This is a genomic window from Lysinibacillus sp. NPDC097868 (assembly GCF_044761135.1).
GTDB lineage: Bacteria > Bacillota > Bacilli > Bacillales_A > Planococcaceae > Lysinibacillus.
Genome location: NZ_JBIWBS010000001.1, coordinates 518610 through 576280, shown reverse-complemented (window position 1 = coordinate 576280; position 57671 = coordinate 518610). Strand labels below are relative to the sequence as shown.

Annotated in this window: 54 protein-coding genes, 1 pseudogene and 1 other annotated feature (1 of these 56 only partly in view); of the genes and pseudogenes, 17 read left to right on the top strand and 38 right to left on the bottom strand. The window is 35.7% G+C overall.

Going from position 1 to position 57671, the window contains the following annotated elements; all coding sequences use genetic code 11:
* The 3 genes from ACIQXJ_RS02670 to ACIQXJ_RS02660 form a co-directional block, all read right to left on the bottom strand.
* Nucleotides 1-1444, bottom strand: the 5' portion of a protein-coding gene (locus ACIQXJ_RS02670) for a M56 family metallopeptidase (RefSeq protein WP_403049318.1). The gene continues 86 nt to the left of window position 1, outside the view; only the first 1444 of its 1530 coding nucleotides appear in the window; it begins with the start codon at nt 1442-1444; its stop codon lies off the left edge, out of view.
* A gap of 1 nt (nt 1445) precedes the next feature.
* Entirely contained in the window at nt 1446-1814 is a 369-nt protein-coding gene (locus ACIQXJ_RS02665) for a BlaI/MecI/CopY family transcriptional regulator (RefSeq protein ID WP_403049315.1), read from the bottom strand.
* A 352-nt stretch (nt 1815-2166) separates the two neighbouring features.
* Nucleotides 2167-2385 carry a hypothetical protein gene (locus ACIQXJ_RS02660; RefSeq protein WP_403049312.1) on the bottom strand — a complete coding sequence of 73 codons (219 nt, stop codon included), beginning with the start codon at nt 2383-2385 and terminating at the stop codon, nt 2167-2169.
* A gap of 278 nt (nt 2386-2663) precedes the next feature.
* Between ACIQXJ_RS02660 and ACIQXJ_RS02655 the strand changes: the two genes are divergently transcribed.
* A complete protein-coding gene (locus tag ACIQXJ_RS02655; protein WP_403049309.1) occupies nt 2664-4046 on the top strand; it encodes an SMI1/KNR4 family protein in 1383 nt (460 codons plus the stop codon).
* An 88-nt stretch (nt 4047-4134) separates the two neighbouring features.
* On the opposite strand, the gene ACIQXJ_RS02650 is transcribed toward ACIQXJ_RS02655, so the two are convergent.
* The 10 genes from ACIQXJ_RS02650 to pnuC form a co-directional block, all read right to left on the bottom strand.
* Complete coding sequence (locus tag ACIQXJ_RS02650) at nt 4135-5424, bottom strand: DUF1963 domain-containing protein (protein ID WP_403049306.1); 1290 nt, start codon at nt 5422-5424, stop codon at nt 4135-4137.
* A gap of 310 nt (nt 5425-5734) precedes the next feature.
* On the bottom strand, nt 5735-6766 hold the full coding sequence (locus tag ACIQXJ_RS02645; protein WP_403049303.1) for a hypothetical protein: 1032 nt from the start codon (nt 6764-6766) through the stop codon (nt 5735-5737).
* A gap of 82 nt (nt 6767-6848) precedes the next feature.
* Nucleotides 6849-7904: an ankyrin repeat domain-containing protein gene (locus tag ACIQXJ_RS02640; protein WP_403049300.1), complete on the bottom strand. Its 1056-nt coding sequence runs from the start codon at nt 7902-7904 to the stop codon at nt 6849-6851.
* Between the two features lie 183 nt (nt 7905-8087).
* Complete coding sequence (locus ACIQXJ_RS02635; RefSeq protein WP_403049297.1) at nt 8088-8468, bottom strand: Imm10 family immunity protein; 381 nt, start codon at nt 8466-8468, stop codon at nt 8088-8090.
* A gap of 416 nt (nt 8469-8884) precedes the next feature.
* On the bottom strand, nt 8885-9193 hold the full coding sequence (locus tag ACIQXJ_RS02630) for a hypothetical protein (RefSeq protein WP_403049294.1): 309 nt from the start codon (nt 9191-9193) through the stop codon (nt 8885-8887).
* Nucleotides 9183-9605, bottom strand: a complete 423-nt coding sequence (locus ACIQXJ_RS02625; protein ID WP_403049291.1) for a DUF6508 domain-containing protein — start codon at nt 9603-9605, stop codon at nt 9183-9185. The genes ACIQXJ_RS02630 and ACIQXJ_RS02625 overlap by 11 nt, the downstream gene beginning before the upstream one ends.
* Before the next feature lie 473 nt (nt 9606-10078).
* Nucleotides 10079-10636, bottom strand: coding sequence for a riboflavin biosynthesis intermediates N-glycosidase (locus ACIQXJ_RS02620; RefSeq protein WP_403049288.1), 558 nt, complete (start codon nt 10634-10636; stop codon nt 10079-10081).
* Nucleotides 10637-10638: 2 nt separating this feature from the next.
* The gene (locus tag ACIQXJ_RS02615) at nt 10639-11526 is read right to left on the bottom strand and encodes an NUDIX hydrolase (RefSeq protein WP_403049285.1); all 888 of its coding nucleotides are present in this window, start codon (nt 11524-11526) and stop codon (nt 10639-10641) included.
* A gap of 26 nt (nt 11527-11552) precedes the next feature.
* Nucleotides 11553-12563, bottom strand: coding sequence for an AAA family ATPase (locus tag ACIQXJ_RS02610; RefSeq protein WP_403049282.1), 1011 nt, complete (start codon nt 12561-12563; stop codon nt 11553-11555).
* Nucleotides 12560-13240: a nicotinamide riboside transporter PnuC gene (gene pnuC / locus ACIQXJ_RS02605; protein WP_403049279.1), complete on the bottom strand. Its 681-nt coding sequence runs from the start codon at nt 13238-13240 to the stop codon at nt 12560-12562. The genes ACIQXJ_RS02610 and pnuC overlap by 4 nt, the downstream gene beginning before the upstream one ends.
* Before the next feature lie 394 nt (nt 13241-13634).
* Here pnuC and ACIQXJ_RS02600 point away from each other — a divergent pair, with 394 nt between their 5' ends.
* Complete coding sequence (locus ACIQXJ_RS02600; protein ID WP_403049276.1) at nt 13635-14126, top strand: hypothetical protein; 492 nt, start codon at nt 13635-13637, stop codon at nt 14124-14126.
* Nucleotides 14127-14587: 461 nt separating this feature from the next.
* Here the strand turns inward: ACIQXJ_RS02600 and ACIQXJ_RS02595 are convergent, their stop codons facing one another.
* The 4 genes from ACIQXJ_RS02595 to ACIQXJ_RS02580 form a co-directional block, all read right to left on the bottom strand.
* Entirely contained in the window at nt 14588-15631 is a 1044-nt protein-coding gene (locus tag ACIQXJ_RS02595; protein WP_403049273.1) for a zinc-dependent alcohol dehydrogenase family protein, read from the bottom strand.
* 245 nt (nt 15632-15876) lie between these two features.
* Nucleotides 15877-16110: a hypothetical protein gene (locus ACIQXJ_RS02590; protein WP_403049270.1), complete on the bottom strand. Its 234-nt coding sequence runs from the start codon at nt 16108-16110 to the stop codon at nt 15877-15879.
* A 577-nt stretch (nt 16111-16687) separates the two neighbouring features.
* Nucleotides 16688-17341, bottom strand: a complete 654-nt coding sequence (locus ACIQXJ_RS02585; protein WP_403049267.1) for a DDE-type integrase/transposase/recombinase — start codon at nt 17339-17341, stop codon at nt 16688-16690.
* Nucleotides 17342-17418: 77 nt separating this feature from the next.
* Nucleotides 17419-17679 carry a transposase gene (locus ACIQXJ_RS02580; protein ID WP_403049264.1) on the bottom strand — a complete coding sequence of 87 codons (261 nt, stop codon included), beginning with the start codon at nt 17677-17679 and terminating at the stop codon, nt 17419-17421.
* Between the two features lie 373 nt (nt 17680-18052).
* On the opposite strand from ACIQXJ_RS02580, the gene ACIQXJ_RS02575 reads away from it, so the two are divergent.
* Nucleotides 18053-18820, top strand: a complete 768-nt coding sequence (locus tag ACIQXJ_RS02575; protein ID WP_403049261.1) for an ABC transporter ATP-binding protein — start codon at nt 18053-18055, stop codon at nt 18818-18820.
* Nucleotides 18807-20729: an ABC transporter permease gene (locus tag ACIQXJ_RS02570; protein WP_403049258.1), complete on the top strand. Its 1923-nt coding sequence runs from the start codon at nt 18807-18809 to the stop codon at nt 20727-20729. Before ACIQXJ_RS02575 ends, ACIQXJ_RS02570 begins: the two co-directional genes overlap by 14 nt.
* Nucleotides 20730-21453: 724 nt before the next feature.
* Here ACIQXJ_RS02570 and ACIQXJ_RS02565 read toward each other — a convergent pair.
* Entirely contained in the window at nt 21454-22038 is a 585-nt protein-coding gene (locus ACIQXJ_RS02565; protein ID WP_403049255.1) for a hypothetical protein, read from the bottom strand.
* Nucleotides 22039-22681: 643 nt separating this feature from the next.
* Here ACIQXJ_RS02565 and ACIQXJ_RS02560 point away from each other — a divergent pair.
* Nucleotides 22682-23338, top strand: a complete 657-nt coding sequence (locus tag ACIQXJ_RS02560) for a TetR/AcrR family transcriptional regulator (protein ID WP_403049252.1) — start codon at nt 22682-22684, stop codon at nt 23336-23338.
* 80 nt (nt 23339-23418) lie between these two features.
* On the opposite strand, the gene ACIQXJ_RS02555 is transcribed toward ACIQXJ_RS02560, so the two are convergent.
* Together ACIQXJ_RS02555 and ACIQXJ_RS02550 are read right to left on the bottom strand one after the other, a co-directional pair.
* Nucleotides 23419-24165: an SDR family NAD(P)-dependent oxidoreductase gene (locus ACIQXJ_RS02555; protein ID WP_403049249.1), complete on the bottom strand. Its 747-nt coding sequence runs from the start codon at nt 24163-24165 to the stop codon at nt 23419-23421.
* A gap of 583 nt (nt 24166-24748) precedes the next feature.
* Nucleotides 24749-26110, bottom strand: a complete 1362-nt coding sequence (locus ACIQXJ_RS02550) for an amino acid permease (protein WP_403049246.1) — start codon at nt 26108-26110, stop codon at nt 24749-24751.
* An 81-nt stretch (nt 26111-26191) separates the two neighbouring features.
* Nucleotides 26192-26443, bottom strand: a binding site (T-box leader).
* A gap of 496 nt (nt 26444-26939) precedes the next feature.
* Between ACIQXJ_RS02550 and ACIQXJ_RS02545 the strand changes: the two genes are divergently transcribed.
* Nucleotides 26940-27368 carry a HEAT repeat domain-containing protein gene (locus ACIQXJ_RS02545; protein WP_403049243.1) on the top strand — a complete coding sequence of 143 codons (429 nt, stop codon included), beginning with the start codon at nt 26940-26942 and terminating at the stop codon, nt 27366-27368.
* 182 nt (nt 27369-27550) lie between these two features.
* Here ACIQXJ_RS02545 and ACIQXJ_RS02540 read toward each other — a convergent pair whose 3' ends face one another.
* On the bottom strand, nt 27551-28054 hold the full coding sequence (locus ACIQXJ_RS02540) for a DinB family protein (RefSeq protein ID WP_403049240.1): 504 nt from the start codon (nt 28052-28054) through the stop codon (nt 27551-27553).
* Between the two features lie 191 nt (nt 28055-28245).
* Between ACIQXJ_RS02540 and ACIQXJ_RS02535 the strand changes: the two genes are divergently transcribed.
* Nucleotides 28246-29190 carry a helix-turn-helix transcriptional regulator gene (locus tag ACIQXJ_RS02535; RefSeq protein WP_403049237.1) on the top strand — a complete coding sequence of 315 codons (945 nt, stop codon included), beginning with the start codon at nt 28246-28248 and terminating at the stop codon, nt 29188-29190.
* Between the two features lie 274 nt (nt 29191-29464).
* Here ACIQXJ_RS02535 and ACIQXJ_RS02530 read toward each other — a convergent pair whose 3' ends face one another.
* From ACIQXJ_RS02530 to ACIQXJ_RS02520, 3 genes are all read right to left on the bottom strand, one after another.
* On the bottom strand, nt 29465-30376 hold the full coding sequence (locus tag ACIQXJ_RS02530; RefSeq protein ID WP_403049234.1) for a D-alanine--D-alanine ligase: 912 nt from the start codon (nt 30374-30376) through the stop codon (nt 29465-29467).
* A 4-nt stretch (nt 30377-30380) separates the two neighbouring features.
* Nucleotides 30381-31829 (bottom strand): MocR-like pyridoxine biosynthesis transcription factor PdxR, encoded by a 1449-nt coding sequence (gene pdxR / locus ACIQXJ_RS02525; RefSeq protein ID WP_403054807.1) that lies wholly within the window; start codon nt 31827-31829, stop codon nt 30381-30383.
* Between the two features lie 479 nt (nt 31830-32308).
* On the bottom strand, nt 32309-32599 hold the full coding sequence (locus ACIQXJ_RS02520) for a hypothetical protein (protein ID WP_403049231.1): 291 nt from the start codon (nt 32597-32599) through the stop codon (nt 32309-32311).
* Nucleotides 32600-32798: 199 nt separating this feature from the next.
* Here ACIQXJ_RS02520 and ACIQXJ_RS02515 point away from each other — a divergent pair, with 199 nt between their 5' ends.
* Complete coding sequence (locus ACIQXJ_RS02515) at nt 32799-33269, top strand: DUF2975 domain-containing protein (RefSeq protein WP_403049228.1); 471 nt, start codon at nt 32799-32801, stop codon at nt 33267-33269.
* 123 nt (nt 33270-33392) lie between these two features.
* Here ACIQXJ_RS02515 and ACIQXJ_RS02510 read toward each other — a convergent pair.
* Nucleotides 33393-33493, bottom strand: a pseudogene (locus ACIQXJ_RS02510) (IS3 family transposase); the annotation flags it as partial.
* Nucleotides 33494-33967: 474 nt separating this feature from the next.
* On the opposite strand from ACIQXJ_RS02510, the gene ACIQXJ_RS02505 reads away from it, so the two are divergent.
* The 4 genes from ACIQXJ_RS02505 (at nt 33968) to ACIQXJ_RS02490 (ending at nt 36669) form a co-directional block, all read left to right on the top strand.
* Nucleotides 33968-34327 (top strand): GntR family transcriptional regulator, encoded by a 360-nt coding sequence (locus tag ACIQXJ_RS02505; RefSeq protein WP_401009365.1) that lies wholly within the window; start codon nt 33968-33970, stop codon nt 34325-34327.
* A gap of 3 nt (nt 34328-34330) precedes the next feature.
* Nucleotides 34331-35197 (top strand): ABC transporter ATP-binding protein, encoded by an 867-nt coding sequence (locus ACIQXJ_RS02500; protein WP_403049225.1) that lies wholly within the window; start codon nt 34331-34333, stop codon nt 35195-35197.
* Entirely contained in the window at nt 35194-35889 is a 696-nt protein-coding gene (locus tag ACIQXJ_RS02495) for a hypothetical protein (protein ID WP_403049222.1), read from the top strand. Before ACIQXJ_RS02500 ends, ACIQXJ_RS02495 begins: the two co-directional genes overlap by 4 nt.
* Before the next feature lie 63 nt (nt 35890-35952).
* Nucleotides 35953-36669: a CPBP family intramembrane glutamic endopeptidase gene (locus ACIQXJ_RS02490; RefSeq protein WP_403049219.1), complete on the top strand. Its 717-nt coding sequence runs from the start codon at nt 35953-35955 to the stop codon at nt 36667-36669.
* A gap of 234 nt (nt 36670-36903) precedes the next feature.
* On the opposite strand, the gene ACIQXJ_RS02485 is transcribed toward ACIQXJ_RS02490, so the two are convergent.
* The 4 genes from ACIQXJ_RS02485 to ACIQXJ_RS02470 all read right to left on the bottom strand — a co-directional run bounded on the left by ACIQXJ_RS02485 (nt 36904) and on the right by ACIQXJ_RS02470 (nt 41301).
* Nucleotides 36904-38028 carry a Gfo/Idh/MocA family protein gene (locus ACIQXJ_RS02485; protein ID WP_403049216.1) on the bottom strand — a complete coding sequence of 375 codons (1125 nt, stop codon included), beginning with the start codon at nt 38026-38028 and terminating at the stop codon, nt 36904-36906.
* A gap of 29 nt (nt 38029-38057) precedes the next feature.
* On the bottom strand, nt 38058-38891 hold the full coding sequence (locus ACIQXJ_RS02480; RefSeq protein WP_401009370.1) for a carbohydrate ABC transporter permease: 834 nt from the start codon (nt 38889-38891) through the stop codon (nt 38058-38060).
* Nucleotides 38888-39778, bottom strand: coding sequence for a carbohydrate ABC transporter permease (locus tag ACIQXJ_RS02475; RefSeq protein ID WP_403049212.1), 891 nt, complete (start codon nt 39776-39778; stop codon nt 38888-38890). Before ACIQXJ_RS02475 ends, ACIQXJ_RS02480 begins: the two co-directional genes overlap by 4 nt.
* Nucleotides 39779-39963: 185 nt before the next feature.
* Nucleotides 39964-41301: an ABC transporter substrate-binding protein gene (locus ACIQXJ_RS02470; protein ID WP_403049209.1), complete on the bottom strand. Its 1338-nt coding sequence runs from the start codon at nt 41299-41301 to the stop codon at nt 39964-39966.
* 1060 nt (nt 41302-42361) lie between these two features.
* Here ACIQXJ_RS02470 and ACIQXJ_RS02465 point away from each other — a divergent pair.
* Complete coding sequence (locus ACIQXJ_RS02465) at nt 42362-44470, top strand: sialidase domain-containing protein (protein ID WP_403049206.1); 2109 nt, start codon at nt 42362-42364, stop codon at nt 44468-44470.
* A 126-nt stretch (nt 44471-44596) separates the two neighbouring features.
* Here ACIQXJ_RS02465 and ACIQXJ_RS02460 read toward each other — a convergent pair whose 3' ends face one another.
* Complete coding sequence (locus tag ACIQXJ_RS02460; protein ID WP_403049203.1) at nt 44597-44929, bottom strand: hypothetical protein; 333 nt, start codon at nt 44927-44929, stop codon at nt 44597-44599.
* A gap of 92 nt (nt 44930-45021) precedes the next feature.
* Complete coding sequence (locus ACIQXJ_RS02455; protein WP_403049200.1) at nt 45022-45444, bottom strand: DUF4362 domain-containing protein; 423 nt, start codon at nt 45442-45444, stop codon at nt 45022-45024.
* A 120-nt stretch (nt 45445-45564) separates the two neighbouring features.
* Between ACIQXJ_RS02455 and ACIQXJ_RS02450 the strand changes: the two genes are divergently transcribed.
* Complete coding sequence (locus tag ACIQXJ_RS02450; protein WP_403049197.1) at nt 45565-46107, top strand: DJ-1/PfpI family protein; 543 nt, start codon at nt 45565-45567, stop codon at nt 46105-46107.
* A gap of 346 nt (nt 46108-46453) precedes the next feature.
* Nucleotides 46454-46786, top strand: coding sequence for a CotD family spore coat protein (locus ACIQXJ_RS02445; RefSeq protein WP_173478152.1), 333 nt, complete (start codon nt 46454-46456; stop codon nt 46784-46786).
* 55 nt (nt 46787-46841) lie between these two features.
* On the opposite strand, the gene ACIQXJ_RS02440 is transcribed toward ACIQXJ_RS02445, so the two are convergent.
* The 4 genes from ACIQXJ_RS02440 to fabF form a co-directional block, all read right to left on the bottom strand.
* Nucleotides 46842-48404: a sensor domain-containing diguanylate cyclase gene (locus ACIQXJ_RS02440; protein WP_403049194.1), complete on the bottom strand. Its 1563-nt coding sequence runs from the start codon at nt 48402-48404 to the stop codon at nt 46842-46844.
* Nucleotides 48405-48814: 410 nt separating this feature from the next.
* Nucleotides 48815-49354 carry a PadR family transcriptional regulator gene (locus ACIQXJ_RS02435; protein WP_403049191.1) on the bottom strand — a complete coding sequence of 180 codons (540 nt, stop codon included), beginning with the start codon at nt 49352-49354 and terminating at the stop codon, nt 48815-48817.
* Nucleotides 49355-49447: 93 nt separating this feature from the next.
* On the bottom strand, nt 49448-50596 hold the full coding sequence (locus ACIQXJ_RS02430) for a YhgE/Pip domain-containing protein (protein WP_403049188.1): 1149 nt from the start codon (nt 50594-50596) through the stop codon (nt 49448-49450).
* Between the two features lie 377 nt (nt 50597-50973).
* Nucleotides 50974-52209 carry a beta-ketoacyl-ACP synthase II gene (fabF, locus tag ACIQXJ_RS02425; protein ID WP_403049185.1) on the bottom strand — a complete coding sequence of 412 codons (1236 nt, stop codon included), beginning with the start codon at nt 52207-52209 and terminating at the stop codon, nt 50974-50976.
* A 120-nt stretch (nt 52210-52329) separates the two neighbouring features.
* Between fabF and ACIQXJ_RS02420 the strand changes: the two genes are divergently transcribed.
* Complete coding sequence (locus ACIQXJ_RS02420; RefSeq protein WP_403049182.1) at nt 52330-53181, top strand: helix-turn-helix transcriptional regulator; 852 nt, start codon at nt 52330-52332, stop codon at nt 53179-53181.
* 55 nt (nt 53182-53236) lie between these two features.
* Here the strand turns inward: ACIQXJ_RS02420 and glnA are convergent, their stop codons facing one another.
* The 3 genes from glnA to ACIQXJ_RS02405 form a co-directional block, all read right to left on the bottom strand.
* Nucleotides 53237-54571, bottom strand: a complete 1335-nt coding sequence (gene glnA, locus ACIQXJ_RS02415; RefSeq protein ID WP_403049179.1) for a type I glutamate--ammonia ligase — start codon at nt 54569-54571, stop codon at nt 53237-53239.
* A 91-nt stretch (nt 54572-54662) separates the two neighbouring features.
* Nucleotides 54663-55037: a MerR family transcriptional regulator gene (locus tag ACIQXJ_RS02410; protein ID WP_340825714.1), complete on the bottom strand. Its 375-nt coding sequence runs from the start codon at nt 55035-55037 to the stop codon at nt 54663-54665.
* A 330-nt stretch (nt 55038-55367) separates the two neighbouring features.
* Nucleotides 55368-56618 (bottom strand): methionine gamma-lyase family protein, encoded by a 1251-nt coding sequence (locus tag ACIQXJ_RS02405; protein WP_403049176.1) that lies wholly within the window; start codon nt 56616-56618, stop codon nt 55368-55370.
* Nucleotides 56619-56765: 147 nt separating this feature from the next.
* Between ACIQXJ_RS02405 and ACIQXJ_RS02400 the strand changes: the two genes are divergently transcribed.
* Complete coding sequence (locus ACIQXJ_RS02400) at nt 56766-57371, top strand: trimeric intracellular cation channel family protein (protein WP_340825716.1); 606 nt, start codon at nt 56766-56768, stop codon at nt 57369-57371.
* Nucleotides 57372-57671: the final 300 nt, after the last annotated feature.

Below are 57671 nucleotides of genomic sequence, written 5' to 3'. Positions count from 1 at the left end.
GAAATGTGAATTCGACTCGTTCGTCCATATTCTGTGTATCAATATCTTTTATATAATCTTTTAATCTATTTTCAAGGTAAAATGGTGTAATGAAATCTTTATAGGGTATCGATTTTAACTCATTAAAAGGTAATAAATAAGCTTCGATAAGGGTATTGAGTTCGTCATATTCGATAGGTGAAAGTAGCTCATAGTCATATTCAATTTGAATTATGGTTGTATATTTCTGTCCATTTTGCTTATGCACAATTTCAATCGGATATTGGTATCTTGCTTCAGCTCCAACAACTCCTTCAGAAAACTTATCACGATAGAGTTCCTTGTCTAAAACAGGCTCTGTCGGCACAGCTTTTCTATCCATCATATTATTTGGATAAATAATAAATTTGTCTGTTGCAAAGTCACCTCTGGATGCACCATTTAAAATGGAATCTTTCATAAACGTTTCATCTAAATAGTTCAACGGTACACTAGAAATCGCAAATGCTGAACTGACAGCCATTCCGCCTGTTGAAAGTAGAATTAATAGCGCCATTACAACGATTCCAGATTTCTTCTTACTCATATCCATAATGGAGAATATTCTCTTTTTAAGAATTTGAGCGTTGCCTAGAAAATTCGTAGAAAAAACAGCTTCTCCTCTTTTGGCTTTTTCAGCATTTAGTATCGTCTGACTATATGTTTTTCTAAGTTGTATATCAGTGTTTTTCACTACTTCATCATCACAAGCGTGTTCACACAAATTGTCCAGTTCTTTAGCAAACAGATAGAACAAAGGGTTAAACCAATGAATACTACTGATCAGCAATACAAAAGCTTTATACCATAAATCCTTTCGTTTTAAATGAACTAACTCATGCTTCAATATCACGTTTAGCTCTTCTTCCTGATAAGCATTATGAGGTAGCCAAATAGTATTTTTAGCAAACCCGACTAACATAGGAGAATGAATAAAGCTACATTTTTTTAATGCAATTTCCTTGGTGATATTCATTTCACGTTTAACTTTTTCAAGCAAGTGAAGGGTTTTCGATTCAGTTATCGTTTCCCCCCATCTTCCCACCATATACATAAAACGATAATGTCTTACAAGATGAACTGACAAAAAAACAACGATTCCTAGAATCCAAACTATCATCACTATCTGCCATACAGAAAGCGCTGTCACTGTATCTATAGATGAGGAGACAAGTGTTATCTGACTACTATTAACTGGAACTGGTTCTTTAGATGGTAATGGCACTGACTCTGTTAAATTAACAACTTTGGTCGGTATATTAAATGTAAATGGCAAAATAAACCCTGCCAGGATAGCAAGCCATCCATAATAAAGCCATCTAGCATTGTATCGTTTTAAAAGGAAAGGAGTTGCAGCTACAAATAGTAGTCCAATGATAGACATAACTACAGATTTAAAGAATAAACCTACCATGATACTTTGCATGTTAATCCCTCTTTTCTTCCACCCATTTAATTAATAAAGCTAAATCTTCATTAGAAATAGTATCAGACTTATAAAGTGTACCCACCAAATTCATAAAGGAGTTTTTATGATAGAGCTTCATAAAATGCTCTGTTTCAAAACTTAGATAGGCATTTTTTTCTACTATAGGGTAATAAAATCTCTCCTTACCGTTTTTCTCGCTGCGAAGAAACCCACGTTCAGTTAATCTTTGCATAAGGGTTACTACGGTTTGGATTTTCCAGCCTTTCTCATTTCCTATTTCTCTCATTATTATACCTGTAGTAATTGGAGGATTACTTTCCCACACTATCTTCATAACCTCAAATTCTGCTTCAGGTAGCTTTTTCATAATTAATCACCCCTTTTTCATTTAAGTCAGTTGTCTTATATATATAGTATCTCCTTCTAATACTTTTTGTCAAATATTACTATAGATGGATATATATTATCTTTTAATACAAATATTATCCTTCTCCAGCCTATGAATACATTACTCCAAGTTACAGAAACTCTCTATGCAATTAAAATTATTGGGAAAATTTAGTAGGATAATTTTCGAAATACAAAGAATCCAGGAGTGAAAAAATCAATAGAGGAAGTAATATTAAAGTAGATTAGGTTTATGATAGCTCTATTAGTCTATCTCTTCTTGTTCACCACAAAAAAAAAGCTATTCTATCTTATGTATAGAATAGCTTTGTTTATATATATCGGCTGGTATAGGGATAGTTTTCAATTCCTACCATGGGGAGTATGATACCATCATGCACTACATTATCGCCGCTCTCGTTTGTTGTAAATTCCATTGCTAAATTATCTGAAAGATTATTAGACTGTTTCCAGCTCTCCAGTAACAAAATATCTCCGAGAATGAAATAGTTTATAAGATCATTCAACACTTCTGTAAATTTATATTTCACGTTAAACGCCTCTTTTCCGCCTTTTATCGCACAGCTAAATGACAGAATCCAACTTGCTTTATTCTGAAATTGCCGCAAAATTCCCTCATAACCCGTGCTTCATCAGAAAACTACTCGAGAACTTCTTACTTTCTGAGATGTTTCCTACTATCTAATTTTGCTTCATCGTAACATAAAGGAAAATTCTAGAATCCTTCATTTATAGATGTTACTATTTTAAGGTAGAGGCTACCAGATACATAAGTAATTATTATGTAAATAATCATTTGGAGGTAGACATGGAACAAAAGCTAATTGATCAATTGATTGCATGGCATGAAGTAGACGAACATCAGCGAATTATCGATTCGCTTTTAGCAATTCCTGAAGAAGAGCGCGACTATGAAGCAATTAGCATTATGGCAAGAGCCTATAACAATTTAGGGCTTTACGAAGAAGCACTCCATCAATTCGGTAAGATTGCTGAGGCTGGCAAACAGGATTCACTATGGCATTATCGGGTTGGCTTTGCTCTTTATTATTTACAACGATATGAGGAAGCAGTTCAAGCTTTCAGCAGGTCAGATCAATTAGAGCCTGGTGTTCAAAGTACGGAATATTTTTTGAGACAGAGTACTCATAAAGCGGAGAAGCAAAAAAAAGAAGAACTCCGGCTTGCCAAAAAGAAAGATTCCTTGGCGCGTGGCGGTTCCCTTGCAAAGAAAATTCCTTTTTCAGACATGTTTCTAACTGATTTCTGGGATGACAGCGAGTACGCAAGAACATCCTACCAATGTGATCCCCCTACGGATGAACTAATCGACTCTATAGAAAAAGAACTTGGTTATAAGCTCCCCTCCTCTTATATTTATCTTATGAAGCAGCAAAATGGTGGGGTGCCGGTGAACACTTGCTTTCCAACAGAGGACCCTACTTCCTGGGCTGAGGATCATATTGCCATTACCGGTATTATGGGTATTGGGCGCGAGAAAAGCTATTCCCTGTGCGGAGATTTGGGTAGTCCGTTTATGATTGAGGAATGGGGATATCCAGACATTGGAGTCGTAATCTGTGATTGTCCATCAGCCGGTCATGATGTCGTAATGTTAGACTATCGAGCTTGCGGTAGGAATGGTGAACCTGAAGTTATTCATGTCGATCAAGAAGATGATTATGAGATTACCTTCCTTGCTGACAATTTTGAAGACTTTATTAAAGGCTTAGTGAGCGAAGAACAATATGATACTTCTGAAGAAGACAAAGAAGCAGCTCTCGATAAAGTAGCGCACGGCAAATTTTCACCTCTGCTGGAGGAATTGTGCTCTCAGGTAACTGAAGTGGCTCAGGTGGAACAAAAAATTCGTAACATATGTACACGAATTGTCGAAGAGAAAGGCCATTTTAGTTTTCATGCAGATGAATTATCCTATGACATGTATGATGTGCAGTTTTGGTTATATACCAAGTCGTATCCAGACACTAATTACGATCAATATGTATCTATTTATCAGAACATCATCGCATTTGGCGGAGAATTCGGTCAAGGCGGATATGCTCCTGCCTTTATTACAGATTGGCTTGATCACCGCCTGAAGGAAGGACGTATTGTAAAAAATCTCGGGATTATTCACTTTACAGATTCCTATATAGATGAAGTAATTAATAAGTTAAAAGAAGCATAAGCAAAGAGCTCGCTGTTAAAGCGGGCTCTTTTTCTCATTTTGTTCTTCTTGTGGCTGTCCCTGAAATGCAACAAAGCGTGAACAGTTCTCAGCTTTGCTGATATGCCGTTGCTGTCATTCTGTCTTTTGGACATATAAACATATAAAAAATACCTTCTGCATATTTGTCGAAATCAGCATAATCAATCTGCCCGATGAATTGCATTCTTCGTTCACAACAAGGACAAAGCGGATACTCCGGCTCTTGTACCCAACTTGGATGTCCACCAATTTGCGAATCCAATTGTGACATCGTCCAAACTGCAGCATAATACGGCGATTGCGGTTCATGTGAAAGGACTAAACTAGGTACGGTTTCCGCTTCACTGCTTAGGTCATCGATATCAGGAAGATAATCAGGTTCTTGATTATGGCGGCTCCAAACGGGAACGCCATGATTGTCCAACTCCATGTATATTGTGCTAAAACTTCCACATACATCACAGGTTATAACCTGTAGGTTCTCCATCTGCAAGTGTAGATATTTTAATGCCGGATGGGTGGTAGCTACGTCCATCAACTTCGTTAACTTCCTGTTACACCATGGACATGTTGAATGGCTTGACTCTAGAAAATGGGCATGATGGTCTTCGTTTAGATTATCCAACTGTTGGTCAGCTTGCCTGATCGCATAACATAAATGGTTAATTAGGTCACGCCGCTCTCCGTCTGGGGTAAGCTCCCAACCTCCATCAAGTGCGTACGTTTCAGGCGTTACAAACAACTGCTCCGACCATGTTGGTGGCTGCATGTGCCATTCCCGAAACTGCTCTGTAACAACAGTATCACCAATCCAGCCGAGTACTAGGAGGAGATGATTTCGGTTGTCATCATCCCATTTCACCTGCTCTAAAAGCAGATTTCGTATGCCTTGTGATGCATCTTTAAAAAGAATCGGATTATCAAACAAGCCGCGCTCTATAAGCTCAGGCAAAGCATCTGATATATTATCATCCCGGTAGCACACCAGAGATAATAAAATATCTTCTGCTTCACTTTCATTGTTAACAGCGAGTAATTCCAATGCATATTTCAACATACAGTCCGCTTCTTGGGCTGATAATGATAAGTACATCTGCTCCATGCTTAACGGATACGAAACATACTGGATAAGTGGGTCATACTTTCTAGGTGCATTCATCACCTTGAGAATATCTATACGATCTGTTAATCCATCATAGAGATTGACCGTTTTGCGGTGCTGCTCAATATATGTTTGTTGTTTTTTTCGTTCCTGCTCCTGTTGGCAGGGCATGCAGATTCCGCCTGTTTTGGCTGCGGTGCTCGGCAAAATTGTTGCGCTGCAGCCTACCATCTTACATGATATTCGTTCTGTCATATTTTGATTCCCCCCTTTATTAAGTCCTCGATTTCTTCGAAAGACAAACTCAACCAACAATTCATACTAAAATTTTATAGGTCTAGGATCTGAACCTTTAAGAAATATGGAGGAAACTTAATTGAATATCGGTTTTCAATTTGTCTCCCTTCTTCGTCTGTTAAGCATTGTGTGCTATTAATTCCCCTATACTTTAAGGTGTAAAAAAATAAAGACAAATATGTTTCGTTCATGAATATAATCCCTACATTCTCCAGAATCGTTGATTCGACTATTCATTGTTACCTACATAATCGATTTTGCAACGGTATTATGATAAGGTGTCAGCTTGTTGTTCCAAATCTTCTAATACGATCGTTAAAATATCCTTGCTCTCATTCTTAAGATCACCGTTCAAATACTCTTTAATATATGGGATGGCTTGACCACCAAGCTCAACAAGCTGTTCATAGGCTTCATAATCTGTTCGCCAGAAACTTTTCATACTACCTTCAGCAAATTCTCCTCCTTCTATAACATTGACCCAATGTTTTATCTGCTGAACAAAGGGGAGTTGGTGTATAGCATCAACAGCAGCCCGAAATTCCTGGTCTTTAATCTTTAAATCAGGCATCGCGTTATACAATTGGTCTTCGGGTACACAGTTCCTTAAGAGTTGACTTAGTGTCAAATAATCACCACCAACGCCATCCGCCGCTGAAACGTAGGCAATGAAGTCCACTGTTTGGTTCAATTGTTTTAAATCGTTCTGCAATCGTTGAGTAACATCAATGGCGATTAAGAACAACTCCGAATCTATTATCGTCTTTTCAAATATATAATTCTCCTCATTGCTTAAATACTCAGGCGTTTCTTGGCTAATGCAGCTGAACATTTCAAGATAGCTTTCAATGCAATCAGGCATTTCTTCAAACATAAAGGGATAATCGCCTTCACTAAATTTACAAGAACTATATACCTGCTCTTTTGTTTGATTATAAATCTCGTCACCAGTTCTTACATAATTTTCTTGATAACGTGCGTAGCAATCAGCAACAGTTTGTTCTAAAGAAGCCCGATTATTAATGTACACGACATAACTACCGTTATAGCTATCGGTATAGATAGAGAAGGTATACACATCTTTGTTTCTTCCTTCTTCAATATAGTTAGAGATAGCCGATTTGCAGAAGTCGTATAGCGCATTCTCAAGATCACTTCTACTAACGAATATCCCTTCATATGGATCAAATGTCGAGATTTCCTGAATGGTTTGAGCTGTTGAGCATAATAGAAACATACCTTTGCCTTCCAATTCTCTTCTCCCACTGATTAACCTTCCAATTTGAACATCATAACTCATTCTGACATGCATCCCCTTTTAAGTTTGTGAATGTTAATTTAGTGTTATGCCATCCCTTAACACCGAATAAGTCGTAACTAAGTTATCGCTTATAGTCGGGCTGTTCCAACGTAATAGGATTCAAATTACTGAGTACCCAGCACACTGCCAGTTCGCACAGCCTCGCTGGTTCATCACGACCATGTCCATTGCGAAGTGCTTTTACTAATGTTTCTGCCTCCTGAAGTGCAGCATCATTTAATGGTGTACCCATGCTAAAGTAATGGTTTAGACTACTAAGCATTTTACGATATTGATTATCCCAATTGATTGCGCCGTTATCTAAAATTTCGTATGATACTTTACCAGTAATACGGATAACCTCACCTTGTACGGTCTTCGCATGTCCTTGTGATGGAATTAATAAACTCCAGAGTTCATTATGTTGTGCCTGCCATCCCTTTGTTACTACTACTATTGGAGAGACGTCATCGTGCGTTTTTCTTTTTCCAACTGGAGGAACATCGAATAGCTCATATAGATGTAATAACCCCTCATCCGTTTGATTCAAATAGTCTTTATTAAAGCCCTCTCTGTGGAATTCAAAGTCGGTTCCAATTCGCTTAATAGATTTTTTCATTTCCTGCGTTACTGTTACTCCAGCATTAAGCAAAATATCGGCAACTTTCGCCATATTGACGATATCGATGTTTTTACACATTGCCAAAGCTTTTTCTAAAGGCGTCTGTTTCATCTTATTTTCTGCGTTAATATTTGCCCCTTTGGCAACCAATGTGTGAACCGCATTTGAATTACAAAAACCTGCCGCGACAAATAAAGGTGTCTCGTCTTGATAATCACTAGCTTCTATATCTGCACCTAAATCAATCAGCAATTCAGTAGTACCGCTCGAACTTATTGCATGTTTATGTAAAGGCGTTCTTCCATAACTATCACTAGCATTTATATCAGCACCCTGTTCCACAAGCCAGCGAACCAATTCATTCGGTATATTGAAAAAGCTCAAGGCCGTTGATTTGCTGTAACCGCCACGAGCATCTAATTCGCATTTCATAAATACCTCTTTTAACGCTGATATATCACCTGCTTCAATAAGTTCATCGAAATTTTTCGGTAAGGTCTTTTTCTTCTTGCCCATCTTTGTTTTCTCTCCTTACGTCTGATTTTTCATTTTACTTTATCACTAAATTTTACCACTTATTCATTTCCTGTCTATTTTTATAAATATAGTCATATGGAGAGATTCCCTTACTATAGGGAACGATGGAGAATGCCTGAGGGATGAATAGGGTGTCATACGAAGGGCTCTGTTCTTTAGTACTTACCTCATCTCAATAACTAACTCTTGCTCGACATTAAGCTTATGAAAGTGACTTATTAAGGATTTAAATTCTTTTTCATCTACAGCATACTCAATGTCAATGGAATCAGCTACGCCAAGTGAACTTGCAGTCTCTTTTGATAAAATGATAGAAATTAATTTTTGGCTAAGTATTATCCTTACTATTCCTCCATACGCTGCTCTATTTTCACTATTAAGTGTAATATGAACCTTATTTAGAAAGGGTATGTCATCAATAAATAACGACTTTTGAAACAACACATATTCCTTAGTGTCAAATTCATCATCTGCGAATCCAATTAATATTGTCTCATCCTCAATACCACAATAAACAAAAGACGCTTTTAGTAAAATTGCCATTTCATTACTCCTTTCTCCCCGATATTTTCCTAGAAAAATTGTTTATCTCTATATTTCAAGTTTTATTAATTCTTAATTATCAAATCCGCATAGCAATATACGATTCGACTTTCTATCATGTATTTCCGCTTTCCAATAATGCCTATCATTAATTTCTCTATACTCTAGTTCTTTATCTATCTTTTTTATATTTGTCCTAAATGGCTTTTTCAAAAATACAACAATACTATCAGTAGGCCACCCTTCCCAAGTCTCGGTAATTACATTCCCTAGCAATAATTCATTGTGTAATATAGCTTTCAATTTCTCAGAAAGCCCTTCAATATGTTCTTTCATGATATTGTTATTGATAGCTATCCCTCGTTTCTTTTTATTAAATCTATCTATTTGTTATTTTCGTTGGTAATTAACGATAATTAGATAATTCCGTCTTCAGGTTCACCCACATCAAATCCTAATATTTTTGTTGCTTCCACTTTAAATCGCTCTATCCAAGAACTCCAATCATCATGATTCATCTGTGCAAAAAAGGATAACCCACTTGGTTCTACTGAGGCCATAATAAAAACATCATCATCTTCCTGTCCGAACCAATAAGGAATACCATTTTTATATCCTATCCAACCTGGCATACGCTCGTAAATATTCGTTACCTTATCCCATACTTCTTCAGATAAGTCATACCATATATTTAAATTACATTGTTGAGAGTTACTAATACTCATTTGTGTCCCTCCTATTGCCTTCCATCTCCATTAGCTCTCTAAGCCTTGTTAGTATCTTTGTTACATGTCCATTTATGATTACGCCTTCGAATAGACCTTCTGTAAATCGATCTCCACGTATATAACTGGTCATCAATTTTCGAAGCGTAGCTATATCTGCTTTCATGATATGCTCTTCTATATCATTTGCAATATGCTGATAAGTTTCATTTTCATGCAACCAATTCTTCCAATCGAATACAATGAGAAATCCTGTATTCCATAATTCATCGTGGAATTCTCGAATTTCTTCACATGCAAGCATATTTCTTTTTTCGTTTTCACTCGTCGTTGCATCTAGTCTTTGGAAAAAATCAATAAATTTAACCAGCTTATTTAACTCTTCATGTTTGATTTCTGGAAGTTGTGACATCCGATTCACCTCAATTAATCTATTTTAAAAATATAGCTTTCAGTTATTTCTTTATGGAATTCTTTAAGAAGATGATTGAAGTTTCAGAAATCAACGGTTCTAAAAATTCCCTTTGTGGTCGGAGCTTAATTTTTCATATATCACGAAGTAGTGACGTATCCAATTCCTCTTTCCCCAAATAACCGCTACAAATAACAGGCCGGTTAATGATTTCATACAATTTATTAAGATCCGATATATACTCTTGGGTCCAAGTGTCAAATGAATCGAATTCTTCCTTAGAAATTTGATGGTACTCCGGGGAGTCGGTTATCCCCGTTAGTACCTCATAGGCATAAATATTATCACCAAACTTTCCTACAGATTGGTATCTGCCTGTTTTTAGACGGACATAATCAGTGTATCTCAAGGTCTCCACTCATCCTTTCCTTTATTCCTCATGTCCATTTATTAGAACTTTGAAGATTTAAATCTTACTTCTCACTCCGCTGCAACTCGTCTCGCGCTTCGGTCAGCGCGAATCCCAACAGATTTTTGCCCCGCCATTTCACTGGATTCTCCACATCTGGATTGGACTGACCCATGCCAATCCCCCAAATACGGTCCCGCGGGCTAGCCTCAACAAGTATGCGGTTCTTCGTCGATTTGAGATAATCAGCAAGCTTCGGATTTTGTGAAAATTTGGCCAAGCTGGCTCTTTTGACAATCTCATAGCATTCCTTATCCCAAATTTCTTTGTCAAAGTTTCGAACCGCACGTCCAAAAGCCTTCATCTCCTTCGGATGCTTAGCATGAAGAATGGAATCTAGCATTTCGGCATCACCGAACAACCTTGCCTTCTCAGCCATCATAAACTGCTCGGCGCAAGAGTATTGCGTATCCTCTACCGTGAACGGGCACATCCACCATTGGCTGAAGCAGCTTTTGTCGACACGCCCGTCCTTAGACGGCGTATGCCCCCAAAAAAACACGAATTTAAATTTCTTCCCCTCGTTATATGCATTTTTTAACTCATCTATATTGTAAATCATCGTTAATCCTCCCAATTTCTCCGATACAAGCGAGATGGCCTATGCCCCGCATTTTCGGTGTATTGATCAGTCTCTGCCACAAGATTGGCCACTTTACGTCGGAATGCCGCCTTCAACAATTCTTTATCCATCACTACCTCATAAACTTGCTGTAGTTCTGTTAGAGTAAATAACTTTGGCATCAAGTGCAGTGCAATATCGGTATAATTTACTTTTCCCCGCAATCGCTCAATAGCACATACGATGATTTTGGCATGGTCGAATGCTAATCCATCATTCGATACAATTTCATAATCCGTCCCAGTCGATGTCGTCTTCGCTGTTATAGTCCTCGCCACAACCGCCGAAAGTTCTTCTTCTTCACTGCTTAGTTTGAGTTCGTACTCCATCTTCTTAATGTATCCGTCCTCAATCATCTCTTTTTCTTCCCGTAGCGGTCGATAGGATACCTTGAACCAGGCGGCGTCTGCTGCATCATCTCCCGCCTTAAGCTCCAACGTGTCGCTATTGATTAAAGCCATATAGCTGCAACTTATCACCCAGGTTCTTGGGTCACGTCCGATATCACTGAACGTATATAGCTGCTCCAAATAAACGTCTTCCACGCCTGTTTCCTCGCATAGTTCCCTTACTGCTGCCTGCTCTGTCGTCTCATTCGAACGGACAAAGCCTCCAGGTAGCGCCCATTTGCCTAAGTAAGGGTGTCCTGCACGGCGAATAAGCAAGACACGTAACTCTTTTTCTGGTAGTTTACGATAACTGTCAGCCTTCTCTTCTGTCACAGTGAAAATAACCATATCCGTCGTCACCGAAGGCCGCTCATAATCTCCTGCACTGTACTGCTGTAAAAATTCTCGTTCCGTAAGTCCATCTTTATCTAACAAATTCAATTAGGTTCGCCTCCTATTTTTATAATTTAACCATTCATCTTTCCGAAATAGTTTCCATAGGGTTCAAACTTCGCTAGCACCTCGTCAACCTTGTGTATACGTTCCTCCAGGCTCCCCCGCAGCGTAATATAGGGAATGCGTCGCTCCTTTAAATCCGCAATAATCTGTTTATGAAAAACCTGCCGTTTCTGATCTCCACTGCGATCCCATGTATCATCGTAAGGTATATCGTCATCGCACAGGAAGAACAAGTCGTAGCGCTGCGCGTTTTCAAAAGCAATCCGTGTTAACAACTCAGGCGCCCGCCCGTGGTAGTCTAGAGCGAACATATACGTCGTAATCGCATTCGTATCGACAAAAAGATAGCGATTCGCCGCAAGCAATGCCTGTTCTTCACGCTCGATATGACCCACCGCAATTTCATCGAACGCTTCCAAGTTGATTCGGCGATCCACCTGATGCTCAGTCCAATAATCGCGTCCATATTCGCTTGCGAACGTCGTGCCATATCGCCGTGCCAGCTCTTCTGTGATTGTCGATTTTCCCGTCGACATTGCGCCTACAAAGACGACTTTCGTGATTAAATCCCGGTACACAATATCACTTACGAACTCCCTGTACTTATATGGATTGGAACGGACCATCGTCGCTGAGATTGGAACTAGCTCACGTGCTTCATCCACCCGCCGGTCTACCGCACCCAAAGCGAGACTCATATGCTCGCCGTAAAACTCGCTTGAGTAAAAATATGTTACTTGCTCTCCGTTCAGCAAACTGAGTATATACTGTTCTTCTCGAATCTCATGCTCTCTATCATCCGAATAGCCGTCCGGACCATCCCAAGCTTCGATGACACGGACTTGCGGATAAAGCTTGCGAATCCAATTTGCTCGTATATGAAGCGGAATCGGACTGACCGTTGTTTCGTAAATGACTACAATCAATTCATCAACCTCTTGTAGTGCTGTTTCGATCATCAACTGATGTCCTTTATGCAGCGGGGCAAACTTCCCCAATGTTAGTCCTAGCGTTTTCATACCGCCACCTCCTTAACCACTTTATTCCAAGTATAGTACCCATAAACCGCGTTGACTAGATACGCGCTCCACATCACAATCATCAGTAAGCCTTCGCCGCTACCATCCAGCATACGAATCGCCCATAACAACACGGTGAAGAGATTTAGCACAATATAGACCAGCCATTGTTCCTTGAATCTTCGAACCATTAAAATGGTTGCCACAATGGACAGCACGGTCGTAGTAGCATCGATGTATGGCGAGTTCTGACCTGGAATGAACGAAAGCCCCAATCCAAGTAGCAAACAGCCAATGACACTGACCGTTACAACGAGAAACAAACCGCTTCGATTCATCTGTCGCATGACTAGCTTACCGTCTTCTTGGCGGTTATTTTTCCACATGTAGAAGCCAATGACATTCATCGGAACAAAAAATAGCAGATTCAGCATCACCTCTCCAAACAGACCATTAATAAAGGCCAAATAAGTGTAACCGACTGTATTGTACATACCGAAAACATAACTCATGAGGTTCCCCTTCGCCGCAAGCACCACGCATAACACACCGGTAATAAAAACTGTAAATCCAAATAAAGAATCTTTAGAAATCACCGTAAATCCGACAGCGATTGAGGTAAACAGCACTAACCATGTAATTTCAAAAAGATTCCAGCTACCCGCCATCTTCTTCATCTTGCATCCCTCCGCTTTCCCACTCTTTCATAGAGTGAACAAACATTTTTTCTTAGTATCATTTTGTTAATAACATTTTATTACTATCAAAATTAACAGAAAATCCAACGAGGGTCAAGTAAATTTTACCTTTTTTACTGGCAGATTTTTATTTATTGAATTTGGTTCGATATCAAAGTGGAGCATACATCGCCTAAAGACCGTTTCACTGCTACGTCCATGCTTAGTTGAAGAAATCCATCAAATGGTACACTTTGGAAATAATACAGGTTATACTAAAGGGGATGATTAAAAGAGAGAAAATGGAATGCTCGAAGCAATAGAACTATCAAGCTCCCTCACCATACTCTTTCTAAAGATGTAAGCTCACAGCTCAGCAATGGAGGTGAATTATATGGATGATAAAAGAACAAAAATGGAAACATATTTGAAGACAAAGGATATTGCTAAACGTAATACCTTATTAAAGCAATTAGTATTTGACTTGCCAGAGGAAGGAAAGGACTTTTTTCTAAAAGTCTTTAAAAAAGAACGGTATTTGGATATGCGGCTTACTGCCATTAGAGGATATGCTGCCTTTGCAAGCGAAGAAGAGGTTGCCCTTTTAATGAATAAGATGTTGGAAATCTTAAAGAAGCGTCCCGAAAGTACACCATATAATTATCAGGAATATGAAATCTTAAGGTCAGCTTTTTTGTTACCCTACCTGCTAGAAAAATATTCTTATGACTGTTTTAAGAAATTTAATGAACAGTTAGAGAATCAGTACGATGCCATGCCCGAAGTTTTCAAAGGCATTTTCACATGTGACGATAAAGGTGAACATATCCAACTAATACCCCCAGCAGTAGTACGAAAAAAGATTGAAAATTTCCTGCATGGGTGAACAACCGTACTAATGCGTAGTGGAGCGAGCAATCTTTTTTGACATCCCGTTCGCATTATTCAAAAGAAATTAATTTCACCCCGCTATCACTTGATATCCGATTACTTCTATAGAAATTCCTTATTGAGCTATCAGGTGCGTTAATTTAATACCAATTGGACTTGCATGTATGACTTATCTGCATCTATGCAAGTCCTTTTTAAATCGTTCTCACAACTTCCCATGTACGTAGCACCTTTTACTCCACTACCTACCGATGGCATACATGGTTTCATATTGTTAAACACATATATATGATGCTTACTAATCTGTTAACATCTAGCTTGAAATGCTACTTTAGAAGAATTGTTCTGTTATATTTATTTAGGCACCTTGTGGGCACCTTTTTTTCTATACTTTTAAAACAAATTTATGGAGCTTGTCCCCACTAAACTTTAAGGACTTTTTAGGATAATTCTCTATTATTCAAAATCAATAATGATTTTTAATGCATTCTCTTTCGCAGCATGAGCGAATGTTTCATACGCTTCAATCATTTTATCAAATTTGAAACGATGTGTTGCTAATCCCTCTGGCTTAATCTTCCCTGTTTCCAACGTTTTAATTAGCATTGGCGTTGTGCTTGTGGACACTAAGCCCGTAGAAATTGTAACGTTACGAATCCATAAATCTTGTAATTGTAGATCGACAGGTTTGCCATGCACACCAACGTTTGCTAAACGGCCTCCGGGTGATAAAATACGTTGGCAAATATCGAATGTTGCAGGATAGCCTACAGCTTCAATTGCTACGTCCACCCCACGACCTTCGGTAATGTCAAAAATTTTATCAATTGCAGCTTGCGCATCACGTGAATTGATTGTATCTGTCGCACCAAATTTCTTAGATTCTTCTAAACGGTTATCGTCGAGATCTATCATAATGATTTTAGAAGGTGAATAAAATTGCGAAGTTAATAATGCAGACATACCGATTGGGCCAGCACCTACAATGGCTACTACATCACCAGGTGATACTTGACCATTTAATACACCAATTTCCAAACCAGTTGGTAAAATATCAGAAATCATTACAGCTGCATCATCTGAAATCCCTTTAGGAATGTGATAAAGAGAATTATCTGCATGTGGTATATGAACATATTCTGCTTGAGTACCATTGATTAAGTGACCTAAAATCCAGCCACCGTCTTCACAGTGTGCATATAATGATTTTTTACAATAATGACATTTACCACATGAAGTCACGCAAGAAATAATTACCTTATCGCCCACTTTGAAGTTTGATACGCCTGTGCCTACCTCTTCTACGATTCCTATACCTTCATGACCTAAAATTGTCCCCTCTTTAACGGCAGGTACATCGCCGCCTAAAATGTGTAAGTCCGTACCACAAATTGTTGTTTTTACAAGACGAACAACTGCATCGCCATCTTTCATTACACGTGGTTTTTCAACTTCACGCAATTCCTTTTTACCTGGTCCCACAAATACTAGTGCTTTCATTTAGAATGTCTCCTCTCTCAATAGATTTTGATGATTAGGCCTACTAAATCCTAATACACCATAAATATAATTAATTCTTCCGAAAACGTCAATTATTTGGACATTTTAAGTTAATTTTTATAACATCATATAAAGCCTAACAAAATAGCTTCCTTAAATGGCATCATATATGCCATTTAAGGAAGCTTTCATCTTCTCATTATGTTCATTTTAAATCGCGGATGGAAGCATGACCACTACTCAGTCTATTTTACCCAAACTTTATATCTCTTACCTTTATCTATTGTGATTTCTGCAAGAACTCTGAATTCATTCATCTGAGCAAGTCTAAAAGCTAAGGAATAAGCAATTTTATAATCTGGTGTGTCATAACCATCATACAGTCTTGCATAAATTTCATTTCCTATTGAATCGGCCCATACATCTGCTTCGTATAAACTATCAAATATAATATTTTCTCGTTTCCATTTAAGTGGCATCTTTTATCCTTCTATCTAGTAAATTTATTTTACTGCACATTCAAGGAAAATCAGTGTAGTATTTTTAACACCGTTAATCGCGGTAGGGTTAAGTGCGAACCAGTTAAAGTTAACTATATCACCGGATTTAAGACCATAATTTTCACCTAATACCTGATAATTTTTCATACTACCATGAAAACTATAATTCGGACTTTCATAGTGAGACGCGTATGGTGAATTAATTCGAACACCATTTACAGATGCACTTACTTACATTTACTCCAGGTCTGGATAGTTCGTAAGCACTTGGTCTTATGTAAAATCCCCATTGTAGTGAACGATTAACCGAACTAGCGTTTGTTTGTATCATCACATAAGAGCGTCCATCAGAACTACTGAAGGTTCCTGAGCAAGCACGAACCTCATCATCATACCCCAAGAATATACTTTAAATATAATTAATTCTTCAGAAAACGTCAATTATTCGGACATTTTTAAGTTAACTTTTATAACATCATATAAAGCCTAACAAAATAAGCTTCCTTAAATGGCATTATATATGCCATTTAAGGAAGCTTTCATCTTCTCATTATGTTCATTTTAAATCGTGGATGGAAGCATGACCACGTCGAAGTCGATTTTCCGTACCTGTTAAAAATGGCACAATTGCTTGTAAACACTCCTCATCATACAAATAATCCTTATAAACAATTGGTGGTAATAACAAGTCTTTTTCTTTACTTGCTTCTTTGCAGTGCTCGATAAACGTTGGTTGTAGGCTTGTATACAATACGACTGGCATTGCAAATTGGGCATACGCTTTCTGTAGTGCCTGTACAACTAAGTTTTCATTCATTGATTGATCAAAGCTAAATCCTGTTAACTTCTTTGTATGTACATCTATAATCGATGCCATATAAACCCAGCCCTGATGCCACGTTGGTACATAACTTACATTGATTACCCACTTTTCGTTCGCTCTTGTTGTTTCAAATCCCATATTTACTATTGGCTCCTGCGCTTTTACTACTTGTACTTCCTTAGCTTTTTTTAACACCCGCTGTACTTTTCGCAAACTTCCTTGAAAGCCTCGCTTTTTTAATCTTTCATATAGCTGTGCACCATTGTAAAGTTGTCCATCTTCAATAAAAATCTGCTCAATTTCCTCTAATAATACCTCTGATGCTGACTTTGTAGGTATGTCTGTTGCTTTTTTTGGTAAAGCGCTGTAATAAGTACTTTTCGGCAAGTCTAGTAGCGCACAAAGTACTTTAACAGCATATTTTTCACTTTCTCGTTCTATATAGTCAATTATATCTATTTCAGCTATTTGGTTGCGAATATGGTTATAGCCTTTTTTAAAATATCAACCTCTTGCTTTAAGCGCTCGTTTTCTTTTTGCACGCTTAATACCTCTGCCTTAGTCATGTCAACTACACCATCAACAGGTGCGTATAATTTAATCCATTTATAAATTGTAACCTCTGATATACCATATTCGCTTGATAATTTACTTACAGCAGTGCCGAGGCGATATTGTTTAACAATTTCTAATTTAAAATCTGATGAATATCGTTTTTTCCTCATTCTTAGCCCCCCCATTTTCTATTTATCATAGTAGCTAGTCATATTTATGTCTAGATAAGGTAATTGCCCCGTTTAATTATCTTCCATTTATTCTCATGATTTTTTAATTCCTATTTGAAAGTCGGTATTAAAATTAAACACCATCATTCTGAAGCTTATCGAAGGTTTTATTTAACCATACAGCAAACAAACTCCTCATTCTCTTCAAACTGTGAATAATGAGCTGACTCTTTTACGATTTAAGATTTAATTAAGGTCGAATTAAGGTTTAAATAAAATGTATGTAATGTTGAAAGTGTATTCTAACTTTTGCAGACAAAAATTAGATAATAAATATGCAAAAACTATTAGTCTACAAGGAGAAAATACAATTATGAAAAAAATCTTACAAGCAAAAAATGTTCAGAAAGAATTCGGTTCTAAAGGTAATGTATATAGAGCATTACAAGATATTAACTTAGAAATTAATGAAGGTGAATTTGTAGGAATCATGGGCCCTTCTGGAGCTGGAAAATCAACTTTATTAAATATTTTTTCAACTATTGATATTCCATCATCAGGAGACATCATAATTGATGGTAAAAAAATTATGATGATGGACGATGAACAATTATCAGATTTCCGTCGCGATAAATTAGGATTTATTTTCCAAGATTACAATCTACTTGATACATTAACGGTGAAGGAAAATATTTTACTTCCACTAGCACTTGCTAAAGTGCCAGAAAAAGAGATTGAAAAACGCGTCGATCATATTGCAGATTCATTTGGCATTCGTGAAATTTTAAATAAGTATCCGTATCATATTTCCGGTGGACAAAAACAACGTGTCGCTGCATCCCGGGCAATTGTAGCAAATCAAAGCTTGATTTTAGCGGATGAACCAACAGGAGCTTTGGATTCAAAATCCGCAACTAATTTACTTGAAAGCCTCAGCATTTTAAATAAAAAAAATAATGCAACCATCATGATGGTGACACATGATGCATATGCTGCTAGCTTTTGCAAACGAGTGATATTTATTAATGACGGAAAACTTTATAAGGAACTTCATAAAGTAGAGAAAACACGTAAAGCATTTTTCCAAGACGTATTAGATGTTCTCGCTTCTCTCGGAGGTGGTCATAGTGACATTATTTAATATCGCTCAAAAAAATATGAAGAATAATTTTAGTAACTACTTTTTATATTTCGCATCCATGATTTTTAGTATAGTGATTTATTTTACATTCGTTTCTTTAAAATATGATAAAACAATCTTAGCTACTTCTGATGGTTCACCCAAAATTAGCGCTGCGTTTAGTGCTGCGTCTGTTGTATTAATGATATTCGTAGCCATTTTTATTTGGTATTCAAATGCTTTTTTTACACGAAAACGGAAAAAAGAAGTTGCACTTTATTCGTTACTTGGTGTTCGTAAAAAACAAATTGGCAAGATGTTGTTTTATGAAAACTTTACATTAGGAATTATTGCACTTGCAATCGGAATAGCTCTTGGATCAATACTATCGAAGTACTTTGTATCCCTATTAATGAAGGTAATGGGACATGATACCTTGACGAACTTTTCAATTTCCTTTGCAGCGATTGTTAACACAATCATTGTATTTATGATTATTACTTTATTCACATCATTTCAAGGATACAGAGTTATTTACCGTTTTAAACTAATTGATTTATTTCAGGCAGAAAAACAGGGTGAGTCAGAGCCGAAAGCATCATTTTTCTTAGCATTATTGTCCATTCTTCTTATTGGTATAGGATACTGTATTGCTTTACAAAATTTAGTGACATCAAGTATTTGGAAAACACTTGGGATGGCAATTACCCCTCTTATTATCTTAGCAACGGTCATAATAGGTACGTATCTCTTATTCAATTCAGTAACTGTTTATCTGTTAAAATTGGCTAAAAAAAATAAAAAGAGTTACTGGAACGGCATTAATATTATTGGGATATCACAGCTCTTATACCGTATTAAGGGCAACGCACGAACTTTAACAATAATTGCAGTATTAAGTGCTACAACATTATCTGCAGTTGGTACGTCGTACAGCTCTTATTACAACAACAGACATAATACACAGATGGCAAATCCAAACAGTATCATGTTTACTGTGACAGACAATACCGTATCAAATAAGATAAAGGAAATGATTTCTAACGATATTCATCATCAGATTATGTACCATGAAACGATTCCAACACTTGAAGTAAATGTAGATACTACAAATTTGTATAATTATGGTGATATGCCCTATACACTTATTACTGCAAGTGATTTTAACAAATTAGCTATTGATCAGAATCGAAAGGATACTCTTTCATTAAAAGGAAATCAGGCTGCTGTCTTAGATGCAGCATACATGGAAGGCTATTCACCCCAATATATAGGTACTGAAGTGTCATTTAAAGTCAATGAGTTTGAACAAAAAATATCATTTACTGATTTAAAGAAATATAGCGTATTAAACTCCAAAACCGTTTTTAATGTCCTTGTAGTCAGTGACGAGTTATTTACTGAATTAGTAAAAGTAGCTCCACCTCTGCACATGGAGGTTTATAAAATCACAAATGAAGATGATGCAGAGAAATTAACAAAAGAAATAAAGTCCTTTTTACCTGAAGAAGCCAAATTCTCAAATTTTTATTCAGATTACTCAAGTGGTTTAGAAACTTCAGGTTTAATGATTTTCATGAGTGGTTTCCTAGGGCTAGTTTTCTTAGCAGCAACAGGCAGTATCATTTACTTTAAGCAATTAACAGAAGCAACATCAGATAAAGGGCGCTACGAAATTTTACTCAAAATTGGTGTAAAGAAAAGAGAAATTTACAAATCCATAGCCAAACAAAATTTATTTATTTTCGCTATACCATTACTTGCTGGAATTGCTCATAGTGCTGTTGCCTTAACGGCTTTGTCAAACTTATTGCAAACCAATTTAGTCGTTCCTGTTGTTATATGTATTGGTGTATATACAGGTATTTACATTATCTATTACTTTTTAACTGTAAAAACTTACTATAAAATAGTCTTAAAAACTAAGTAAAATACTTGAATAGCGAATGGAAAAATAATTTGCTTGTAATTGTTTTATAGTATTCAAATTTTATATAGTGTTGGATGGTTTAATTGAGTGACTATGGTGCTCTCTTACCTACAGAAATTGCTTTCTAAAACAATTCTTACGAAAAAGTAAGAGAGAAGAACAAAGCTTTGTATGTACCTTGAAAAGAGAACAAATCTAAAGAGCATGTTTTGAAAAAAGATTAATCAAAACATGCTCTTATTTAGTATGCTAGATTAAATTCTAAAATAGAAAAATTTGATTATTATTGAAACCCCTGTTGCACTAATCCGAAAGCTTAAAAAGCATCTCATAACCATCCTATTATTACTTCATCATGACAAAATTCAATTACATATCTTTACTAGAAAGCATTGAGGATATTATGGATATTGGATAGTCCGTAATTTTTGGTTTCCTTTTAAAGAAAACCACCCATTAATTGAGTAGGAAAAAGGAGTATCTGAATAGCTCAACACTTTTCCTCTTAAGCATCCGTTAGTTAAACTATAATTCTTCACAAATTCTTTATTCGCAATAAGTGATGGATACCCTCATTTGTTAATTTTCTCTTATTGTTCAGTAAATCAGTTATCGCTCGTAGTTTCTTTCACAATCATTCTCTCCATCCAACCTGCAATAAATCTTTCTTATTTTCCTTATCATTATTATGACTGAATTCTATAGAGAGCGTTTAAAGTTAGTTTTAGCTATTCCCTGATACCTTATACATATTCGGTAAAGCTCTAAGTGCATATGGACTGATAATCCCCATTCCACCTGGTTTATATCCTAAGTTTAATCCCGAACCGTAATAGTAACTCTGCCAAACTAACTTACTGCAGTATGTTTCTGATTTGTCTGCATATGTTAATCCTGCAACAGAGAAGATTGAATATGGAGCTATGTAAGATGTATCAGTTCCATAATAACGAATAAAATCCATTGATTTTTGTCCAGCTTGTTGAGCCGCAGTTTGATTGGTATGTCTCCAAACCTCTGTAACTGGGTATCTAGTTTCCCATTGGGTTAAAGTTATTTTCTGTATTGGTTGATTTGGGCCTGGAATATGGACAGCATACAAATTCCCATCAGCAGACCTACCGACTATTCCTGCATGACCAGTAAACCCCCATGAACTTGTACTAGTAGTAAATAAAATATCGCCTTCTTTATAACTTGAAGCTTCAGCAGATACAGTTGATAGCATAAATGCCACTAAAGCAAAAAAAAGAGCAACAAATAATAGCTTTATTTTATCATTTGAATTATTTAGTTCTAAAACTCCCAAGATTATCTCCTCCTATTATTAATTTGTATTTCGTATAATAGATTAATATAAATTTGCTACGGATAGAATAGATAATTGTTATTAAACGATAATTTTCTTAGACTTATTTAGTTAACAAATTATGTATTTAATAAAAAGGTCATATTCACTATCCATAACTGTGAAATAACACTGATTTACTGTAAAAATTCCATTAAATTAATCTAGTTAGTTATAATAGTTTTGAAAAAATCTAGTATTCCTTCTTCAATGGATTATTATTAATTATAGTCATTTAGTGATAAATGGATTTGTAATATCTCCAAGGACAGGATCTAAAGTAATAACGGGACCATTAAATAGTAGAGCTTTGATTTATACTGACTTCATTTTGACATGTATAAGTAATTGTCTTTTTTATGTTTACTATGCATAATTGTAGTAACCAAGTATTATTTTTAGGAATGATACAAGTCCATCGACTAGCGGAGGTTGATGAGGTATATTATGTGAAGAAGCTACAGAGCAATTTTTCTTAATAAACATAAAACATAAACATTAAGAAGTCCTGATTATGTAATTGAAGAGCAATGTTATGATGTGGGATTTCAAAAATATTAAAAAAATTTCAAAACATAATCTTATAGTAAAGGGATAGAAATTCATGACAAGACAAAAAAATGATCCACGTGTAATTAGAACTAGAAGGTTATTAAAGCAGGCATTAATTGAACTAATGGAAGAACAAGCCTTTGAGGAAATAAAGGTACAAGATATTTCTGACCGAGCAACAGTAAAACGTGTTACCTTTTATCTTCACTATAAAGATAAGAATGAGCTTATGATACAATGTATCGATGAAATTTTAAGTGATTTGCGTGAGAAAGTAAGTGTCAACGTATCACTTTTAGATAACTTTGATTATTTAGAAGAATACCCTCATCCAAGTTTTGTTCAATTATTTCAACAAATTGCAGAAAATTTCTCTTTTTATAAAGCCTTCCTTGTTACTAACCGCATTCCTTATTTAGCTTCGGGACTGTTAGAAATTATACATGAGTTTGTTTCTGAAGGGATTAACCAAATTGAACCTAGTGAGCAAAATCTTACAGCTAAAAGAGATTTAATAATCAAATATGTGGAATCTGCCTTTTTGGAAGTTATTATCTGGTGGATTAAAAACAACTTGCATTATTCTGAACATGAAATGGCTTTTCAATTAATGAATTTGTCTATTAAAGGACCTTACAAAAATAATCCTCTGAAAAACAGAGACGAATCGTTTGCTGAAAATAAGTTAAATAAAAAGCCGCTCAACTAAATGATCGACTTTTTACTTGATTTGTAGTTTATAAAGTAGTTATTGTTTTTCTTTATAGCACATGTGCCACCGGCTTAATATTAAATGGCTGTCCAACCTCCATCAATAACTAATTCAGCTCCGGTCATGAAACGTGATTCATCAGATGCAAGGAATAGTACTCCGTAAGCAACATCTTCTGGGTTCCCGAAATAAGGAAGCTGAGTGAATGTTTGATAGAATGGTAAAGCCTCCTTAAATGAATCAGCAGTCATAGGTGTCTCAATAATACCAGGGTGAACGGAATTTACTCTTATTTTATCTTTTCCATATTCTACAGCAGCTGATTTAGATAAAGAGCGTAATGCCCCTTTTGCAGCAGTGTATGGACTTGATCCAGCCATACCCACTATCCCACCAATAGATGAAATATTAATCAAAGAACCACCACCGGCTTTTTGCATCTCTGGAATTACATATTTCATCCCAAGTACACAGCCGTTTAAATTAATATCCATTACTTTATTCCATTCATCCATTTCCATTTGAGTCATCGTTTTTGGACTGGCTACTCCAGCATTATTGACTAGTACATCTACCTTACCGTAATGGTTTATAGCTTCCTGAATAACATCTTTCCACCCTTCCTCAGATGTAACATTATGCTTTAACCCAATTGCATCTCCGCCATTTGCTTTAATTTCACTAATTACCTCTTTTAACAAATCATCTCTAATATCCGTTGCTACTACTTTTGCTCCTTCACTTGCGAAAAGCTTAGCTTCCGACGCTCCCATCCCCAGTGCTGCACCAGTGATAATTGCTACTTTACCTGTTAAACGTCCCATTATAATCATCCTTTTCAAAAAATTAAATATCATCTCAGACTTTTAAAAAATAGCTTTTACAAAAATACTTCATGTATACCTAGGATATTTATATTATACATTACATATATATATATTGTGAAGTTATTTACACCGTGTTAATTAAATATTATTTTGGAACATGATTATCGACCACCCCATTAGAAGTGACCGTATGTTTTGTGCAGGTCGCTTATAAGCCTTCTGGTTATTCACGTACGTTGTTAGGTCTTAAGAAATTAACTTTCATGGTAGTTTAAGATAGAACGCAAGATTATGATATGAAGAAAAGCCCATATTCCTCTTACAATTACATAAAACAATAAATTGATTGCGTACCCTGCATAAAAAGCTGTATAAATAATCTTCATTAGAAAAGCCAAGAAACATTGATTTAACAACGCTTCTTGGCTTTTTGATGTGTTTCCAAACTTTCATTCGGGAACGATATTAACATTTTCTAGAATATAAAAATAAGTAATCTTGTAACCAATCGAGTTAACCAAAAGGACTTTTTAAAATATCTCTTCATTGAAGAAGTATCAGTTAAAATGAAATGATTTAACTACTTTTTAGCATTTATTACTTTGTATCCAACAAATAAGATTAAAAACCAAACTGGTGCGACATATAGGGCAACACGCATATCTGGAATAAACGCCATTAACACAATAACCATTAATAAGAATGCAATGGCAATATACGTAGAAAGTGGATAAAGCGGAATTTTGAATTTCAGTTCGGCTACTTCCTCTTTCGTTTTTGACTTTCTAAATTTCAATTGTGCTAATAAAATAATCATCCAACTTGTAATGACTGCAACAGTCGCAACAGCCGAAATATAGATGAACACTTTTTCAGGTACTACATAATTTAAGACAACTGCAATTAATAACACCGCTGAAGAAAATAAAATCCCTCTACGCGGACTACCGTTTTTACTTACTGTTTTAAAATATTTTGGAGCATTTTTTTGTACCGATAAGTTGTGTAGCATACGTCCTGAACCGTATAAACCACTATTAAATGCAGACATTGCTGCTGTAATTACAACAAAGTTAATAATGTGAGCCGCAGCAGGGATGCCGACGTAATCGAAAATTTGAACGAACGGGCTACCTTCTGAACCAACTTCGTTCCAAGGATAAATAACCATCATAATGCCTAATGCACCAATGTAGAAAATTAAAATACGCCAAACGATGTTGTTAATAGCTGAAGGAATTGACTTGCTAGGATTTTTTGCTTCTCCTGCAGAAATACCAACTAATTCAACCCCACCGAATGAGAACATAACTAATACTAGGGACATTAAAATACCATGGAAACCGTTTGGCATGAAGCCACCGTGGGCCCATAAATTATCGAAGCCAATTGCTTCACCGTGGTTGCCGACACCGAAGAAAATAATGGCTAATCCAAGAACGATCATACCGATAATCGCAACAACTTTAATCATCGCAAACCAGAATTCGAATTCTCCGTAAGCTTTTACATTTGCTAAGTTTACAAGCATCATAATAAAAAGTACTACAAGGGCAGTTACCCATTGTGGAATATCAGGGAACCAGTAGTTAATGTATACACCGACTACTGTTAATTCTGCCATGCCAACGACAATCCACATGAACCAATACGTCCAACCAGATAAGAACCCTGCAAAGCGGCCTAAATATTTATTCGCGTACGTACTGAACGAGCCTGATACAGGTTCCTCTACTGCCATTTCCCCTAGTGCACGCATAATTGTGAAAATAACTAATCCGCCAATTAAATAAGCTAATAAAATAGATGGCCCAGCCATTTGAATTGTTGAACTAGAGCCATAAAATAAACCGACCCCAATGGATCCGCCAAGTGCAATTAATTGCATGTGACGAGTACTTAATCCGCGCTTTAGCTGTGAATCTTGATGATTGTCTTTCATAATGTCTTTCTCCTAATACGTTTAGATTTTCAAATACTTTGCTCAAAAAAGGAATAAAAAAAAACGCCCTTTTGGATTAACCAAAAGGACGATTCAACTCGTGTTACCACCTTTAATTTATAAGCAATTCACATTACTTACCTTAAGAAGTACGGTCATTCGACGATACTCTCGCACATGATTACGGGTGCTTACCGGCGTAGCCTACTTAGAATAATCTTTTCGGTACACGGCTCCAAGATGAATTCTCAATCGTTTTACATGCACCTCTCATCAACCGGTAACTTTCTGTTCGTAAAAATAATTGATACTATTTCTTTTCATAGCCTTTGTTCTATACAAATATTTTTGAATTGTTTTTCATTTTACAGAAAAAAATTATTTTGTCAATATAATTTCCGAAATTTCTTCATAATCCTCTTAATTTATATATAACAATTTACTATATAAATACAACTCACCACTTAAATATATAAGCTAAAGGAAATATTTCAACAAATGTTAGGTAAATTTTTTTTAAGAATGTTATTCAACAATCTGGCCTTTTAATAAAAATGAGCGCTGATTCTTATAACAGAATCGCGCCCGATTGTGGGAGTTATAAGCATATTTCTTGTTTAACTAGTGCACCCCGTTAGTTTAATAAGAAAGCAACTCTGATAAAGAATACTACATACTTATGATACCGTTCACCTTAATATAGTTAGTTTCCATCTTCTATATATATCCTTACCAGCGATTCATCGCTATTTTCACCAAAACAACGTATAATAAGAGAAGCAGAAGAAGAATTCATTTTTCCTCTAGTTAAAAAAAGAGGTGCTATTACTTGAAACAGTTTGAAACAGCATTACCTGAGCAGTATGAAGCATTAAAAAAACAAGCCAATTATACGTCTAGCTGGCGAGAGCGTTTAGATGCAGTCGAAATATTATCGGCTTATCAACATGACAAAATCATAGATTTATTAAAAAATCGTATGCAGAATGATACTGTCAACAAGGTGCAATTAGCCGCCTATGAAGCACTTGTGGCGCTTGGCGAGGACGTAGAGAAGCCATCACCTGCACGTTTTGATATTATCAAAGGAACAGACAAAATTTTCCTTCGGGTAAAAAAGAGCTTGCCGAAGGACCATACAGTGACAGACTTTGCGGATAAACTAAAACGTATGCGTTTAGATGTCTTTGATGCGTATGAAGGTGACAAAGGGAAAGAATTTATGAACTGGTTAGAGGAACGTTGGGCAAAACTGTAATCAGTAGTTTTGCGATTTAAGAAGGAAAGTCATTCTCTCTGCTTGTGGAGGGAATGACTTTTTCTTATCTTTTTTTAATGATAGTATAAACAGCTTATTAAACTAACCTGCTCCGTTAGTTCAATATTAACGCAATTGCTAAAGATAACCTGATTAGAGAAATACCCATTAGCACCATATTATTAAAGTGGTGGATTTTCCACCCCAAAATGAATCCAATCTTCTTTTGGCGGACCATAAACCCCAAAAGGTTTTATTCCTGCTTGTCGCATAAGAATAGTAACCTGTCCACGATGATGAACAATGTGCTTGATTAGACCCATTAAAATTCGAGCATTTGATTGTTCTCTTCCAAATGCATTTTGTACTTGTTTCAGAGAATCATCTGTCCATTGTTGTTCAATAACTTCGGCTGCATAAGAACTTATTTTTTTAAAGGTTTCAGCGATTTCCTTTGCCGATGTAGGGACGCTCTCACCATTTTCAAAACAATCTATCTTCAACCCGAAATCTGCTAAATATTCTGGGATATTAGTCGTTAAATGCCATGCAATCCTTCCCAAAGTACGACCTTCTGGATAAACTTTTTGTTTTAATGAATTATCCGTTAAATTATCCATCACTTTTTGAGTTAGCATTGCTTCACAATTCCATTCTTCAATAAAGTCTAAAATCGTTTCAAACATAATTAATTCCTCCACATTCCATTCAATTGATAATTCTAAGACAGCTGTAATGAGTTATTTTTTACCATTCACTTCCATATTATCTGTTAGGAAAATCTAATTAGACTCTCATCTCCCTTATTCTTTATCTATTTGTGATTATATATTATGATGGTGACAACTTATGTCACTGTTATTTTTTGGAGGTATGTATGTCAAAGGCAAAAAGATTAAATGAAATGATAATGATGGTTAATCGAAAGAAAAGATTTACCGTTAGGGAATTAGCGCAAGAATTTGGGGTTTCAAAAAGAACCATTTTAAGAGATTTGCAAGAATTAAGTGAGATGGGTGTCCCATTATATTCTGAAGCAGGGCCTCATGGTGGTTATCAAGTCCTAAATGAAAGAATTCTCCCTCCAATTGCTTTTAGTGAAGACGAAGCTATCTCTATTTTTTTTGCGATTCATGCTTTAAGACACTATATTTCCCTTCCTTTTGATACTGAGTATGAATCAATAAAAAAGAAATTTTATTTAACTCTTTCGGGAGACATAAGAGATGCGATTGATAAAATGAAAAATCGAGTTGATTTTGTATCTGTTTACCAACAGGAAAAAATCCCGTTTTTAAAGCGATTATTGGAGGCATCAATCGAACAGGAAGTACTTAAAATAAAATATGAAAAAAATGGGGAACTAACTTATAGAAGTATTCAACCAATTGGTATTTATGCAAATGGAGGAAAGTGGTATTGTCCATCTTATAGTTTTTTAAATAAGGATTATCGAGTCTTTAGATGTGATCGTATAACATCCGTAGAACGTGATGAAAAGAATGGCCCTATAGATTTATCAAATATTTATTTAAAAAACCGTTTTAGCCTTATTAAGGCTAAAGAATGTACATTCCAATTAAATGTGGAACTAACTAATAAGGGAGTGGAAATGTATAAATCCGAAAAATGGGCAAATATAGGATTGTCTAAAAGAGAAGATGGTACAGGTATTTTGAATGGTAATATCTCCAAAAGTGATATTTACTTTTTTTGTAATTATTTAATTACTTTTGGTGAAGAAGCACTTATTAAAAGTCCTTCTGAATTAATTGAATGTATGAAGGAAAAGTTAAATAATATTTTAAATAAGTATAATTAACTAAAAATTAAACTCTTATACTCAAATGGAACTTACATTTATAAATAATATAAATCAAAATGTAAGTTCCATTTGTAATTATTCCATTAAATGGCCCTTTAATGAAATCGAGAACATTCCATAGATATTATTCAGATTGAGGTAACACTTTAATAAGATCTTTTGGTGATTCCATTTATGACTGTTAATTTCAACTAAACTGCTGCGGATTTAAGAGTCATCCTTCTGAATCTAGTCTTATGCGAAATATTTTTTGAACTAACTTCCGTACATTCTAAATACCCTTTTTCCTCACTTCAAGTGAATGTTCAATGATTAAGTCAAGTAGCTTATGATAAGGAATACCCGCTCCCTGTGCACTTTTTGGCAGTAAACTATTTTTCGTCATCCCTGGTAATGTATTAACTTCCATCACATAAGGGATACCATCTTGCATCATCATGTCGATTCGGGCGTAAACACTACATTTTAATGAATTATAGCAAGTCATAGCAGCTAAAGAGACACGGGCATGTGTTTCGGGAGGGAGCTGGACCACCTCTTCAATCGTAGCCACATCATTATATTTGGAGGTATAATCAAAAAACTCTCCCTGATGACGAATCGAAATCACCGGTAAAAGCTTTCCATCCAAAATGGAACAAGTGATTTCCTCTCCCATAATTAGCTTTTCAATTATCACTTCGGAATCCCATTTGAATACTTCCGCAATAGCTGGCTTTAGTGTTTCTTTATCATAAACCATTTTGACTCCCACACTTGAACCGCCTGAATTAGGTTTCACAACTAGTGGAAAGCCCATTTTGTCTAGTTCATCCATTTTAAGTTCTTCCATGTTCGTAAGGTGAACCCAATCCGGTGTGTGCACGCCTTCAAAGCGGATGATTTTTTTTGAGATATTCTTATCCATGCATAAGCTACTGGACAGAATGCCACTCCCTGTATAAGGAACTCCCATGGTTTCAAGAGTACCTTGAATAGTACCATCCTCACCAAATTGGCCATGCAGCGCCAGTAGTGCAATGTCAAGATCGTTCACCTTTTCCACTAAGTCTTCTTTGTGCTCTATGTGAATCGGTACAATTTCATAGTTATTTTTATCTAAATGTGCGATCATTTCTTCACCTGTCATAATTGAAACTTGCTTCTCGGAAGAAACCCCTCCCATAATTACGCCAACTCTCATTTTTCTAGCCCCCATAATTATTTTTTAACGTATCGCCTATGATTTTTATGCCCTGAATAATCTCTCTTTCATTCAGCCTAGAAAATCCTAATCGTAAAGTATTGTTTCCACTATTGTCCGTGTGAAAAACACTACCAGGTAAGAAAACAACGCCCCTTTGATAACATTTTTCTAAAAGTTTTCGTGAATCAATGTGGTCTTCTAGTTCTATAAAAATGTGAAGTCCTCCGTCACCAGTTAGTCGTTTGAATGGAATAAATTGCTTACAATAACTAACGGTTATTTCATACTTTTTCTTATAGACTGATTTAGCTTTTTTTATATACTTCTCAAAGTATCCATCAATCAAATATTGATATAACACAGCTTGATCTAATGTAGACGTATGAATTGTTCGAGCTCTTTTCATACTTTCTAAGTAATTAATCAAATCTTTATCTGCCAATATCCAGCCAATCCGTAAACCAGGAAAAAGAATTTTAGAGAAGCTGCTAATATAAATAACATTATTTCCTTGTCCAGCGAAGGATGCCAATGATGCGAGATGTGACCCTGAATAACGTAATTCTTCGTTAAATCCATTTTCAATGATAGGAAGATGATATGCAGAAAACAAATCCATGATTTCTTTCCTTTTTTTTGAAGACGTTACGATTCCAGTTGGATTATGGTAAGACGGAATTAAGTACGCAAAATCATATTCTTTTTTTGATAGGTTTTTTTCTAGTTTAGTAATATTTACACCATCATTATCCATTTCAATTCCATCAATTTCGAAGCCATGTAATCGAAAGAGCTTAAGAGCAGAGTCATTAGTTGGATTTTCACAAATAACACGGCCGCTCTTTTTATTTAAAGAGGATAAAATGAGATCCAGACCTTCCGTGAATCCATTGGTAATTAAAATATCTTTATTTCGAGTGTCTACTCCTTTAATTTCCATGTAGCGAAGCAAGTATTCGATAAGTGGTTTATAGCCTTTTGCATATCCATAGTTAAGAACAATGTCTCCTTCAATAGACATTCGATTTAAAAAAGCCCGTTTAAAATTTTCTATATCAAAAAGCTTTTCATCGGGTGCGATGCTATTAAATGAAATAATTTCCTTATCCCAGCGTACACCTTGCTTTTTAAGGTCCAATTCATCTGCCAAAAAGGTTTGTTCGTTAACTTTTTCAGTCCAATTTAACTGGATGGATGGGGATTTGATTATCTCAACATGACTGACAAAGTTTCCCTTTCCCTTTACCGCATAGATAAGCCCTTCTTGTTCCAGATCCGCATAAGCTGTTAGAACGGTGTTTCGGCTAATTGATAATAAAGAACAGAGTTCACGAGTGGATGGAAGCTTTTGATGCTCAAGTAAATGCCCGTTGGTTATCATTTTTTTTAAATATTCCTTAAGTTGGATATAGACAGGACGACCTTCCGTAATCTTAAAATCGTTAAACACTCCATTCATCTCCTTACTAACATTTTTACATTCCTGTACTGATTTCAAAAGGTCCACCCAATATGTATTTTTACTGTCTGGTGGTAGCTGTGTGGAACTATCATGTTTTTAAATATCCATTTGTTCATTTTATTTTAATACAATATTTTGAAACTTGAAATTTAAAGTAATTATTATGACAGTGCATCTAGTGAAGTTGGAAAAACTTTAATATGCCATTCCATTTGAACATTATAAATAATGCTGAAATTATGCGAATTTCTTACTAAACAATCATACCTACTTCATGAAGAAAGACCCTTTCCTTATCAAGGAAAGCGCCTAATTGTTGAATATCTTAATTCCAATCCCTTGTTGAATTAAAGCCTCCGTTGGTTGAATAAGAATGTTTATTCATTACTCATTTTAAAGAAATCCTCTGGATACAAATAGTCATCTTCAACATCTACATCTGAGTATCGAGTAAAAACAGACTCAAACTAATCATTTTCAATAAGGAAGTCAATAACTTCATAAATTCGTTCTTTACTTGCAATATCTATAAGAAACATATCGCTTGACCAAAGATATGCACCTATCAAACATTCGCCTGTCTTTACATTCTTCTCTCTCAATGTCTGTATGTTTTTGTAGGTGAAAAAACTCGCAATCCATTTAGAACGGTCAGAGAAAGTTACGATGACATCAAGGTTAGCATCTTCAACATTCCATTCACTTTCAGCCCATTCTTCAGCTTCAATCCATATGTGTTTATTGTTTGTTTCTTTCAAAAGAACACCACCTTAAATTAGTTATTGAACTAAACTGCGCCGTTAGTTTAAGTACTTCTCATCACAATCACAACTTAAATAATTATGTGAATAACAACAATTATGTAATGAAAAACAAAATAAATATATTGATAAACGATAAAAAATAGACTACTATCGTATTAAATCATATTATTATTAAATCAGTGAGGTGCTTCAAATGGATGTTAAACTAAGTTCAACTTTTTTCTTAAAGACCGTTGCTTTTCTAATTGGAGTTGCGGTACTTGCTGTATGTATATATTGGTTACCTCAAGCAGCTATTCGAGATGCGAAAATGCGTCCAGGAGATTACTCGATATATCCATTGTTAATATGCGCTTATGGAGTATGCATTACGTTTTCTGTTGCGTTGTATCAAGCATATAAACTATTGAGTTATATCAATATAAACAATGCTTTTTCTGAGTTATCCCTTAAATCCTTGAAGGTTATAAAAAAGTGTGCTTTTACAATAATTATCTTCATTTTGTTTTTAATCGTTTACTTAAGGGTTTTTGCTATGTTCACGGGTGAAGACGCAGCAGGTCCGATAGCACTTGGTCTAATAGGAATTTTAGTAACAGCTATCATTGCTGCCATTATAGACGTACTTCAAAAGCCCATAAAAAATATCCTAGAAAAAATGTAGGTGTTTATTTTGCAAGTATAATAACTACTTCCCCTACTGAATTATGACCCTTAAATGAAAAATGGACGCCTATTCTTTTTTGAAAGGACACCATAAATTTAGCTATTATATTAAGTTAAGCAGCTAGAAGGGTTGAAATCGGTATTGTACCGAGCTCAATCCTTTTAATTCCTCTTTTATACGTTTGTGATTATGTATTCAATATATAGTTCAAGTTCACGCTTATTACTCCACAATCTGGCCCGATTGGAAATAAAAAAATCCTGCATATCAACACATGGATTTTTAATCATCTTTATTTTTAAAAACGAACTTTGTTATCTCAGCCTCCTGTTTTTGTCCTTCGAATTCTACTTCAAACTGAACATTCCTCTTATCTTCCAGCATATTTTTCACTCTTTTCAAAACATTTATTTCACTATCAATTCATGCTTTTAAATCCTCTCTAAAACTACTTATTTATCTGTGAATCTTTCTCATTATTCTTGGTAGTACTGTCCATTTCCTTTTTCCATACCAGTTCATCATGTTCTAGATTTATTCTGAAAATAAGGTGGCATAAAACTAATCCACAGATTCCAACTTTATTTGCTCTATACGTTTCACACGAAAATTTACCAACAAAAATTTGACAATTAAACCAATACGTTATATGGTTAATTACACAAGTAATGAACCAATTAACTAGGAGGTGGATTGTGATTTATTCTTTAAGCAATGAAAAACCAATCTTCCAACAAATTCGGGAACGGATTGAAGATGCAATTCTTGATGGGCATTTACAATCTGAAGATCGCATTCCATCGACAAATGAATTTGCCAAGGAGTATCAAATAAATCCTGCAACAGCAGGAAAGGGTGTGAACGAATTAGTGGAAAAGGGTGTCATTTATAAAAAACGAGGCGTTGGCATGTTTGTTAGTATTGACGCACGCAAGATTTTAATAGCAGAACGTAAGGAAATCTTCTTTGCACAACATATTGAACCGTTGAAAAAAGAGGCAATACGTTTAGGTATCTCAGATGAAGAATTACAAAATATGTTACAAAGGGGATAACTTATGAATATCGATGTGAAAAATGTAAGCAAATTATATAAGCAGAAGCCTGCTTTAAAAAATGTATCGTTTACTATAGAAGGACCAAAAATCATCGGTTTTTTAGGCCATAATGGTGCTGGTAAAACAACATTCTTAAACCTTTTAGCGGGACTTATTTCTACAACTGAAGGGCAAATTTGTGTCAATGGTGAGAATGTTTTTAATGCTTCTGCTATATTACGAGACATTTGCTTTGTTGCAGAGAGTGGGAATTTTCAAGAAGATATGACAGTTGCGCAAAGTTTAAAGACTAATAGTTTTTTCTATCCAAAGTGGGATGAACAGCTTGCAAATGAACTACTTCAAGTGTTTGCACTTAATCCAAAAGATAAGGTACGCACTCTCTCCAAAGGGATGGTATCTGCACTCGGTATTATTACAGGGTTTGCCAGTAATGCTTCAATCACGATTTTCGATGAGCCTTACATTGGATTAGACGCAGCTGCAAGAAATACTTTTTATGATTTATTAATCGATCAACAAATAGAAAATCCAAGGCTATTTCTTTTATCAACCCATTTAATAGATGAAGCTAGTAAATTATTCGAGGAAATTCTTATCCTCCATGAAGGTGAATTATTGCTTCAAAAAACAGCAGAAGAATGGGAAAAGTATATTGTTGCAGTAAAAGGAAGCGCACAAGATGTCGAGCCAGTAATAAAAAATTTAAAAGTAATTTATAAACATACTTTTATGCAGGAGATGACAGCCGTTGTGTATGCCAGTGGTCAGCCTATTGAAGATGATAACATCATACTAGAAAATGTATCTTTACAAGACCTATTAGTGTATTTAAGTAAACAGCAGAAAGCGAGGTTAGTGAAATGAAAACAGTACAGGGTAGCTTATACGTCCTTTTTCAAAGCTATAAAAAAAGTAATATTATTTTTTGGTGCATTCTGTTTTCAATCGTCATACTGTCATTTTTTATAGACACTTTTTTTGGGCAGTATGTGTCCTTTGCCATGACGATTTCAATACCTGTCTATATTTTTTATAGTGTGAAGGGAGCGAAAATTTTAAATAAAACATTGCCCTATTTTTTAAAGCTTGGCTTAAGTCGTATGCAGTATGTATGCAACGTTGGCTTATTTTTCATCGTTTGGAGCCTTGCTGGTGCATTCGTGATCGCTTGTACGCATAAAATTATTACCCTCGTTTCTAACCTATTTAATTATAAAAATATGATTATTATCCACCCTATTTTATTTTTCAGCAATTCTGATTCCTTTTTTTTAACAATGTCTATGGATACTGTGTTACTTCTACTCTGTCTAATTTCAAGCTTACTTTTAAATGTCGTCTATTACCGCTTCGGAACATTAGGTGGCTACAGCTTTATTGGTGTACTTGCGTTGATTCCGATCATGATGGTCATTTTCGAATGGTATACACCGCTGTTTGAATTTGTATCAGAGGTTTCTACTTTTACTATCATCGCTAGCTTACTAGTTATTATTATTTTCATCTATATCTTAATATTAAGTGCATTACGAAAAGCTTCTGCAATTCCATCATAAAACGGGGCATGAAAACATTAAATAAAGAAAAGTAAAACATTAACCTTGAAGGGAATCATCAAAATGAAAAAAATCATTTTTAAAATTATTGGATTAGAAATGCTTCTTATATTTTTTTATGTTGCTAATGGCGCCTACGTATCCATTCAACAGCCCTCTAGTCCGTTTCTACAATTTGCCTTTTTGATTCCTTTAGCAGTTGGCCTCTTCCTTTATATTACTGTCAAAAAGAAATGGAGCCATTACTTCTTTGTTGCAATCAATACAGAAAATATTATAGTATTCTCACCGCTTCTTATCGTGTTATGTATTATTTTAATTGGCACGAAAGGTTTAAATTTCGAATCGCTTAGCGATTTATTTCTTATGTTTATAATGCAAATGTTTATTGTTGCGTTCATTGAAGAAACAATTTTCAGAGGATTTCTTCTTCGCATGTTGCAACCTAAGGGAATCTTTGTTGCAGTTTGGATTTCGAGCATACTGTTTGGCGTCACACATTCATTGCAACTAATTGGGGGGCAATCAGTTGAAGATACCATCATTCAAATTATTTATGCCCTTCTCGTAGGTCTTGTTCTTTCATTACTGATTATCGATGGCCAATCCATTATTTTGACAATTCTCTTCCATGGTTTTAATAATTTCTTCAACTTTATGGGGAATGCTGAAAGTTCTATGCTAACAGCGTATATTATCATAATTGTCCTATTTGTTTATATGTTATTTTTATGGAGACGTGTTAAGAAAAAAGAAAAGGCACTACTCCCTACAGCATAGATCAAATTAAAAGCCTCTACGATTGAATTCTGGTATAAATACCTTAATTTCAATTAGGAGGTGTTTTTCTATCCTATACTATCTGTCGTATTTTTCTATAAGTTAGTACGTTGCATAGTTACAGCTCTTATTACTATCTGCATGCAGTTAATAAAAGGACATTACCATGAGCTTGTCCTATAAAGGTTGCCCACGATAATGCCCCATTCGCATCGGTTCATTCTACTTTCAATCTTATTTTTGAAAAGCTCCTTTAGAAACTATCTCTTCAACACTTACTTTTCGATCTTCATTTAGAGACAATGTAAGAGCATCTGCAGTAGCAATTGATGCTCTCGCAGCAGTACCGTCTAGTAAAGGAATAAATTCCTCTTCAACCTCTGCCCCCTGCATAATACTATGGAAATACTTCATTTCTTTCTCCATAATCGAATGCAGCCACATTGGTGGTGTTTGATTAGGTTTACCATAGGCAATCGCTTGGTCAGACTTTAGCCCACTATAAATTCTTGTACGATCCTCATCCTCTTCTTTTGATTCATGCAATAAATATCTTTCTTCTTTTTCCGGTGTTTTTAAAACTACTTTTACATCTTGCAAATCGATTAAAATTGCACCTTTTGTTCCTTGGATTTTTACATAATGATCGCTCCATCTAAAAGCAGACCCATATTGTAATGTTGCAAATCGTTTATTTTCAAATTCAAGCGTAATCAATAACATATCATCTTCATCGCCAAATTGTTCCCCTTGATGCGCAACATTTCCCCCAACCATTGACACACGTTTAGCTGGACCCATTAAAAACTGAATAAAATCAAGCTCATGAATATGATGATATAAATGACCACCTGAAAGTTCCCTTTGCTTTTTCCAACTTACTTCTTTTTGTGCTTCTTCCCAGCCATTACGTTCTGCGTGACAGAAAAGAATTTCACCAATTTCACCTTCGTTAATCAATTTTTTAGCTGTACGTACCCCGTTCATAAAATTCATGACATGCCCTGCCATAAATGTAACGCCATTTTGTTTCGTAGCTTCAATCATCTCATTACAATCTTCATAGGATAAGGCAATTGGTTTTTCACAAAATACATGTTTATTATTTTGTGCCGCGCTTAACACGGGATGCTTATGGAATCCATTAGGGGAAGCTATAATAATCGCATCAATATCTGCTCGTTGACACAATGCTTCAATATCAAGTTCAACCTCACAATCTAGTTCTTTGGCAACCACTTCAGCATTATTTGGATCATATACCGCTACAATCTTCGCATCTTCTAAACTGTTAAGTATTCTTGCAAGACCTGCTCCAAAATAGCCTGTCCCTACTACCCCATAGTTGATTTGACTCATAATTATTCTCCTCTCTATTTAAACAATTGTTATTTTCCTGCTCCATCGGATAAACCGCCTGCAATCTTATTTTGGATAATCATAAAGAATATAATAGAAGGTAAAATGACAATAACAGATGCGGCCATCATTTCTCCCCAATCCAATACTTCTGAACCTGTTAAGGAATACAATGCCACTGATATTGGCATCTTTTCAGAACTATTAATAAGTAGCAAGGCAAATAAAAACTCATTCCAAGTATTGATAAAGGTATAAATAGCAGTTGCCACTACACCTGGCGCTACGATTGGTAGCACGACTTGCACAAAGGTACGCACTATCCCTGCTCCATCCACCTTTGCTGCTTCCTCTATTTCTAATGGCACGGTTTGAAAGAATCCAATAAGCATCCAAATCGCATAAGGAATTGAAAAGGAAAGATATGTTATGACTAGTCCCGTCCATGTATTTACTAGACCTACAGATACGATAATAATCGAATAGGGGACTGCTAAAAGAATAGGCGGGAACATATAAGTCGTGATTAAGATTTTAGTCATTTTCTTTCCTGCCTTCGGAAAGAAACGAACAATGCCATATGCCCCTAACGCGGACACTACGATGGTAATGAATGTAGCTGAAAAAGATACTAATAAGCTGTTTTTTATATTGGTAGTAAACGATAAGTCATTTAACACTCTGAAATAGTAATCAAATGTTATTTTTTCAGGAAAGAACGAGAGTGGATTATTAGCCATTTCCCCTGAGGACTTTACTGACGATAAAATAATCCAAAGTAACGGGAAGACCGACACGATGGCTAATAAAGTCAAATAAATATAATTCATTGTTGTAGATAGTTTGCTTTTCCCTACCATCATCGATCCTCCCTTTCCCATTTATCAAGTAATTTAAAGTACAAGAAACAAATACCAAGTAAAAATAATAATAGAATGACGGTAATGGCAGAAGCGACTCCAAGCTGCTTCATACCCCATCCTGCTTTAAATGCAAAGATTGGCAGTGTTGTTGTAATATCTGAAGGTCCCCCTCCAGTAATTAAGTATAGGATGTCAAAGTTATTAAAGACCCAAATTGTCCTTAAAACTAATAATAACCCGATAACGACACGAATATGTCTTAGCGTAATATGCCAAAATACTTGAAACGAGGATGCCCCATCCATTTGGGCTGCTTCGTACTGTTCTGATGGTACCGTCTTCAAAGCAGATAAAATATTAACCATAAACAACGGTGCTCCAAACCAAATATTTATTAATACTACAACGATAAAAGCTAAATCTGGATTAGCTAGAAAGTTAATATTTGCTTCTGTTATTCCGAGTTTAGTAAGTAAATTAGGTAAAAATCCGTATACATCGTTCAGAATATTTTTCCATGAAAAGGCAATGACGATTGCTGGAAATGCCCACGGAATTATCAATAAAGTTCGATAAAGTCCGGTGAATTTTGGAATTCTATTTAAGGCTAATGCAGCAGTAAAACCAATAAATAATTGCCCTGCTAACGACAAAACAGTCCATTTTATTGAATTCATAAAAGCTCTATAAAAATCTGGATTGGTTAAAACAAATTTAAAGTTTTCTAACCATACAAAGTCATAAAATGGACGGATTAAATTTTTCGAAGTAAAACTAAAATAGATACTCGAAAAGATTGGATAGATTAATAGTAAAATAACTATTAGTACAGAAGGTAAAACGAACAGCATACCTGTCAAATTAAAAGACTTAAGCTTTTTTTCCATGTCTCGTCTCCTTTCCTGTTATGTAAAGATCTATGATATCAATTACGCCTCAGCGTAATCGTCTCCAGATTTTTTATTGTGGCATCGCACACTTAAAGAAGTAGAGGACTTCTGTGAAACAAGTTAAAAAACAAACGCTCTCATACTTCATGAGAGCGTCGTAAGTTGTGTATTCCGAGCCCTGCTTATTTACCTAACATCTTAAATAAGTCATTTAATTCCTTTTCGGCCTTTTCAGCAGCTTCGTTTACAGGTACATCTTTAAGAACTATATCCTGGAACATTTTCTCAATAACACCTTGACTCACGATAATACCTGATTGTAAGGTTGGACCATTCTCCATACCGATTGCAGTCCCTTTATCTACAGCTGCGCTAATAACTTTTACGGCATTATCAAATTTCTGGATTGTCGGATTATTTAAGAATTCTGGGTCCTCAGCAATGTCTTTTAAAGCTGGTAGCATACCTGCTGGTACTGAATGTAAGAACTTAATGTATTCTTCTTTTTCATATAGACTTTCTACAAATGCCTTAGCGATTTCAGGGTGCTTACTATTTTTCCACACTACAACTGGAATGTTAGATGTTTCAATTCCGTTTTCTGGATCATTCGCATTTATTTTTGGCATTGGCGCAGCATCAATTTTATCAAGCAACTGCGGAGAATTCGTTTCCACTCCACCGATTTGGAAACCGCTATTAAAATCAAACGCAGTTTTTCCTTGATAGTATAAATTAGCTTGATCTAATACTTTATAATTGACTGAACCTTCAGGTGATGTAGTTTTATACATATTTATCCAGTAATTAATGCCATCAATTGCGGCTTTACTTGTTAAGTTTGCTTTTCCATCTTTCGTTATTAATGTTTCACCAGCAGAACGAACATAAAAATTCAGGAATCTTGTTGCCATCATGTCGCCAGATCCCATTGGCACTGATAATCCATAAACATCAGGAGCATTATTTAACTTTTTAGCAGTTTCATATAGTTCATCCCATGTTTTTGGAACTTCCAATCCTGCTTCTTCTAATAAATCTTTTCTATACCACATAACTTGCGCATGTGAATACAATGGGATAGAGTAATTATTTTCATCCACTGTTCCTTCTTTTAGCGGGGCTTCATAAAAACGATCTCGACCAATGTTATCAATGACATCATTTAATGGCACAAGTGCATCAACATCAATTAATTCAACAACATGGTTTGGCAATGCTGTACTCACATCTGGAACTTGTCCAGATTGCAAACCTGTTGTCCATTTCGTATAAAATTCAGGCCACGCAAACGTTTCGATTTTTATTTTTACTTTTTGGTGTTCTTTCATAAATGAATCTGCAGCTGCTTGCATAAATTCTAGTCTTGGCCCTTGTGTGAAGGAATGCCAAACTGTGATTTCACCTTCAAATTCCCCTGAAGAGCTTTGGTTTGTTGTTGCTTCATTTTCTCCACTGCTACAAGCAGTAGTAATCATCATAGCTAATATGACGAACAGCACTAACAATTTCTTTTTCATTCAAATACCACCCCTTAAATATTTATTGGTATGAAAAGTAATACAAACTAACCTAACAATGCTTGTATAACGTTTAGCAATTGCTCCATTGATTCTATCCTTCACGACCTCTATGGTATGTAATTCCCTGCTGGAATTTCTTCTCATGGAGCACTTATACTTCCCATAAGAACATGGAATGCAGCAATACCTCTTTTATTTTCTATTAACTTCTTAAAAAGATTTCTAGAAAGATAGGAACAACACAAAAACTGAAATTTCAGATATATCTAGTTAAAGGACTAGCGCGCAAACGCCGTACATTCCTCTGTTGATAATGCTTCTAGGTAGGCAATTAATGTGAGTTTTCATTTGAGATTCAAACTTCCATAAATACATTCTCCAATACTCATGCTTACATAATGCCCGTGTACCCTATTTTCTAGGTCGTCATAACAAGCATAAAAAGCTGGAAAAACTTATTTAAATCTCTTTAATGTCATTTTCTCCCTCCCTTTTTTCAATATTTATCTGTTACCGCTTTCAAATGAAATATACCAAATTAAAAATTAATTGTAAATAATTTTCTTTATATTTTAAGTTTTTGAAAAAAAAATCCACCAATAATCATCCGATTTTCATCGCATTTAAATAAAGAATATTGTAAGCAACACATGGGTTCTACCGTCTTTTTACTGTGAATGACAAGTTGATTTCATTAAGTATTTTTTAAAAATGTTAATGTTGAGAATTTTCGGAATATATGTATAATTCACATGTGTACGCATTTCATTTGAGGAAAATATATTCCTACACTTAAATATGTAGGACAAAATTCTTATTACTCAGTAGGTTTTAATGCGTTGATATTGTAAGGAGGTGTTAATATTCGATTTTGTCCTTTTGCTGTAAAACAATAAAGCTAGTAACTTAAATTTGTAAGGGGCAACAACATATCTTTAACACGTACTTGCTTTCGCTTCACAAATTTAGGATTTTAGCGCACATTAAAGACAATTTAAATCAACTGAAAACTCTTTTCACAGAAACTCTTACACAAAAATACGAGGGAGGCTTAAATATGAAATATACTTTTAAGGTAATCGGTATCTCTACACTGCTCTTAGGGCTTGGTTTTGGTCAAGTGAGTCCAACTCATGCAAGTACAGAAACGAATGTTACAAGTAATCAAACGCAATTCGTGAGTACACCTATTTTCGAAAAAAATAATATAGTGTTAAATAACCAAGGATTAGATGTAACGAATGAACTACAACAAGCTCTTACATCGGAAAGTTCTACAATAATCATTAAATTTAAGTCCAGCAATCAAAATGCATTGCAAGCTTTGTTTGGAATATCAAATAAAGACACTGGCTATAAAAATAATTATTTTGATATTTTTTTACGAAATAATGGTGAATTGGGTGTCGAAATAAGAGACGCCAATGAAAGTATTAATTATCTGATTGCAAGACCCGCTTCTCTATGGGGAAAAGATGAAAATGGAGAGGTTTCTAACACTATAGCATTTGTTTCAAACTCACAACAAGGTATGTATACGTTGTATGCTAATGGTGAAAAAATTGTTGAAAGTAAAGCTTCAAATTTTAAACCGATTAACAAAATTTCAGGAGCAAATTCCTTTATTTTAGGTGGGGTTAACCGAGAAGGGAAACTAGACTTTAAGTTTAATGGAGAAATAGAATCACTAAAAATATTTAATGAATCTTTATCTAATGACCAACTGATCAATGAAACGACAAATTCCACTACAAACAACTTGATTTTTAAAGCTGGGGATACAACAAAAGCTAATTATTTCAGAATTCCTGCTTTATATACGCTAAGTAATGGAAGAGTTCTTGCTAGTGTGGACGCTAGATACGGAGGGACACATGATTCTAAAAGTAAAATAAATATTGCTACCTCATATAGTGACGATAATGGGGTTTCTTGGTCCAATCCCAAACTAGCCTTAAAATTTGATGACTATGCAGAACAAACAATTGATTGGCCTAGGGATGACGTAGGTAAAAATATTCAAATAAGTGGTAGTGCCTCTTTTATCGATTCTGCATTAGTGGAGGATAAACAGAACAATAAGGTAATTTTGATGTCTGATTTTATGCCTGCAGGTATTGGAAATCAGAATGCATTAAAAACGGATTCAGGTTACAAATCAATAAATGGACAGTTCTATCTAAAATTAAAATATGGCTCTGAATCGGCATATAATTATTCCATTCGTGAAAACGGTGTAATTTATAATGATATTTCAAATACACCAACTGAATATAGTGTGGATAATTACTACAATATAAAAAAGAACAATGAATATTTAAATGTGGAGCAGTACTCTGTCAAGTTTGAAAACGGTAATCTAGTTGAATACAAAAATGGCAATCAAGTTAAAATGAATATCTTTTACAAAGATTCCATATTGAAAATTACACCTACGAACTATATAGGCTATACGACAAGTGATAATTCAGGTGAAACTTGGAATGCACCATTATTATTACCGCCTTTCCTTGGATTAAATTCTAACGCTTCATACTTAAGCCCTGGACAAGGTTTGGTCTTAGCTGACACGAATCGTATTATCTTTTCATCATATGCAAGTAAGCAAATGGTATATATTATTAGCGACGACAATGGGCTAACTTGGACACATAAAACCGCTCCACTGCCGTTTACTAATGCTGCCACTGCCGAAGCACAAATGGTGGAAATTAAACCAGGTGTCATTCAAACGTATTTAAGAACGACAACAGGCAAAATAGGATATATGACGAGTTTAGATAGTGGAGATAGTTGGAGTGAAGTAAAATATCTAGACATCGTGGAAAATACCTCTTATGGTACACAACTGTCGATTATTAAATATTCTCAGCTAATAAATGGCAAAGAGGCAGTAATATTAAGTACACCAAATTCAACAAATGGCCGAAGAAATGGACAGTTATGGGTAGGATTCATCAATCAATCTACAAATACAATCGACTGGAATCACAAGTATGATGTCGATTATCCGCAATATGGATATTCATATTCAGCACTAACCGAGTTACCAAATCATGAAATCGGTTTATTGTATGAAAAATATGATGCGTGGTCTAGAAATGAGTTACATTTAAAAAATGTATTGAAGTACACTACTTTAACTATTGATGACATTATGAATTAACTAACCCATTCCGAGCGTTGTATTGCTATTTGATAATGGAGACAAATTAAGAAAAAAGCATTCGTACAATAATATAGTAGTAGCATATCAAGGGCATCCAGAGGCCCTTGATATTTTTTTTGTAAACTAATTGGTTGCTCCTATTATTTGAATAAGTTTCCCATTATGAGCATCTAACACGACAGTTGGATTTCTATTATCAAATTGAAGCATAATTACCCATTCTTTACGGTTAAACATTAGATTTAACATGCCAGTTTGATTGTGTAATTGTGTATTTATTTGTTCAGCAGTCAGTTCCTTTACATTCACATTCATTTGCGCAGTATATGTATGTTGTGGAGGATTATTTAAATACATTTCTGCCTTTAAAACGGCATCTTTAGTATCTAAAATTGGTGTCTTATAAAAATACAATAGCAATAGTAGCAGGCACATCAAAGTCACAATGTTTTTCAATAGCCTATCTCCTTTGTTCTCACATTTTATCAGCAATTCGCCTCATTTTTTTGGTAATTCCCTGGATGCTATCGACGATTTACGACATCTTATCAGCGATCACTTACGCCCAATAGATAATAGTCGAAATTGTCCTCACAACCAGCAATATAGTATTCTGTTTTGCCTTGCATCTTACCTTTGCTAGTTATCGCTGTACAAATTTCTGTTTTAATTCCTTTATCTTGTCCACCGAATGCATCATTAGTGTTATCGTAAGAATATTGAATGTTGTCCCCATCATAATGTAAATCCTGAAAAATAGGATCACCTTCGATGGTAAAGGATGTCACCCGAATCTTGTCCTCTTGCTGCTTTGATATGCTCTGCAAAAATTGCTCAAAACGCTCTAGGTTGTGAACTTCACTTGGTGTAACCGTAATATCCCCTTTTGCAATGGCATCTGCTGTGCCATAGCTACTTTTTGAACAGCCCATTAAGACAAGCATACTTATGAAAACAAACGTTAAAAACATTACATTTTTCATCTTTTTTATAGTTTATGTCCTTCATCTTTTTTATATATTATACACTAAATTTCCAATATATTGTAAAATGAATATTATATCCTTGAACATATTGGAGATGTGATTTAAGTGAAAAAAACGGCCGTATTGTTATACCCCCAATTTAGTGAATATGAATTAAGTGTAGCATTATCAATATTAATGCAAGGGAATAAACCCATTGTGACAGTCGGTTTAAATAATAAGAGCAGCATTAAAGGTGAGTCAGGTTTATCTTGTTTAGCAGATATACAAATTTGCGAAGTCAATTTAGAAGAGTTTGATAGTCTATTATTACCTGGCTGTTTGGACATTATGACATTAGTTGATGCGCAAGAGCTAATCGAGTTTATTAGAAAAATGAGTTCTAATGGAGCAATCATTGCTAGTATTTCAAGCTCTCCATACCTTTTAGCTAAGGCTGGTGTATTAAAGGGCAAAAATTATACAGTTGGATTGTCACTTGAAGGTATGAAGCAATTAGGGGTTTTTGACCTTAACTATTACTCTGACGATTTAATCGTCCAGGATGGTCCGATTATTACTGCAAGAGGAAGAGGTTTTATTCAGTTTGGTATTGCTTTTGGTAACGCTTTACAGCTTAATTTTGATGAAAATTGGTATCAAGCATAAAAATAAAGGATAGTTCTGTCGCCAAGTTATTGACGAGAACTATCCTTTTACTCTGGCTTTTCAATATATACGCTAAATAGAAAAGCTCTCTTGTTATAGTCAGAAGGCTGCAGGTTTTTCACTTTTTGTCTGTATCCATCGATAAATGATTTTCACAAATTGATACATTCCCCTGATACAGCAGCTTTCTTTTTTTGAAAATAAACATTACATGCCACGAAATTTCACTGCTCTGTGGCAGTTAAGAGATTTAACTAGCCCTTAATAGGCATACAAATAGACCACTTAGTCTTACATCTCATATGTTAATTATGAACCACAACTTATCAAAACAGGAGGTAATAACATGTTTAATCGTAAGCGTCACCATGGAAGAGGACCACAATGCTGCCCACCACAAACAATGCCAACACAATTTGACCCACCACAATTTTTACCACCAGAGCAATATGTTCGCACAAATTATATCCATACAGTTGTACCACACGTTCAGCCAGCACATATCACAACAGTTAACAAACATATCATTGATCATCAATACTACTTCCCATGCACTGAAAACGTAGTAAACGAGTGCTGTGAAAACCATACACTATGCGGTATGCCACACAATCACTGCCATATGCCACAGCACCATATGGGTCACCATAAACATATGGGCATGGGTATGGGGTATTAATTTTTTGTGCGATGAGACACTTTTGTCTCATCGCTTTTCTCATCTATAGGCTGCACTATTCTTTTCCAGCAATCTTCACTTGGTTTCGACCCGCTTGCTTGGCAAGATATAGTGCACTATCTGCTGCTTCAAAAAGGGCTTCTGTCGTACTAGCCATTTTCGGATACTCCGCAACCCCAGCTGATAATGTTACTGGACGTCCACAGGGGCTAATCGTATTTGCTAATTGTTGTCTTAAATTTTCGGCTACAGTTGCTGCCTCTTCAACAGACGTATTAGGCAATAAGATAATAAATTCCTCACCACCATACCGACAGCAAATATCGTGTTCCCGTGCTACAGCTTTCATCTTCTTTGCTAAAAATTGCAGTACTTTATCTCCTACTGCATGACCATAGGTATCATTAACGCTCTTGAAATGATCTAAATCAAGTAAAATAATCGAATGCATCATATGTTTTTTCTGCCATTCATATAGCATAGCATCCATTGTGCGTCGATTCGTTACACCAGTTAAAGGATCTGTTGTCGATTGATCTTTAAAATAAGATACTTGCCCCTGCAAAAAGGACAAACTTCGAATAAGCGCACTCTTTAAATAATACGCTTCAAAGTACCAACTGCGTACGGACTTTAACCCTTCTACATTTCTTGAATCTAAACTTTCTTCCGTTAACGTTGCTAACTGTTGCAAAGGGCGGGCAATTCGCGCCGCTGTCCATAGTAAAATGATGATTGATAATAGCATAAGAGGGATAGCCTTAATCGCTACATCTTGTACTCGATCGAACGAAGGCTCTAGCGCTACATCTAACGGTCTTTGGGAAACGACTCCCCACCCTGCTAGCGGTACTGCACTATATCCTGCCAGCATCTCTACCCCTTTTGTATTCGTTACTAGCTTTGCGCCATTTTTTCCCGAAACAACTTCTTGAACAGCTTTATTTTTTATGACAACATCGTTAATGCGCGTTGGATCTTGATGGTAAATAATACGTCCATCTGCATCTACTACAAAAACATACGAACCGTCATGGTAATAATGCTCTCCTAATAGCAAGTTAAATACATTCTTTTCCTTTAAATAAATTGTACCTGCTACCATTCCTAAGTATTCATTGTTCGCTGAAAATATAGGATATGAAATAAAGATAATTAGTCTTCCTGTTATGCCTTCATATGGTTTGGATACAAGAGGGATTCTTTTAGATAATGCCTCTTTCCCCCCTACAGAGGTTAAATACTTACCTTTGACATCTACAGAAGGCGGGGATACAGACAATACTAAACCATCCGCATCGGACACAATGACTGAGTTAAACATATTATTTTGCATTTTTAAACGATCTGTTTCCTGATCCAAGGCAGCCTCGTCGTTCATTATAGATTCTATATTGCCCGCACTATATCCTAAAATTTGAAAGGCTTCTTCTAAGTATGCACTTGCGGTAGTTGCCAATTTTTGTGCATATACACGATTGGTTTCAAGCGAATTTTCCTTTATCGAATCAACATTCATGCGATAGCCACTCCATAAGCTACCGATACTTGTAAGGAAAAATGCTGCCATAGCTAAACCCATTATTAAATGCTTTAGCCTTAATTGTGTTGATTTCATTGTTTTTTATTACTCCTATTTATGTATTTTGACCATCTTATTACTTAAGTTTAAAGACTCACTTTCCACTATCTATTAAAACACAAATTTCATTTTATTTTACAAATTTCTTGTAGATATTAAAAGTATTTGTAAAAGAAGTATTGTTAAAGACCTATACTGTAATTGTAAAACTAAACTTTTAATCATTTTTTTGGTTTATATATAAAACTATAAACTCAATATTTCATTATTTTTAATATATTTCTCTAATTTAATGTATATTTTTATGATTATTTAGATATCTCTTTTAAAAGTAGATACGTTACTTGGAACTCAACTATACTATTATATAGCAACCGAATTTTATGTACGAGATGCTAATTCATTATAAAAAAGACTATTTACAGTAATTGTAAATAGTCTTTTTCTTATATTTCTTCTTTTCGAACATGCTCAATTAATCTTTCTAAATACTGAATAGAGCCTTGTATTCTAAAATTCGCATAGTCACTAACAAAATCTGCCAGTACTTCTACACCAGGTTTAACTAAATGATGTCTGTCCATTTTAAAAAGATTGTCCCATTTCGAATGCATACCGCTTAACTTTTTCTCTAAAATATGAATGATTTTATCACGATCAACATGTTTCATATTTGCTAAACCGATCACCATATCGCCTATTGTATTTGCATTTTCTAGGGATTTATAAATCTTTTTTGGCAAGGCTTCGCGCCCTTTTTCCGTAATAGAAAATACATGCTTATCAGGTCGATTATCCTCTTTTATAACTTCTTTCGTCTCAATTAGCCCTTGTTTCGCTAATGATTCAATATGATAATATAGCTTACTTTCTGTCAAACCATTTATCGAATCCAGTGACTGTAATTCTGAGATTTGTTTTTTTAAATTATAAGGATAATTATCTCCTTCCATAAGCTTGCTAAGAATGAAAATTTGAATTGCCATTGTTTCAGCTCCTTAGGCAAATATTAGTTCTATTTTATCAAAACTAACGATTTACTTCATCAGAATTTTAAGCCTTTGATAAATTCTTAAAAACTACTTCTCCACAACTACTGGTAGTGGTTTATGAAGCACCCAAACAATAAGTACATTAATGACCATTGCTACAAAGCCAACTGTTGTTAATCCTAAAACGAACGGAGCCGCACTCACACTACCAAAAATACTGTTAAAGTATGCCTGAACAGAATAATACATTGGTGAAATGTGACTCATCCATTTATAAGGTAAATACATCATATCGCGAGAGATTGTTGCACCATTGGCGATTGTTTGGATTAATAGAATTGGAATGTTTACAATCATACCCGCTTCTCCAATTAATAAAACGAAAACTGCTGTGAAGTTAAAGCATGCCCAATAGTTTAGAATTTGTTGACCCCAAATTTGAAAGAATAAATCTGCTCCAGATAAATCATTGATAGCAAATGACATTGCTGTTGATACTAAACCAGCTAACATACCGATAAAAATCGATGTTAATTGCATGTAGATAAATAAACGTGTTTTCGTTGCTTTCCCACGACTCGCTTTAAATGCACCTACTAATTGCATCGCACCAATCATAGCCCCAACATAAATTGCCATTGTTAAAAACATTGGTAGCATATTGTTATGCATACCATCTGGCACGTCGTTTATTGTAACAATATTTCCTACATAACTATTTTCAATTTGCGCCGCTAATTCTGCTGCTTGCTCTTTTGGAACATGTAAGTTCATTAAAATTCCTTGAGCTGTTTGTTGTGAAAATTGCGCACTGAGTTGTGCATTAATTTGCATTACGATTTGTTGCATAGAAGATGACACTGCTGTTGCACCAGCTTCATTGATTGAGAAATCAATGCTAGATGATAGATCTCCTTTTTGTAAATCAGCTGAGAACGTTTCTGGAATGTGAACAACTAAAGCTAAGTCGTTTTTTTCTAAATCTTTTATAGCCTCTTTATTTGAGATGTCTGTTTGAATATCCTCGAATGGCAGCTGTTCAGTTAAACTATCAGCTATTTGAGCGCCATATTCCCCTTTATCATCATTAACAATGGCAATCGGTAATTGATCTATATTGCCCGGTATTGCTGTGTACCCTGGTAAAAAGATACCCAACATACAGACCGCATATAAGATCCCCATAAAAATAGAGCCTTTTGCACCCTTCGTTTTCAAAAACTCTTTAAACTTCATTTAATAAGTACTCCCCTTCTACAAACCTGTTTTTCCAATTTATAATTTAAACAAAATAGTTTAATTTAAGTAGTTTAATTAAACCGTGAGTGTAATTCTACAAAAATACTATTTACTTTGCAATCAATACATATAGACTACTAATATTAATTTTTATAATTTGTCCAAACTGTGAAATAGAATCTCTTTGATAACGTTTACAAGTTTAGACTTAGAAATCTAGGTATTATTTGTAAATTAGCGAGCGTATAAAGACATCTATATTTGAACAATAAAAAGCGTTGGACATATAGCTCCAACGCTTTTTGTTTATTAGTTTTATTACTATCCTATCTCATTTTCTGTATGAAAAGAATTATAACAATTGATTTATGCATTCATTCATATTTCTTTAAAACAATTGCTGCGTTATGACCGCCAAAGCCAAATGAGTTCGATATCCCAGTTTTTACATTCACATGGCGTGCGACAGATGGTACATAATCTAAATCACATAATAAATCGAGATGTTCTAAGTTGATAGTAGGTGGAATAATCCCTTCCTTTAAGCTCATCGCCAAAGCAATTGCTTCCACTCCTCCAGCTGCCCCTAACATATGACCAAGCATTGATTTATTGGCTGTTACCGGAATTTGATAAGCTTGATTTCCAAACAACTGCTTAATAGCCATTGTTTCAGAGATATCCCCCACCTTTGTACTTGTCGCATGAGCACTAATGACATCAATATCTTCAGGTGATATATTGGCATTTTTTAATGCTGATTTCATTGCAAGATAGGCGCCTTTACCTTCTGGATGTGTTGCTACGATATGATGTGCGTCTGAACTTGCACCATAGCCAATTACTTCTGCATATATTTTTGCCCCTCGTCGTAATGCATGTGATAACGACTCTAAAATAAGAATACCTGCTCCTTCTGACATAACAAAGCCATCTCGGTTGTCATCAAATGGACGGCTAGCCATAGCAGGTTCATCGTTACTTGTTGATAATGCTGTAGCATTTCCAAAGCTGGCTATCGATAAATCTGTTATCGCTGCCTCTGTTCCACCTGCAAACATAACATCTACTTCTCCGTAACGAATTAATCTAAAGGCTTCTCCGATAGCTGTATTTCCGATTGCACAAGCTGAAACAGGTGACATGGAAGGACCCATCGCTTTCCACTTAATACTAATTTGAGCTGCAGCAGCATTAGCCATCATGGCAGGTACTAAAGTCGGGCTAACTCTTCGTGGCCCTTTCTGTCTAAGCGCATCAATATTTTCAATGAAAGTTTCAATTCCACCTATACCTGAGCCGACGTATACGCCTAATCTTTCTGCATCTATTTGATTGAGGTCTAAATTGGCATCTTGCCATGCTTGTTCTGCCGCAACTAAAGCAAATTGAGCAAAACGATCTAAACTTCTTGCTTCTTTCTTACCTAAAACTTCCTCTGCATTGAAATCTTTGATGAGTCCTGCAATCTTTGTCTTTTGATTTGTAATATCAAATGTATCAATCGTTGATATGCCAGATTGTCCATTCTTCAAATTGTTCCAAAAAGTTTGAACGTCGTTTCCTAGAGGAGAAACTACTCCCATTCCTGTAATTACAACTCTCTCCATTTTTCATTCCTCCAAATCAATATGATAATTGTATTTTACATCGTGCATATCCTATTACAAGACACTGTTTATCCTGGTATAATAACTACTAGGTAAAAATGATACTGAGGTGTTTTTAACTTGAATGATAAAAATAGGCTTGAAGCTTTGTCGACATTTTTAAAATCGAAACGTGCCCAAATAAAGCCCGAGTCTATTGGCTTGCCTGCCGGAACGCGGAGAAGAACACCAGGGTTACGCAGAGAAGAAGTTGCCCAGTTGGCAGGTGTAAGTACGACTTGGTATACATGGCTAGAGCAAGGAAGAGATATTAAAGTATCTGCAAGTGTGCTTGATTGTATTGCTACTGCTTTGCAATTAAGTAATGATGAAACAGACTACTTATACAACCTTGCATTAGATGTAAAATCTGAAATGACAAATCTTAAAAAGAATTCTTCAGAGCTTAGCCCTGCTTTAAAACGAATACTAGCTGAATTAACATATTGTCCAACCATTATTACGGATCGTCACTGTCATATTGTCGGTTGGAACGCTGCTGCTGCTCATGTTTTTTTAGACTTTGACCAAGTACCGTATAATGAAAGAAATTTGATTCGTTTAGTGTTTACTAGAAAAGAATTTAAAGCGTTAGCCGTCAATTGGGAGCATTTTGCGAAAGGTTTTCTTGCTATTTTCCGTACCTACTATGGTCACTATTTAGGTGATGAATGGTACAACCAATTTATTGAGGAAATGAGTCAATCTCATCAAGATTTCCGAGATTTATGGCAAGAAAGTCAAGTGAGTAAGGCACCCGAAATGATAATCGAATTTAGACATGCAAAAGCAGGAAAAATGTTGTTTAATCTAACTTCTCTTCAAGTTCAAGGTGATATGGATTTACGATGCAGTATTTATACACCTGCAGAGGAAACAGAAACAGAGGATAAGTTAAAGCGTTTAATGAAGAAGGTATCTGCTGAAAAATGAAACGGATTTGTTCGCAGAAAAAAGCGTTGGAGCACTTGAGCCCCAACGCTTTTGATTAATACATTTTTAAATATTGGTCGCGTTCCCATTGGTGTACTGTTGTACGGTACATGTCGAACTCGATTTCTTTTGCTTCTTTGAAGTTAGCGTAAATGTGCTCACCTAACGCAGCTTGAGCCACTTTATCTTGCGCAAGTAATGTTAACGCATCGTCAAGTGCTGGTGGTAAATTGGCAATACCGTTTGCTTTGCGCTCTTCTTCCGTCATTACGTAAATATTGCGGTTAATTGCCGCTGGTGGTGTTAATTGTTGGCGAATACCTTCTAGACCCGCTTCTAAAATAACAGCCATCGCTAAATATGGGTTTGCTGATGGGTCCACTGAACGTACTTCTACACGAGTTGAAAGTCCGCGTGCAGATGGGATACGAATAAGTGGTGAACGGTTTTGTGCAGACCATGCAACGTAACATGGCGCTTCATAACCAGGAACTAATCGTTTATAAGAGTTAACAGTTGGGTTTGTAACTGCTGTGAATCCTTGTACGTGTGCAAGGACACCTGCCATGAATTGCATTGCTGTTTCAGAAAGGCCTAGCTCTGTAGACTCATCATAGAATGCATTTTCTTTACCTTTAAATAATGACACGTTAAAGTGCATACCAGAGCCAGCTTCACCAAATAACGGTTTTGGCATGAATGTTGCATGTAGGCCGTGTTTACGTGCAATTGTTTTAACAACTAATTTGAACGTTTGGATGTTGTCACATGCTGTAATGGCATCTGCATATTTAAAGTCAATTTCATGTTGACCAGGTGCTACTTCATGGTGAGAAGCTTCAATTTCAAAGCCCATTTCTTCAAGCTCTAAAACGATATCACGACGACAGTTTTCACCTAAATCAGTAGGTGCTAAGTCGAAATAACCACCGTGGTCGTTTACTTCTAACGTAGGTTCACCTTTAGCATCTAATTTGAATAAGAAGAATTCTGGCTCAGGCCCTAAGTTGAAGCTTGTAAAGCCCATATCTTCCATTTTTTTTAGGATACGTTTTAAATTGTTACGTGGGTCACCAGCGAATGGTTCGCCTTTAGCAGTGTATACGTCACAGATGAAACGTGCTACCTTCCCTTTTTCTGAAGTCCAAGGGAAAACTACGAAAGAATCTAAATCAGGATATAAATACATATCTGATTCTTCGATACGCACGAAACCTTCAATTGATGAGCCATCGAACATCATTTTGTTTTCTAGTGCTTTGTCTAGTTGACTAACAGGAATTTCAACGTTTTTAATTGTACCTAGTATATCCGTAAATTGTAAACGAATGAAACTAACATTTTTTTCTTCGATTAAACTCTTGATGTCCTCTTTTGTGTATTTACCCACAGTTTTCCACACTCCTATAAATTGTCTAGCTTATATCTTTACCCTACCCTATTAAATAAAAACCGACCAATTGAAAAATACTTGTTTTTATTTAATAGAATCGGGATAAATCCCCACGTCGGATAGATGATTTTTGCATGCGCTGTGCTTGACGCATTTCTTCGCGCATAATTTGACGTAATTCTGTGTCAGTTAAATCAGGTTCTTCTGCTGCAACAGGATCTAATTTTTTAGCAAATAATTTTTTAATTTTCGCCATATTCATACCCTGCTCTAAGTAATCTTTTATTTCAAGAAGCGTATCGACGTCATTTAATGAAAACATTCGACGATTACCTTCTGTTCGGTGTGGCTCAATTAAATGGTGTTCTTCATAATAACGAATTTGGCGTGCCGAAAGCTCGGTCAATTGCATCACGATACTCATAGATAATAACGGCATCGTTCGTCTAATTTCACGACTCATTTAAGTCCCCCCAATACCCGCTTATCATATAACGAAAAATTTTCACTGTCAACAAAGATGTAAGGTTTCCTAACATGGTTTTTTAATTTTTTTTTGAATTGATGAAAAATTGTTAAAAACTATACAAATTACAGTTTTTTTCTTGTTAATAACTTGTAAGAAACAGTAGATTTCAGTTCCATTCGCTCCTTTTTATACTAATTTTCACTTCAAGGTGTTTACAAAATGCAATTTCCATTCGTACTGATGTGTCAACCTCCCACTATTAACAATACGAGACAAGCCCCATCACAAAACAGTGATAGGGCTTGTCTAACTTCTATTAATTTTCTATTTCCGTATGCTTTGGACTGCACTACAAATAGCAAATTTCACGTGCTCGTATGTCAATCCACCTTGAATAAATGCTGTATACGGCGGACGAATTGGACCGTCCGCTGTAAGTTCAATGCTTGAGCCTTGAATAAATGTACCCGCTGCCATGATCACGTCGTCTTCATAGCCAGGCATATAAGCAGGCTCTGGAGCATAGTGCGCATTTATTGGAGAATTTGCTTGAATTTCTCGACAGAAAGCAATCATTTGCTCTGCTGTTTTAAATGATACCGATTGAATTAAGTCTGTACGCTCCGCATGATAACTTGGGAAAGTATTCATGCCTATTTCCTCCAGCATTGCTGCTGTGAAAATGGCACCCTTTAATGCTTGACTAACAACATGCGGTGCAAGGAAAAAGCCTTGATAGAAATCACCAAGTGTATTTAAAGATGCACCTGCTTCTGCCCCAATACCTGGTGATGTCATACGATAAGCACATTTTTCTACTAAATCAGCTCGGCCTGCAATATAGCCACCAATTTTTGCTAAGCCACCACCCGGATTTTTAATAAGAGAACCTGCCATTAAATCAGCACCTACTTCTGTAGGTTCCTGTGCCTCCACAAATTCACCATAGCAGTTATCAACAAAAATAACGGCATTTGGAGCCAATTCTCTTACTTTCTCACACATTTCTGCTATTTGTGAGATGGTAAAGGATGGACGAGTTGCATAGCCTTTTGAACGTTGAATAGCTATCATTTTCGTGTTTGGTGTAATAGCTGCAGCAACTGCAGTCCAATCAATTTCTTTGTTATCAATCAAATCTACATGGCGATAACCAATTTTATAATCCTTCAGCGATCCCGTATCTTTGTCACCACCGTCGACAATCGATTGTAGCGTATCATATGGTTGACCTGAAATATAAAGCAATTCATCACCTGGTCGTAGCACACCGAATAGACTAAGCGTAATCGCGTGTGTCCCAGATATGATTTGCGGACGGACAATCGCTGCCTCTGCTCCAAAAACTTGTGCATATACACGCTCAAGATTGTCACGTCCCTCGTCATCATAGCCATAGCCATTAGATGGATGTAAATGAAAATCGCTTACTTGATGCGCTCTGAATGCGGAAAGTACCTTTTGCTGATTGATGAATGCCATATTCTCTACCTTCGTGTAATAAGGGCGCACCTTTTCCTCTATTTTTTCCGCTAATGTTAACGTCTCTGCTGTTAAATGGGTTGTAAAAGTCATTGTTTTCGTCTCCGTTTCAAATTGTTCTTTCCTATCTTATCAATTTGTTTGCAACCCTGCAAAAATTGCTATTGTGTCTAGCTGTTAAATGCGCTAAGCTAAGGGGCGGACTTACTACAAATTATTCTCGTATAAGGGGGGAAAGTGATGGCTTGGGAAGTTTTTAGCATCATCGGGACAATTGCCTTCGCTATTTCCGGAGCAATAATTGCAATGGAAGAAGAATACGATTTATTCGGTGTATATATACTTGGCATTGTAACTGCTTTTGGTGGAGGTGCCATTCGTAATTTACTGATTGGTCTACCTGTTACAACATTGTGGGGGCAAGATATGATGTTCCAAATTGCGATTGCTGCAATTACTATATTTTTTATTTTTCCGCATCATCTAATACAGCATTGGCATCGTTGGGGCAATTTCACAGATGCTATTGGTTTATCGGCTTTTGCTATACAAGGTGCATTGTACGCTGTCAAACTCAATATGCCAATTAGTGCAGTAATTGTTGCTGCTGTTTTAACTGGTTCCGGCGGTGGTATTGTTCGGGATTTATTAGCTGGACGTAAGCCGCTCGTGCTACGGGATGAAATTTACGGTGTATGGGCCGCACTTGCAGGTCTTCTTATTGGACTGGAATTACTACCAGGCGATATTTTCTTATATGTATTATTCGGTGTCATTACGGTTTTACGAGTTCTTTCATATATGAAGAAATGGCGTTTGCCTTTACGGAAGTTGAACCGAGCTTAATAGAGGCTTTACCATTGATGTCCGCTTCGGCGAGTGCTTGCCGCGGGTACAACGTAAAAATGTCATCATATTAGTCGAACTCTTTCTGCTATACCGTTGATGTCCGCTTCGGCGTGCGCTTTCCGCGGGCACGACGTAAGCCGCAACCCTCGCTAACGCGCGGTTTGTTGCGTCTTACGCTGCGTGCGTTCCCGCAGGAGTCGACCGCCTTCGCTACCATCAACTCGTGTTCTCTTCCAATTTTTTATTTACTGCCATAGAATGAACAGCTATAGTTTCATTCTTCTTACATAGCGTAAA

Coding starts and splice junctions, on each gene's coding strand:
- ACIQXJ_RS02665 (WP_403049315.1), bottom strand. CDS start 1,814: ATGAAAAAGCTACCTGAAGCAGAATTTGAGGTTATGAAGATAGTGTGG.
- ACIQXJ_RS02655 (WP_403049309.1), top strand. CDS start 2,664: ATGGAACAAAAGCTAATTGATCAATTGATTGCATGGCATGAAGTAGAC.
- ACIQXJ_RS02650 (WP_403049306.1), bottom strand. CDS start 5,424: ATGACAGAACGAATATCATGTAAGATGGTAGGCTGCAGCGCAACAATT.
- ACIQXJ_RS02645 (WP_403049303.1), bottom strand. CDS start 6,766: ATGAGTTATGATGTTCAAATTGGAAGGTTAATCAGTGGGAGAAGAGAA.
- ACIQXJ_RS02640 (WP_403049300.1), bottom strand. CDS start 7,904: ATGGGCAAGAAGAAAAAGACCTTACCGAAAAATTTCGATGAACTTATT.
- ACIQXJ_RS02635 (WP_403049297.1), bottom strand. CDS start 8,468: ATGGCAATTTTACTAAAAGCGTCTTTTGTTTATTGTGGTATTGAGGAT.
- ACIQXJ_RS02630 (WP_403049294.1), bottom strand. CDS start 9,193: ATGAGTATTAGTAACTCTCAACAATGTAATTTAAATATATGGTATGAC.
- ACIQXJ_RS02625 (WP_403049291.1), bottom strand. CDS start 9,605: ATGTCACAACTTCCAGAAATCAAACATGAAGAGTTAAATAAGCTGGTT.
- ACIQXJ_RS02620 (WP_403049288.1), bottom strand. CDS start 10,636: ATGATTTACAATATAGATGAGTTAAAAAATGCATATAACGAGGGGAAG.
- ACIQXJ_RS02610 (WP_403049282.1), bottom strand. CDS start 12,563: ATGAAAACGCTAGGACTAACATTGGGGAAGTTTGCCCCGCTGCATAAA.
- pnuC (WP_403049279.1), bottom strand. CDS start 13,240: ATGAAGAAGATGGCGGGTAGCTGGAATCTTTTTGAAATTACATGGTTA.
- ACIQXJ_RS02600 (WP_403049276.1), top strand. CDS start 13,635: ATGGATGATAAAAGAACAAAAATGGAAACATATTTGAAGACAAAGGAT.
- ACIQXJ_RS02595 (WP_403049273.1), bottom strand. CDS start 15,631: ATGAAAGCACTAGTATTTGTGGGACCAGGTAAAAAGGAATTGCGTGAA.
- ACIQXJ_RS02590 (WP_403049270.1), bottom strand. CDS start 16,110: ATGCCACTTAAATGGAAACGAGAAAATATTATATTTGATAGTTTATAC.
- ACIQXJ_RS02580 (WP_403049264.1), bottom strand. CDS start 17,679: ATGAGGAAAAAACGATATTCATCAGATTTTAAATTAGAAATTGTTAAA.
- ACIQXJ_RS02575 (WP_403049261.1), top strand. CDS start 18,053: ATGAAAAAAATCTTACAAGCAAAAAATGTTCAGAAAGAATTCGGTTCT.
- ACIQXJ_RS02560 (WP_403049252.1), top strand. CDS start 22,682: ATGACAAGACAAAAAAATGATCCACGTGTAATTAGAACTAGAAGGTTA.
- ACIQXJ_RS02555 (WP_403049249.1), bottom strand. CDS start 24,165: ATGGGACGTTTAACAGGTAAAGTAGCAATTATCACTGGTGCAGCACTG.
- ACIQXJ_RS02550 (WP_403049246.1), bottom strand. CDS start 26,110: ATGAAAGACAATCATCAAGATTCACAGCTAAAGCGCGGATTAAGTACT.
- ACIQXJ_RS02540 (WP_403049240.1), bottom strand. CDS start 28,054: ATGTTTGAAACGATTTTAGACTTTATTGAAGAATGGAATTGTGAAGCA.
- ACIQXJ_RS02535 (WP_403049237.1), top strand. CDS start 28,246: ATGTCAAAGGCAAAAAGATTAAATGAAATGATAATGATGGTTAATCGA.
- ACIQXJ_RS02530 (WP_403049234.1), bottom strand. CDS start 30,376: ATGAGAGTTGGCGTAATTATGGGAGGGGTTTCTTCCGAGAAGCAAGTT.
- ACIQXJ_RS02515 (WP_403049228.1), top strand. CDS start 32,799: ATGGATGTTAAACTAAGTTCAACTTTTTTCTTAAAGACCGTTGCTTTT.
- ACIQXJ_RS02500 (WP_403049225.1), top strand. CDS start 34,331: ATGAATATCGATGTGAAAAATGTAAGCAAATTATATAAGCAGAAGCCT.
- ACIQXJ_RS02495 (WP_403049222.1), top strand. CDS start 35,194: ATGAAAACAGTACAGGGTAGCTTATACGTCCTTTTTCAAAGCTATAAA.
- ACIQXJ_RS02490 (WP_403049219.1), top strand. CDS start 35,953: ATGAAAAAAATCATTTTTAAAATTATTGGATTAGAAATGCTTCTTATA.
- ACIQXJ_RS02485 (WP_403049216.1), bottom strand. CDS start 38,028: ATGAGTCAAATCAACTATGGGGTAGTAGGGACAGGCTATTTTGGAGCA.
- ACIQXJ_RS02480 (WP_401009370.1), bottom strand. CDS start 38,891: ATGATGGTAGGGAAAAGCAAACTATCTACAACAATGAATTATATTTAT.
- ACIQXJ_RS02475 (WP_403049212.1), bottom strand. CDS start 39,778: ATGGAAAAAAAGCTTAAGTCTTTTAATTTGACAGGTATGCTGTTCGTT.
- ACIQXJ_RS02470 (WP_403049209.1), bottom strand. CDS start 41,301: ATGAAAAAGAAATTGTTAGTGCTGTTCGTCATATTAGCTATGATGATT.
- ACIQXJ_RS02465 (WP_403049206.1), top strand. CDS start 42,362: ATGAAATATACTTTTAAGGTAATCGGTATCTCTACACTGCTCTTAGGG.
- ACIQXJ_RS02455 (WP_403049200.1), bottom strand. CDS start 45,444: ATGTTTTTAACGTTTGTTTTCATAAGTATGCTTGTCTTAATGGGCTGT.
- ACIQXJ_RS02445 (WP_173478152.1), top strand. CDS start 46,454: ATGTTTAATCGTAAGCGTCACCATGGAAGAGGACCACAATGCTGCCCA.
- ACIQXJ_RS02440 (WP_403049194.1), bottom strand. CDS start 48,404: ATGAAATCAACACAATTAAGGCTAAAGCATTTAATAATGGGTTTAGCT.
- ACIQXJ_RS02435 (WP_403049191.1), bottom strand. CDS start 49,354: ATGGCAATTCAAATTTTCATTCTTAGCAAGCTTATGGAAGGAGATAAT.
- ACIQXJ_RS02430 (WP_403049188.1), bottom strand. CDS start 50,596: ATGAAGTTTAAAGAGTTTTTGAAAACGAAGGGTGCAAAAGGCTCTATT.
- fabF (WP_403049185.1), bottom strand. CDS start 52,209: ATGGAGAGAGTTGTAATTACAGGAATGGGAGTAGTTTCTCCTCTAGGA.
- ACIQXJ_RS02410 (WP_340825714.1), bottom strand. CDS start 55,037: ATGAGTCGTGAAATTAGACGAACGATGCCGTTATTATCTATGAGTATC.
- ACIQXJ_RS02405 (WP_403049176.1), bottom strand. CDS start 56,618: ATGACTTTTACAACCCATTTAACAGCAGAGACGTTAACATTAGCGGAA.
- ACIQXJ_RS02400 (WP_340825716.1), top strand. CDS start 56,766: ATGGCTTGGGAAGTTTTTAGCATCATCGGGACAATTGCCTTCGCTATT.